Genomic DNA, 56,988 nt, shown 5'->3' with positions numbered 1-56,988 from the left:
ACCGTCAGCATGCTCTTGAGCTTGGCGAGCTGGTCGGCGAACAGGTCCTGGCCGGCCGGCGCGCCGGACACCTTCTGGTCCGCGATCAGGTAGCCGACCCGGGCGCCGGGCAGGCCGGTCTTGGCGAAGGAGCCCAGGTAGACGACCTGGCCGCGGCGGTCCAGGGCCTTGAGGGTGGGCGGGCCGGCCGGATCCCCGAACAGGCCGTAGGGGTTGTCCTCCAGCAGCAGCAGGTCCTCGTCGGCGGCGATCGCGAGCAGCCGCTCGCGGGTCTCGCGGCCGAGCCGGATCCCGCTCGGGTTGGCGAAGTCGGGGATGACGTAGCAGGCCCGGGGGTTGAGGCCCTCGGCCTTCGCCCGGCGCACCACGGCGACCAGGTCGTCCAGGTCGATCCCGTCGGCCGCCTCACGCACCGGCAGCACTGGCAGGTCGGCCATCCGGGCGGCGCCGTGCACACCGACGTAGCTGGGCGTCACGGCAAGCAGCACGTCACGCTCGTCGCGGCGCAGTGCCCGCAGCGTGAGCCAGAGCGCCTCCTGGCAGCCGACGGTGACCACCAGCGCCTGCGGGTCCACGGTGATCCCCTCGTCCACCCGCAGGTGTTCGGCGATCAGCTCGTGGATGATGCCCTTGGTCCGCCCGTACTGCAGCAGGGTGCGGCGCACCGCGGCCTCGTCGCCGTCCAGGCGGTCCGTCAGATGACGGCGGTAGATGTCGAAATACCGCGGCACGTCGGCCAGGTCGAAGAAGCCCTCGAATGGGCGTCCGGCGGCCAGCGAAATGGCGTCGGGAAATCGGTGGGCAATCTCGTTGAGGAAGTTCATCGATTCGCTGACGGGCGCGGTCAGCGAGTCGTGAAGACCCGTCAGCTCAAGTTCCATTGAACCTCATGCTCTCCTGGTCGCATCGGGGAGCAGGCTAACCACACTCTTCGTCACAGGACAACTGACGCCGTGTTGCAGCGGTATTGCGTCGAATTACGCAGCATTATGTACGGCGAATTCATCTCCGGTTCGCGTCCTCGCGATCTTCCGTTCCGGGCCGGCGACCACACTCGGCCCGGCCCGGACCCGCTGCCCGCCAGGCTTGTGACGCCCGGTCCGGTCTGCCGCGGCGGTCCGACGAGACTGCCCCTGCCCGTGGCATTCGCCCAACTTCCTTGTGCCCGAGCACAACTGACGATGAGGACAGCCCCGATGACGAACCCGTTCGAGGATGTCGACGGCAGCTACCTGGTGCTGGTGAACGACGAGCGGCAGCACTCGCTGTGGCCCGCCTTCGCCGAGGTGCCGCAGGGCTGGACCGTCGCGCACGGCCCGGCCGACCGCGAGGACTGCCGGGAGTACGTGGAGGCCAACTGGACCGACATGCGCCCCGCGAGCCTCGCCCGCGCGATGGCCTGACCCCCGGGACCGCGCTGATGGACCTCGCCGGGCACCACCCCTCGCACTACCGCCTACTGTGCACCGTCTGCGGGCGGCGCTCGCCCGACGACGGGCTGGCGCTCGGCTGCCCCGAGCCGCACGAACCGGGCCTGCTGCGGACCGAGTACCAGTCCACCGCGTTCGCCCCGGACCCCGCGCGGCAGGGCGTGTTCCGCTACCACCGCTGGCTGCCGGTGCGCCGCGCGCTGCCCGACACCGGCCGCACCGCGGTCTACCGCAGCGAGCGGCTGGCCGCCTCGCTCGGCCTGGCCGAGCTGTGGATCGCCTTCAACGGCTACTGGCCGGAGCGCGGTGGCGAGTTGACCACCGGCAGCTTCAAGGAGCTGGAGGCCGCCACCGTCCTGGGCCGGATTCCCGAGGAGGCGGGCACCCTGGTGGTGACCTCGGCGGGCAACACCGCCGCCGCCTTCGCCGAGCTGTGCGCGCGCCACGAGGTCCCCGTGGTGATCGTCGTCCCGGCCAGTGCCCTGCCGCGGCTGCGCACCCGCACCCCGGGCGGGCCGTCGGTGCGGGTGGTCGCCGTCGAGGGTGCCGACTACGCCGATGCCATCGCGCTCGGCGACGCGCTGGCCGCCCGGCCCGGCTTCACCTCCGAGGGCGGCACCCGCAACGTCGCGCGGCGCGACGGGCTGGCCACCGTGCTGCTCGCCGCCGTCGAGGCGATGGGCGCCCTGCCCGACACCTACGTCCAGGCGATCGGCAGCGGCGCCGGCGCGCTCGCGGTGCACGAGGCCGCGCTGCGACTGCGATGTCGCCCCGGCCACGAGGAGGATCCGCTGCCGCGCCTGCTGCTCGCCCAGAACGCCTGCTACGCCCCGGTCCACCAGGCCTGGCGCACCGGCGAACGCCCCTGGCTGACCGGCATCGAACAGGAGCAACGAGCAGCCGCGGAGCGGGCGTTCGCCCCCGAGCTGACCAACCGGCGGCCGCCCTACGATGTGCGCGGCGGCCTGCACGAGGTGCTGACCGAGAGTGCGGGCCGGGTCCGCACCGCGGACGCCACGGCGGCCCGCGCGGCGATGGAGGCCTTCCGCGAACTGGAGGGCGTCGACATCGAACCGGCCGCGGGCGTGGCGCTCGCCGCGCTGCGCGACGCGGTGCGCGCGGGCGAACTGGCGCGCGGCGCCAAGGTGTTGCTCAACATCACCGGTGGCGGCCGGGCCCGGCTGGCCCGGGACCACGAACTGACCGCCCACCAGCCCGACTTGGTGGTACCGCGCGAGGCCGCGTACCGGGCCGGGGAGGTCGCCGGGATCGCGGACCGGCTCGCGCTGCGCGACCGGCGACCGGTGGTCGTCTGAGCCATGCCGACGCCCGCCTCCCCCACAGTTGCCCCCGCCATCCGCACCCCGCGGCTCGCCGCGCTGACGGCGGCCATCCGCGCCGAGCTGCGCGCCGCCCGCACCGCGGACCCCGCCGGCCGGCACCCCGAGCCGGTCGCCGAGCCGGTCGCCGAGCGGGTGGCCGCCGCCCTCGCGCCGTTCCTGCGCCACGCCGACCTGCTCACCCCCGAGCAGCTGGCACCCGATCCGCACGCCTACCGCCAGCACCTGCTGCACGTCGAGCCGGACGGCTCGTTCTCGATGGTGGCGCTGGTCTGGCTGCCCGGCCAGGCCACCCGGATCCACGACCACACCGCCTGGTGCGTGGTCGGCACCTACCTCGGCGCCGAGGAGGAGACCGCCTTCGAGCTCGCCGAGCAGGACGGCCGCGAGGTGCTGGTGCCGGTCGCCACCACGCTGTACCCGGCGGGTGCGGTGACCCATCTGACCCCGCCCGGCGACATCCACCTGGTGCGCAACGCGACCACGGACAAGGTCGTCTCGCTGCACGTCTACGGCGCCGACGTGAGCATCCACGGCACCAGCATCCGGCGCTGCTACGACCTCCCCGTCCGCCCCTGAGAGCCGCTGAGCCTGGGGCCCCTGACAACGCCCCGCGACGCCCCCGGCATCCGGTGCTGGGGGCCGTGCGCGACCGCCCGCTGACGGGCGGTGGTCGCACCGGCCGGCGCGCCTGGCCGCGGGGCGGGGCGGCGGATACGATCGGAATGGCCCGCCCCTCTCCCGGGATTCGTGGTCGCTATGGCATCGATCTCCACACGGCTGCCCCGCTACGTGCGGCTGGCGCCGTGGGCGCTGATCGCCGCCGGGCTCACCTGGAACTTCCTGGCCCCCGCCGAGTACTGGGGCGACCCCATGCTCGCCGCGGCGGCCGTGGCGGCCGGGACGCTGCTGTCGCTGCGCGAGACGCTGCTCGTCGGTGCCACCGTCTTCGTCGGGATCCTGGTGCTCCTCGCCCATGACGGTTCGGTCGGCAACAACGCCGGCTACCTCGAACTGGCCAACACCCTGCTGGCCGTGTCGGTCGGGTTCTGGCTCAACCGGGTGGTGGCCCGGCACGGGCGCCGGCTGGACCTGCTGCAGTCGGTGGCGCGGGCGGCCCAACTGGCCGTGCTGCCTTCGCCACCGGCCGAGGTCGGGCCGCTGCGGGTGGCCACCGGCTACAGCGCCGCCCAGACCGAGGCGCTGATCGGCGGGGACGCCTACGCCGTGCAGCAGACCCCGTTCGGGGTGCGGCTGCTGATCGCGGACGTGCGGGGCAAGGGACTCAAGGCGGTGACGGCCGTCTCGGCGCTGCTCGGCGCCTTCCGGGAGAACGCCGAGCGGGCCCCCGACCTGGTCACCCTGGCGGACGCCGTGGAGCACGCCCTGCTGCGGGAGGTTGCGCACAGTGACGAGGAGCTGCGGATGGAGGGCTTCATCACCGCGCTGCTCGGCGAGTTCGACCCGCACCGCGGTGAGCTGCGGCTGCTCGACTGCGGCCACCCCGGCCCCTACCTGCTGCCCGCGGGCGGGGGCCGGGTGTGCCGCCTGGACGCGGGCGATCCCGGCGTGCCGCTCGGTATGGCCGCGCTCGGCGGCCCCCGTCCGGCGCCCGAGCACTGGCCGTTCGCGGTCGGCGACACACTGCTGCTGGTGACCGACGGGGTGACCGAGGCCAGGAACAGCGCCGGGGAGTTCTACGACCCGCTGCTGCGGCTGCCCGCGCTCGGGCGCCGGGGCGCACCGCGCGACCTGGTGGCGGCCGTGACCCGGGACGTCGAGGAGTGGACCGGCGGCCCCCGGGACGACGACATGGCGCTGCTGGTGGTGACCCGCCGGGCCGACGGCCTGGCGGCGGACGGCCCGGCGGCGGACGGCCCGGCGGCGGCCTGAGCAGGGCGCCGCCGGTGGCCCCGGGGTCCGCGCGTCAGCCCAGCGCGGCCACCAGCTCCGCGATCGTCTCGAACGGCCGGTGCGCCGCGAGTTCGGCGCTCAGGGCCTGGGCGCGCTCACGGAACGCCGGCTTGCCGAGCACCTGGCCGACGGCGTCCGCGAGATCGGCCTCCGCCGGGCGCGCGGTGCGCAGGTCGAGCCCGGCCCCGCTCCACTGCACCCGGGCGGCGACCTCGGGCTTGTCCTCGCCGGCGCCCGCGACCACCAGCGGCACGCCGTGGCGCAGCGCCGTGTGCACGCCGCCGTAGCCGCCGTTGCTGACCAGCACGTCCGCGTGCGGCAGCAGCCGCTCGAACGGCAGGTAGCCGGCCGCGCGGACGTTGCCGGGCAGGGTGCCCAGCTGCTCGGCCAGGACCTGCGGGCCGTCCGGGCGGCTGGTGACCGCGATCACCAGCGCCTCCTGGTCCGCCAGGGCCCGCACGGTGGGGATCACCAGCTGGGTCAGGTCGTCATGGGCCAGGCTCCCCTGGGTGACCACCACCACCGGCCGGCCGTCCGCCAACTCATCCCACCAGGACGGCGGTTCGAAGTCGGCGGTGTCCAGTGCCGGCAGTGCGCCGATGCAGCGGAAGGACGGCGGGGCGTCGCTGCGCGGGTACTCGAAGCCGGGCACGGTGAGCTGGAGGTAGTGGTCCGGTGTCCGGACGATGCTGTCGGTCCGGGGGCCCGCGGGGAGGGTGACCCCGATACTGGCGAAGAGCTCGGCCGCGTGCTGGCGCAACGGCTCGCCGCGCCTGGTCATCTCGGCGTTCAGCTCCAGGTTCCGGACCCACCCCCGCTCCCCCGCCAGCGGCGGCAGTCCCAGGCCGAACGGCGCGGTGTCCACGCTCTGCAGGGTGGGCGGGGCGGTGCCGATGCCGACGACGGCCGGCCGCTCCCCCTTCGGCCGTGCCAGGGCCAGCGCCAGCATGCCCTGGAAGAGGCTGTCGCCGATCACCGCCGCTGCCGGGAACTCCTCCAGCAGCGCGCACAGCGCCCGGTACTGAGCGGGGATCGGGTCGATGAAGATGTGCCGGACGTCGAAGGCGGCCCGCTCGGGGCCCGGCGGCAGCTGCGCCCGCCCGGGGAAGGCGGCGTTGATGTCGCGGTCGTCGAAGTCGGCGGCGGGCGGCAGCGCGACGAACCGCGCGCCGGTGGCCCCGGCCGCCTCGGCGAACCGGCTGCCGCCGAGGAAGGTCACCTCGTGGCCGCGGGCCACCAGGTCGGCGGTGATCGCCAGCAGCGGACCGGTGTGGCCGTGGGCGGGCATGGCGGCGGTGATGATTCTGGACACGGGGGCTCCGTAATCGGGTGAGCTGGCAGTCGGGCTGGTGGTCGGGCTGGTAGTCGGGCTGGTGGGTGCCGGGTCCGGGTCGGTCCGGTTCAGGGGTCGCCCTCCCGGCCCCGGCGGCGCCGGTCGGCGTACGCGAGCACGCCGGAGAGCGCGAGGCCCGCCGCGAACGCGAGCAGATGGCCGACGGCGGAGCAGTCGCCCTCCCCGATCCCGTCGAGCAGGTCCGGCAGGGCCAGGGCCAGCAGCACCAGCCAGCCGGCCCGCAGCCACACCGGCCGGGCGCGGCAGAGCGCCACCGTCATCGCCGTGACCACCAGGTAGGAGGGGCCGGTGTCGAGCTGCTGCGCCGCCACCGCGGGCAGCCCGTCGTGGCGGATCCGCCACCACACCAGCGCCTCGGTCAGCGCCGTCACGCCCACGTGCACGAGCGCCAGCGCCACCACGGCGCGGCGGGGGCCCAGCAGCGACACCACGGTGAACGTGGCGAGCGCGAAGAGCGGCCACACCCACGCGGAGTCCTGCGGGACGAAGGCGGAGACCACCAGCGCCTCGACCGGATGGCCCGCGGGCCACGGGTGCAGGTTCGCCAGGTTGGCCGAGGACCAGTCCTGCAGGCGGTTCAGCCGGCCGGGCGACAGCAGCGCCTCGACGGGCCACACGAGGATCAGGGCCGCCACGTACCAGGACGCCGGGTTTCGCAGCAGGGTGCGCCGGGCGGGGGCGGCGGGGACGGCCCTGACGGAGGACATGGTGCTGGCTCCAGAGGATCAGTGCGGAGGCGATGAGCCGCATGATCGCGGAACCGGATCGACAGGGACTTGACGTCCACTTGTCGCAGCTCGCCGCCGCGGCCCCGAGGCCCCCTCCTGCCGGGCGACGGGCCACGGGCCACGGTCACCACAGTCGCCCGCCCGCCGGGGCGGTCACCCCCCGGCCCGCCATGGGACCCCGCACAGCAGCGCGACGTCACCCGCGCCCGCCGGCAGGACGACGTCCACGTCCGGGCCAACCTGCACCACAGCAACTCACCCAGACGCGGACTCAGCCCGCGGCCGGGGCTGCCAGGACCTGTTGGACCGCCGCCCGCACGGCGCGCGGGCGGCGCAGGTCCAGGGGCGCCAGCCGTTGGACGGCACCCGCCAGCCAGTGCGGATCGCCGAGCAGCTGTACCGAGCCGGTCTGGGCGGTCTGGCGGAGCAACTCGTCCAACAGCAGGATCTCGCTGTAGCGGTAGGTCCGGTGGTGATGGCTGAAGTGCGCCGTCCAGTACTCGTAGGGGTGCCGCACCATCGCGTGCAGGTAGGGGACCCCGCCGACCATGCCTCTTCCGAAGGCGCAGAGCACGCCGTAGGTCCTGGTGCTGGTGAGCCTGCTCGGTGTGACGAACACCGACAGTCCCAGCGCCACTCCCACACACAGCACAGCCGCGATGTGCTTCACCGAAACGGACATGACGAGCCCTCCAGGGATATCCGGCACACCACGAACGGCTGATCGCGCGGGTGGCGGTGGGGGTGAGGATCCACCGGGAGCGGACCTCGGGGAAGCCACTGCGGCAGCTAGGCCTTGACGACCACGGTGTTCATCACCTTGTCGGCGAAGGTCTGCTTCCTGGCGTCCCAGAGCGGCCAGAGGTAGCCGATGTAGCAGGCGAGCCCGTCGAGGATGTGGCAGGCCCGACGGGCGAGGGCCCGGCCGAACCCGACCGGCCGGCCGTCGGCCGCACCGACCACGCGGATGTTCAGCAGCCTCTTACCGATGGTCCGGCCGGTGGCACCCTCCCGGTAGATCTGGAAGAGGCCGAACGCGATCGTGCACGCGTAGCCCAGCACCAGGACCATCAGGGCGCCGGCCGGCGTGCCACCGCCCGGGCCCCTGCCCGCGGGGACGCCCGGGCCGGTGCTGCCCGACGCCAGGTCGGCGTCCATCGCCGCAACGATCACCATCAGGACGACAGCTGGAAGCCCGACGATCAGGAAGTCGACAACAGCGGCCGCGAAGCGTGCCCACCATCCCGCATAGGCGCACCGCACTACGGCCTCCTCCGCGTGGCGAACCTGCGCCGGGACACTGGATCGCTGCGCCGGGCCGCAACCAGAAGTCCCCTGCTGCGGTTGCTGGCTGCACGGCTCGAACGGATTCGGCGGGTAGTTCATGGATATCTCCAGGCGTCTTACGGGAAGAAGATGACGGGATGGGGCCCGCGGGGCCCGATAAATGGTCCGGGCCGCCAATTCAGACTGATAACATCCGGCCTTCAGTTGTTTTCATGGCACCCTGGGCGCGGCATGGATTGCGATAGGGATCAGCACCAGAAGAAGCTTCACGACAATCCGGCCGGAGAGCCTTTTTTCGACTTGTTCACGCTACGGTATGGGCGACCGCAAGAATCGCGAACAGTAGTACCACCACAAGGAATTGTATGTTGGCCCCAAGGGAGAGCTGATTCTCTGGGCGCTCTCCGTGCTGTGACTTGTCCAGCATCTTTCTCTTTATTTCCTGTCGACGCCCGACGGCGCCGGCAGGACATGCCCATATGATGATGGCATACATGGGCAGCAGCGTTTCAATTCCCTGCCCCTTGATGACGCCATATAGTGCCAGAAAGGCAGCTCCGGCTATCGGTCCAATGCAAGCTTTTATCTTGTCCTGTCGAGTCGCCACAATGCTGGCGACTGACGTCGAGAACGCGACCGCGCCCACAGCGGCCACGACCCACCAGGTGGACAGGGAAATATGGGGCATGCTCACGATGCTTTCCGGGTCTGTGGGGTCCACCAAAGGTGGACCCCACAGACCGTTTCCTTTCAGTTCAGGAGAACCAGGTTATGAGGGAAGGGATAATTCCGTGCACGCCTTCCACGACGCCTCTTCCCTTCTTGCCGACAATCCCAGACGATGCAAGCTTGCCAAGCTTGCCCAATCCTCCGGAGAGAAAGAGCCCAGCTGTGGACGACTGAAACTCGCTGCTGGTCCAGCCGTGGGCGATGCCGTTGAATACGGCACTACCCAGCGCAGCTCGGATCGAGATGGCTGACAGAACAGGCACCGCAACCGGCGCCCAGGGAGTGAAGGCGAAAACCACTGCGGCAGCTCCTGCTGCTGCGCTCAACTGATCTGCCCACTTGGCGTACTTTTCTGCATCCAGCCTTTCATCGCCCACAGGCTTGCTGGGGACGTTGACGGTGTCGTTGGTGGGGGTGTCCGCGGGGTTGCGGTGGGTTTCGGCGTTGTGCCGGGCTTCCTCGGCGGCCTTCCGGGCGGCTTCTTGCTGTTCTTCCTCGTGCTTCTTGGTGGCGATGTCGTGTGCTTCGCGGGCGGCTTGTTCGGCTTCCTTGGCACTTCGTCCGGCGTTGAGGGCGTCCTGGCGTGCGCGGTTGGCCGCGGCTTGGGCGCTGCCTGCGGAGGCCGAGGCCTGTTGGGCGGAGGTGGTGGCTTGGTTGGCGGAGTAGTTGGCCTGTCGTGCTGTGCCTCGGGCGGAGGCGGCGGCGGCGTTGGCCTGCTTGGCGGACTGCGCGGCCTGGGCGGCGGACTTGTCCGCGTCGGCCGCTTTCTGGCGGGCTTGTTCGGCGTCGGTGCGGGCCTGAGTGGCGGAGTTGGCTGCCTTGCTGGCCCACTCAGCGGCTTCGGCGGCGGCATTGCGGGCGGTGGCGGCTACTTCGCTGGCTTCGGCGGCGGTCTGGTAGGCGAGTGAGGCGGTGCGAGCGGCGTTGGCGATGGCGGCCTGGATGGCGGCGACGTGGGTGGCGGTGTCCTGGTCGGCGGCCGCGGCGGTGTACCGGACCCGGGTGGTGAGGGCGTGCTGCATCCAGGTGGGACCGGTCATCGCCGTGTGGGCCACGGCCTTCACGTTCGGGCCACCGTTGGCGATGAGCTTGAGGGTCTCGACGCGGTCGTCCTCGGCCAGGGCCTTGGGGTAGCCGGTCATGAGGAACTCGTGGAGGGCTTTGACGCTCCCGGCGTCGAGGGCCTTCTTCCCGGCCTCCTTGACGGCCCTGCCTGCGCCGTTGAGGAGTTTGAGGGTCTGGACGCGGTAGTCGTCCGCCTGAACCTCGAAGGCGCCGGTGGTCAGGAACGCCTCGACCTGCGCGGGGTCGTTGCTCTGCAGGACCTTGCTGGCGGCTTCGGCGAGGGCGGGGCCGCCGATCTTGGCCAGGTAGAGGACCTTCTCCCGGTCGTCGTGCTGCAGGGCCTTGGCGTAGTCCCCGGTCACCCAGGAGATGACGGTCTCGTCGGTTCCGGCCAGGGCGCTCTGGGCAGCCTGGCGTGTCCACGTCCCATTGGAGCTCAGGAGGTTGACCGCGGCTTTGCGCCCGAGCTGGGCGGCCTTGGCCACATCACCGCTGGTGGCGGCGTCGGCGGCCTGCTTCAGGAGATCCCGGGTGGCCTTGTCGGTGGCGGCCTGCTGGGTCTGGATCCTCTCGGCGCGCTCACGCTGGTCCTGCTCGGCTGTGCCGAGGGCCTTGGCGTCTTCGAGTGCGAGGTTCTGTACCTGGTCCAGGGCCGCGGCTTCGGTCTTGCGGGCGAGTTCTTCGACCTTGACGGCCTGGGTGACTGCGTTGGCGGCGGTCTCAGCGGCCTTGAGCGCGGCGTTCGCGTGTGCGGTGGCGATCTTCGCGAAGTCCTGGGCCTGGCCGGCATGGTCGGCCGCGTCCTCGGCTGCTGTTGCGGCGGCGTCCGCGTGCTCGGCGGAGCTGGTGGCGGCCTGGTGTGCTTCGCGGGCGGCGGTTGCGGCCTGCGCTGCCAAGTCGGTTGCCTGCTTGGCGGCCGCGGTGGCGGCGGACGCAGCGGCGCGGGCGCGGGCGGCGGCCTCGGCGGCCTTGCGGGCCTGCGCACTGGCACCACCGGCCCAGCGACCGGCTGCTGCCGCGGCCTCGGCAGCTGCGGCGGCGTGCTGCCCGGCCTGGGCGGCGGCGGTGGCGGAACGGCCGGCTTCGTCGCTCGCATTCGCAGCGCTGGAGGCAGCGGCGGCCGCAGTACGGGCCCCGGCTGCGGCGGCGCGCGCGACCTTGGCCGCATCGCGCGCGGCAGCGGCCTGACCCGCGTCGCGCCTGGCCGCGGTGGCGGCCTGGTTGGCGCGGGCGGCGGCCTGTCCTGCTGCCGCCGAGGCGGCTGCGGCGGCTTGAGCGGCACCGGCCGCGGTACGCGCGGCCTCGACAGCCGCGTTGGACGCAGCGATCGCCGTACGGGCGGCCGAGGCCGCGCCGTTGGCCGCCTCAGCGGCACGGTTGGCTGCCTGCCCGGCCTTCTGGGAGTCCTGCCTGGACTGCTCGGCCTCGCGTGCGGCCTTCGACGCGGCTTCCTTCGCGAGCCTGGCCGCTTCAACCGCGCGCGCGGAGGCGTCCTTGGCGGCATCCGTCTCGGCCTGCGCCTGGCGCCCGGCGTCAGCGGCGACCTGAGCAAGCTGAGCGACGGTCAGGGACTCCTGGTCCCGAGCCCGGGCTATGTGCTGCCCCGAGGCGAGGAACGCGGTGATGTCGGCGACAGTGCCGTCCAGCGCACGCTGGGCGGTCTTCTTCACCTCCGGTCCACCCGCAGCCATGATCTTCAGAACCTTGACGCGGTGGTCCTCGGCCCGGGCCGTGTGCTGACCGGTCTCCAGGAACGCGTCCAAGGCCTTGGCACTGCCGTCGTCCAAGGCCTTCTGCCCCGCCTCCCGGACCCCACGCTCCCCGTGATTCATCACGCTGAGGACCGCGACGCGCCGGTCGTCAGCCAGCGGCTTCTCATACCCGGAGGTGACGAAGGCATGCAGCTCGTCATCATTGCCGCTCAGCGCCTTCTGCGCCTCCTGCGCGACGCCCTTGCCCGCCAACGGCAGCATCTGAAGGACAGCCAAACGCTCGTCCTCGGTCTGAACCCGCTTCCAGCCCGAGGCCAGGAACGCCGCAACGTCCTTGTCACTGCCGAGCAGAGCTGCGGCAGCGGCCGCCTTCGTGGCAGAACCACCGCCGCGCCAGGCCTCGACCACCTGCGCCCGTGCGTTGGGCGCCGGCTTGGGTCCGCCGGGATCCGGCGGAGCGGCCGAGGCCACACTGACCCCCAGCACACTCAGTGCCACCACCATCGCCGTGACCGCCGTGAACTTCACGCGCAGGCGCCGCACTCTCATGCTCTCCATGCCTGTGATCCACCCCTCCCTTTCTTGACCGGAGCCATTCACGGAGAAACGGCACGCCGAATAAACCGGATGCCCGACAGGGAAAGCGCCAAAGGCAGGAACGACAGTCAATATGTGCATAGTCCGAAAGCGGTCATCGCTGCAGCGGCTGCTTTTGCCCAATCGATTCGGTCGTACTATGTTGGCCATCGGTTACCCGGGCTCGCCCAGAATTCTCCATGCTGCTGCGGACAAGTTTTATCGCACGGCCAGGGGACATTTGTTGACTGTCGCGCAGCTATGGTGGTCAACGAAAGTTGACTCCCCGGGAGCGGATACAGGCCGTACGTTGACGCCGATCCACCTTCGTCGTCTGTTTCGATACTCAGGAGTTGTGTTGTGACGAAACTGTTCCCCAGGTCCATGACCGGGGCGGTCGCGACGGGTGCCGCGTTGTTGGCGCTGGCCGCCGGGGTCTGCGGTGTTCAGGCGGCCAGCGCCGCAGACCGTCCGACCCCGACGCTGGGAAGCTCGGACGCGCCCCCGCCGGCGGTGGAGGATTTCCGTCACCCCGGTGCCGACAAGATCCTGGCCGACCGCGGAATCAAGCTGCTGCGCGGTAACGGCCACATCATGCTCTCCGACTGCGCGAAGACACCTGGCGAGGACCCGGACGACATGCTTCGCGTAACGGCCCGCGACAAGTCCGATGCGTGTTTTCGCGTCACCGGCCAGAGCGGCTGGCTGAGCCTCGACATACCCAAGGTCACCGGCGTCAGAGGCAACAAGTACAACACCGACGTCGACATGACCGTGGGCACCAAGGAGAAGAAGAACTACAAAATCGACAAGGGCAAGTGGACCCCGGTCGGTGAGGCCTCCGACCCCCAGGAGCGGGACCACACGCTGGTGGAAATCCACTCCTCCAAGTAGCACCCGGCATCCCGGGCTCCCGAAAAGCCCGGCACAGGCAGAGCGTAGGAACTCCAAGCAACGGAGCTCCGATGATGCCTTTCGAGGCTCGCTTCTCGTCGAACAACCTAAGGATCGAACTATGCCTGTCAACCGTCCACGCACCGCGTGGGCCATAGGAGTTGTCGCCGCGGCCCTCGCTGCCGACGCCCTGAGCGCCGCCACAGCCGGCGCCGTCGTCGGCGACCGGGCCGCCGACAGCGCCTACGGCTTCACCGCGAAGCTCGACATCGGCCAGGGCAAGCGCAGTTGCACGGGCGCGCTGATCGACCCGTACTGGGTGGCCACCGCCAGCAGTTGCTTCGCCGACAACCCCGCGCAGGGGTTCCCGATCGCGGCCGGCGCGCCCAAGGAGAGGACCACGGTCACCGTCGGCCGCACCGACCTGGCCGACAACGCCAGCGGCCAGGTCGCCGACGTCGCCACCCTGGTGCCGCGCGCCGACCGCGACCTGGTCCTCGCCAAGCTCACCCACCCCGTCTTCGGCATCGCCCCGGCCGCCATCGCCGCCACCGCGCCCACCCCGGGCGAGGAACTCCGGGTCGCCGGCTTCGGGCGGACCCAGACCGAGTGGGTACCCGACCGGCTGCACACCGGCACCTTCACCGTCGGCACCGTCCAGGGCACCACGGTCGACATCAGCGGCAGAGCCGCCACCGGATCGGCGATCTGCAAGGGCGACACCGGCGCAGCCGCCTTCCGCGAGAAGAACGGAAAGGCGGAGATCGCCGCGCTCAACAGCCGCTCCTGGCAGGGTGGTTGCCTCGGCGAGAGCGAGACCCGCACCGGCGCCGTCGACACCCGCCTCGACGACCTCGCCTCCTGGGCCGACGAAACCGTCAAGGAAGGCGGCCCGCTCCTGGCACCCGGAGCCCGCCTGATGCCCGGCCAGAGCGTCACGGGCAAGGACCTGCGACTGACCATGCAGCCGGACGGCAACCTCGTCCTCCACCACCGCAGCACCCCCGACGGCGCACTGTGGGCCAGTGACACCTACGGCAACACCAACGCGTACGCCGAGATGCAGCCCGACGGCAACCTCGCCATCTACAAGCAGAACGACACGCCCAGCGGAGGCCACGCGCTGTGGCACACCAACACCTACAACAACCCGGGCGCGTACCTGCAACTCCAGGACGACGGCAACGTGGTGGTCTACAAGAAGGACGGCGGTGCCCCCGGCCGCGGCAGCCTCTGGGCCACCGGCACCCTGCGCACCGACCCCACCCGCCCCTCCGGAGCGCGCCTGGAGAGCGGGCAGTGGACGCAGGCGAGGTCCACCGTGCTGATCCCGAAAACCGACGGCGACCTCGTCCTCTACCGCAAGAGCGACGGCAAGGCCCTGTGGAGCAGCGGCACCGGCGGTTACCGCGGCGCGTACCTGCACATGCAGACCGACGGCAACGCCGTCATCTACCCCAAGGGCAAGGGGAACGGCGACGGCGCGATCTGGGCCTCCAGCACCTACGACGCCGGCAACTACCTGAAACTCCAGGACGACGGCAACCTCGTCATCTACAAGAAGGACTGCGGCGAAGGCAACGGCTGCGCGACGTGGGCCACCGGCACCTTCGCCCTCACCGGCGAAACCGGCGAAACAGACCGACCCGAGCTGAGCTGAGCTGAGGCGACAACAGGCAGCCGGGGGCCGCAGAGAACCTGCGGCCCCCGGCCCCGGTGAGACCACCCGGCCGGCCTGCCGGACGATCAAGCCCCGCCCCGGAGGCCGTCGCCCAACCGGAAAGCTGAACCACTGCCGCCAAGGGCGTTTCTGCGGGTAGAGCGCAGTTCGGTCATCGGAAACCCCCTCCAGCCCGCAATCGGCGCAGCCCTCAGCCAGGTGGGCCGAGATGCCACCATGCGTCAGACCCCACGCGGACAAGACAGGACCGTACAGACCCGGTCATCGTGTGGTGTGGTGGCGGGGGTTTCGGCCTGGGATTGCGATACCGAGGTGGTCGGCCCTGGCCAGGAGGGCACGCGCGCGCGGGTGAGTGGCGTGGGGGGTCAGGCTGGCGACCATCGTGGCGACGGCGGTGAGGATGCGGCCCGAGGCGAGCAGCGGGTAGTCGTCGAGGAGGCTCTGCCAGGTGGCGCACGCGCGGTCGAGTTGTCCTGTGGAGAGGAGGATTTCGGCCATCTTCGCGGTGGTGACGGCCCTGGCACGGCGTTCTCTGTCGGGACGGCTGTCGAGTGACTGTCTGAGTGCGGACAGGGCTGCTGGTTTGTCACCCAGGGCGGTGAGGGTGTCGGCCTCGTGGTGGAAGTAGGCGGCCCAGTGGTGCTGAGGGGCCCTGCTGTCGGGCAGAGGACTGTGATCGATGAGTCGGCGGGCTTCCGCGAGGTGTGCGAGGGCCTGTTGGCGGTCGCCGGTGGCTGCGGCCGCGATCGCCTGTCGGCCAAGGACACTGGCCACCTCACGGGACGGGAGTGTCGCATTGTGTTGTGCCGCCGCATCGGCGAGGTCCTGGGCATGGCCGTGGTGTCCGAGGCAGTGGGCCTGCATGCTCATGGCACGCAGAGCGCTTGCGTGGCCTTGCGGGTTGGCGGCCTGCACGGCGAGCTCGGCGGCCGCGCGGTAGTAGAGCTGAGCGGTTCCGTGTGTGCCTCCGTCGAAGCAGGTGTAACCCGCCAGCAGCGACAGTCGCGCGGTAACGGTCAGCAGACGGCGGTGGATGCGCGGGGAGGCGGAGGCACGCAGCCACCCGGGGGCCACGACAGCGAGAAGTCCGGTGACGGCGGGTCTCACGAGTTGACCGCCGGACGATTCCTCCGATGCGCGCAACGTTGTCAGCAGGTCTTCCGCTGCCTGTACGTGGTGCGCGCCCAGCTGCGCGCGCCCTGTGGCGTCCGGCGCGCCGCCCCGGATGGATGCCACGCCGTCGCGCGGGCCGTCGGAGGTCGTCGAGTACTCGGGTGGCAGGCTCAGGGTGAGGGAGTAGACGGGTGCGGGTCCATGGCGGCTGTCATGTCCGGGGCCGAGTTGGGCCAGGAGGCCGGCCACGTCGGCTCGCGCGTCATCGCCGGCGGGTCTGGCCGCCCGCGTGGTTGCGCGGGCAAGGCGGGCGTCCCGGGGCGTGACCGTGCGGCCGAGGGCGCGGGACAGCACCTCGCACACGAGCGCCGGCACCGGTGGGCCCGGGCAGGTTCCGGCAAGCCAGCGGGATACGGCGCTGCGGTCGTAGATGAGGTGGAGGCCGGCTTCCCTGCCCGCCTGGTTGACCGCGCGCGCCAGGTCGTGCCCGCTCATCCGGGCCTCCTCCAGCAGGGCCCTCAGGTGGTGGTTCGGCTGAAGTGATTGTCGTGCGCCTGTCATTTTGCTCTGTGCCTTCGTGGCTGGGCGTGGTACACCGCTTCAGTTCGATGCACCGGGAGTCAGGAGTGCGTGCTCGCCTGAGCGCGTTGTGGAGTCGCTCGGCTTCCGCAGGTACCGGGAGCGTTGGCCCTAGACGGTACGGCAGGCCGCCACATCATCGCCAGTGGCGACCCTGTCGCCGCTGCGTGCAGTCCCGGGGGCGCCGAGGTTCTGGGTAACTCACGGGAGCGGGCTGGCGGGTGTGACCGGTGTGGGGGTGCACCATTCGTCGCTGTGCAACGACCCCGGAGCCTCGCGGGTCTTGCCGACGGCGACGGCGCGGCCCTGCAATGGGGTATCGGCCCCAGCGCCGGGTGCTGTCGTGCCGAGAGCCTTCGCGCAGCAGGCGGCCCGCACTGGTGCCGGCCCTGTTCCGGGGGCTGCAGCCGGTGTCTCCCAAGTGGCCAGGAGCGGGAAGACGAGCCGTCGCCGCAATCCGAGGAGAAGCCATGACCGCAGCGTCCGAACCCCGCAGCGTTGCCACGGTCAGCGCCTGCCCCGTACCGCGAGCTCGGCAGCCGGTGGGGCGGGGGACCGGTCCCCCGTCCCTCGGGCGCGGGGCTGCCGGGGTGAGCGGCCCGGGGATCCGCAGCCACCCGGCGACTTCGCCTGATCCAGCGCCGGCGGATGGCGAGGTCGTGGTGGCCACCGAAGTCACCTGGCCCGCGGGGGAGGTCACGGACTGCGAGGAGGTCGAGGGAACGCTCGGCCAGGCGCCTGAGGCAACGCTCCTGGTACAAGACGCTGCGGAGGTTGCGGCGCTGGACCTGCCCGAGGACGCGGACGTCGCCTACGTGACCCGGACCACGCTGGCGGTGGATGAGATCAGTGAGGTCATCGCCGCACTGAAGAAACGTTTCCCTGATCTGCGCGGGACGGGGGCCGCGCCATGACCTCACCGCCATCGCCCGCGACCCCGCTGGATCCCGCGGCCGTCGGCGACACCGTCGAGCAGCTGCTGTACGGATTCCTCGACGAGCAAGAACACGCGGCTCCCGACCTGCTGCCGGAGCTGGCCCTGTTCACCGGACAGCTCCGCGATTTCCTGGCAGCAGGAGGCAAACGCATTCGCCCCCTGATGTGCATCACCGGCTGGGCGGCGATCACCGACCAGACACCGCCCCCGGTGCTGTGGCGCACCGCGGCCTCACTCGAGCTCTTCCACGCCTTCGCCCTGATCCACGACGACATCATGGACCACTCCGACACCCGTCGCGGCCGGCCCACCGCCCACCGGGCGCTGGCCGCCCACCACCACGGCCACACCACCGCGGACCGGATGGGCGTCAACGCGGCGATCCTGCTGGGCGACCTCGCCCTCGGCTGGTCCTACGAACTCCTCCACACCCCTGACCTCCCCCCGCCCGAGCTCGCCCACGTGTGGCCGCTGCTCAACGCGCTGCGCACCGAGACCCTGGTCGGCCAGTACCTCGACCTGGCCACCACCGGCCATCCCACAGCGGATACGGACACCGCCTGGCGGATCATCCGCTACAAGACCGCCAAATACACCATCGAACGCCCCCTCCACCTGGGAGCCACCCTGGCCGGCGCCACCCGATCACAACTGGACGCACTCTCCGCATACGCCCTGCCCCTGGGAGAGGCCTTCCAGTTGCGCGACGACCTTCTCGGCGTCTACGGCGAGCCCGATCAGACCGGCAAGTCCAGGCTGGACGACCTGCGGGAGGGCAAACACACCGTCCTGGTCGCCACCGCCATGGCACAGGCCACCATGCCCCAGCAGCGCGCACTGTGCCGCCGGTTCGGCCACCCCCGGCTGGACGAGGCAAACGCAGAAGTGATCCGGGACGTCCTCACCGGTACAGGGGCCCGTGAAGCAACCGAGCAGATGATCACCGCAAAACGCGATCAGGCCCTGACCACGCTGGAGACCGCCGACCTCCTCCCCGGAGGCACCCACTGGCTGCGGCACTTCGCGCACACCATCACCAGCCGCACCGCCTGACCGACCCGCATCGCAGTCCCGACCCGCATGTCGCAGAGGGAATCGAATCGTGGAGGAGAACCATGACCCGCGTCCACAGTGCAGCCCCCGTGCCCGCCGGGCTGCTGGCCTTCTACTGCCCGCTCGATGTGGAAGTCAGCCCCGATATCAAGCTGTTCCAGCAGCGCACACGAGAGTGGGCCGAGCGGTTCGACCTCGGCGAGGGTGATCGGGAGCGGACCAGGATGCTGGCTCTGACCGGCTCCTCGTTCCTCGCCCACACCTATCCGCACGCAACCGGCGCCGTGGGACAGGCTCTGGCCGACTACAGTGCCTGGGGCTGGGTACCCAACGATGTGATCGGCTCCGGCTGCCCCCTACCGGAAGCCGTCTCGCTGATGGGCCGCTGGGAGTTCATGATGCACTCACCACACTCCTGGCCCGCCTCCACAGATCCGCGGGATGCCGCGCTGGCCGACGTGATGGCACGCTTGCGGGCCCTGCTGAGCCCGGTCAACTGGGAGCGTTTCACCGCAGCCCAGGGCACCTGGCTCTACCAAATGGGCTGGGAGGCCAGCCTCCGCGAACAGGGAGCCACCCTGTCGGTCAACGACTACCTGGCGCTGCGGTTCACCGCGGGCGCTGCGCTTGCCGCCGGGTCCTACATTGCCCCAGTCGAAGGTATCGAACTCAGCGCCGACGACTGGGCCCACCCGGTAGTCAGAGCAGCTTCAGCCGCCGGACTCCTCGTAGCAGTCCTCGACAACGATCGCTATTCCTACCTTCGCGAACGCCACCTGCCAGTCCAGAAGGAGAATCTGTTCCACGCCGTGCAGCGCGACCACCCCGGGCTCACCGTCACTGAGGCCATCGCCCGCGGCGTCGCCATCCGCGACCGCCTCATGACCCTCTACCTGCGCCTTCGCGAACAGCTCCTCACCGGCGCCGCTGACGACCTTCGCCGGCACGTGACGGGCATCGACCGCATCATCAGCGGCAACATCAACTTCTGTACGGCCACCACCCGCTACCTCCTGACCGACGCCATCGACATCACGACCAACACCGACAAACCCACAGACCCGAGCACCGCGCCGCTGCCCTACCCCACCATCGCCTGGTGGTGGGACCAGCTCACCCCATGACCGCGCCCCCGGCGGCCCACCCAGATCTTGACCAGACCTGCTCCTGATCGGTGCCGACGACGTCACGGTCCTGAACGCCTCCCTACTCGCCTTGCAGGCCGATCTCCGCCGGGGACGGACAACGTGCGGTGGATCACCGACAGCTACACCTAGTGAACTTCTCGTTCCTCCGGCCGGCCCAGCAACCCGATCAGCGCTGGCCTTGCGGGTGGCCACGGCTGCCGGTTGGCCAGAGCTGTACGGAAACGGGCCAGCAGCACCGGCGGAATCGACTGCAGGCAACAGGGGCAGGAGACGATCCGTTCGAAGTCGACCAGGTACGGTCCCACCTCCACCAGACGGGCCTCTTCCTCCTGTCGTTCCCGATCCGCAAGGTGCCGGCGCAGAGCCGTCGCCAGGTGCGAGCGGGCTTCGTGCTTGGCCGTCGGCAGACCTGTCTCGAAACCGACCCGCTGCCACGCGATGTCCGAGGGGTCGAATCGGGAGCCGCGCGTCGAGTTCCGCACTGTCCTGCAGGACCGGTTCTCCTGGCCGCGCCGGGGGACAGGAGATCTCGTTGGCCGGCACGGCGGCCCAGCCCACTCGACTGCCCGCGCTGTACCCGACCCAGCCCACGAGCCGATGCTCGCGCAGGACGTAGCGGACATGAGGAGCGGCGCGCCAGCTCACCAGGCTCCATCCAGGGCCGAGCGCGTCGACCCGGTCGCGACGGTCGAATCGTCCCCGCGAATCGGAGACGTCAAGAGCCTATGGTCGGTCAGACTCGAAAGGCCAGACGTCATCGGGGAACACGCGCGCGAACCAGTGAGGTTGGACATCCCGTAGCCGTAGCGTGCTCCATCGTCGCGGGTCCTCCGGTTCGGGCACGGCGACCTCCACGTCGGGACCGTAAGCGAATAGCCGCTCCTGGCAGACGCCGCACGGGGCCAGGACCCAGTACCCGCGATCAGCATCGGCGGCGGTCACGCACACCGACGCCACCACTCGCCGCCCCAGTTTGAAGGCTTCGCAGATCGCGCCCGTCTCATGGCACAGGCGCACCGCGTTGTTCGGCACCTCCGGTGCCGTACTCGTGAGGATCGCACCGTCGTCGAGACGCAGCGCGGCAGCCCCGGACCAGTCCTGCCCCGGAAAACGGCTACGCGCAAGTTCGATCGCCGCATTCACCAGATCCTGATCAACCGCCATGCGCGAACAGTACTCCCCGGGTCGGGCAGCGGCCTGTGGTGCCGCACTCCGATGCGTTCGGTTGGTGAGCGCCGGCCGGCTGGCCGACGTCCGATCACGGGCTTTCCGCGCGCCCGAACGGAGCATCCGTGTTGCCCGGGGGGAAGGGAGAAACAAGGCTGCTGAGGAGGGGGGCACCGTCTCGGACCCGGAGTCGTTCGTGGTCAGTATCCGCAATGTCTTCCGCTCCCCCGCACTTCCGGCGTGTGCGGCGCTCCTCGCCGCGCTCGTGGCTCCCGCGGCACACGCCGACGCGGCGCCGGTCAGCCTCAGGGTCACGCACGTCTACGCCAACCCCGAAAGCGGCAACGGCGTGGTCGTGCTGACCCTCAACTGCGTCCAGGGGCAGGACTATCTGGTCGCCGGAACCGTCGAGGACACTGTCGACCTCACAGCCCTGTGGGAGTTCGAGAGGGGCGGACGGTGCGAGAGCAGCGGCCCGGTCACCATCAGCCCCACCACGCTCACCGGACCCACGCCCACCGTCGGCACGCAGGTGAACGTCGTTGCGGACGCCACCGTCGGACCGGCCACGGACCTCACGACGCAACGCCTGACTGTCGAAGCGCTGCCGCCGCACACCGCCTCCGTCCTGCTGACGGGCGCCCATCCGGACCCGGCCGGCTTCGCCTTCGACTTCGGCTACCAGTGCACGGACGGCGACCAGGCCCAGGTGTTCGTCACCGCTCAGGACCCGGCCGGGCAGAACTGGGCCGGTGGCCTCCAGGAGATCGCCTGCACCGGCCAGTGGCGCGCCGATGCCGTCACGCTGCACGGCATCACCGGGCCACCCCCTGGGACCCGACTGGACACCTACATCCACCTGGTCACCAGCGCCGACATCCGAGCCGTCGACCACCGGGTACTCACCGTCAGCTGACCGGGCGCCGCTGCGAGAACTCTCAAGACCGCTGTCGGGCTGGGCACGCACTCGCCTGCCGCCGGTGCCCCAGGAGAGTCAGTGCCGCGGCCACGATGACGGCGTTCTTCAGGATGTACTGGCCCTCCAGCGTGCCAACTCCCGGTGCCCTCCAGGTCAGGTCGGGGAAGAGGAGCAGCGGTGCCGCAGCGCCGGCCATGTGTGCGAGCAGGACGACGACGGTGAGCCGGGGCAGCCGCCCGATGAACAGCATGACGCCGATGGCCAGTTCGAGGAGGCCGACGGCAATCCGCGCCGCGTCACCGGTGACGAGTCCGAACGTGAGCTTCTGCGTGGTCATCAGGACCAGTGGCTCTGCCGGGCTCAGCCCGGGCAGCAGTTTCGGCCAGCCGAACCAGACGAACACGCCACCCAGCGTGCACCTGAGTGCGAACCCGGCGAGGCGCGCGAAGGCCTGCTCCAGCCGGCAGCCGCCACGCGGTCCTCCGAAGTTCATCATTCTCCTCCGTTCGGCAGACGGGTCAGCCTGCGACCAGTCCGAGTCGAACGGCCACGCCCTTCCGCCCAGCGCCGCTCCCGGTCCGGTTCACAGGACCCTCGAAACCGTCCATCTACTGCACACCTCTTCCTGATGACGATGAAAATCCAGGCCGGATCACTGCGCTGCGAATATTTACCGGTGCGATCGGTTCGGATCGGATTCTGAATTCCGAGGTCGCAGTGGCGAGAATTTCCGGCGCCAATGACACCAGAGGCGCTCCGGCCCGGCTCGTCGCCAGCCTACCGGCTACGAGATTGCACGAAAGTTGACGATCGCATCGATTGGCGTCCACAGAGGCGCGGGACATCAACTTTCGCCCAGCCGGTTCGCCCAACGCTCCTGCTCGCCGACGAACCGACCGGCGCCTTGGACACCGCCGCCGGTACCTCGGTGGTACACCTGCTACGCGAACTCAACAGTCGCGGCACCACGGTCCTCCTGATCACCCACGACCGCGAGCCGGCCGCGTCCTTCCCCCGCAGAATCGGCATCAGGGACGGGCGGCGGCACGGCTGGACCAGCTCGGCGGAAACCTGCTGACCGTCACCCCCGGGCAGGACTTCACCGGCAAGCCGATCCTCCTTCCGCGCTAGTGCCGTGATGCTCGGCAACATCCCGCCGGTGCAACACGTCAGCGCGACCGGCGACACCAGAGCCGGTGCCTACCGCAACGACCTCGTACCACCGGAGCAGACCGCCGCCGGCCCGGTGACCGCCGTCGTCGTCGGTGCGTTGGCCGGCCTGTATCCAGCGCTACGGGCTGCCCGCATGTCCCCGACCAACGCCCTGCGCATGAGCTGAATCGCCTGCCGGGTGCCGTCGCGCTGCCAAGGCCGAACAGGTCGTGGGCCCGCTCCCAGGGCTGCCCCGTACCGCTCCAGCAGCTCGCGCCACGGCGCCACGGCGCGGGTGAGCCAGGTGCCGTCGTCAGACCCCCAGGGCCCGGTGGGGTGTTTCCGGGGCCGGGGTGCCGGTGGATCCTGGGCGGCGGCTACGCCGAGAGCAGGCACGCCGTGACACGGAGTAGGGCCGCACTCGGCGTAGGCGAAGTGGCCAGGGTGGCGGGGCTGGTCCAGGGTGTGAGGCAAGGCGCAAGGCCTGTGCCCCCTTCCTGGAGTCGCGAGGAGTCCCCATGTCGATGCGTGCGGTGTTGAAGGTCGCGGCGCTGGCCGTGACGATCAGTCTGAGCACTGGTGCGGTGGCGAGTGCCCAGACCGCCGGCTCGTTTGCCCCCAGCTCGGTCAGGTCGACGACGGCGGTGGCCGCAGCGGACACTCCAGTAGCAGCGGCGGCGGGGAACGCCGAGGCGATCGCCCCGGCCGAGGACCGCACGGAAACGCCGCGACAGCTTCCGGAGCTGGTGGACGAGACGGTGCAAAACGTGCTGCTGGACGTGGAGGTTCTCGCTCAATCCTTGCAGCAGAGCGCCGGGGTCATCGGAAGCAACGTCACGGCGACGGTAGCTTCCGTGCTCTCTGACGTCCTCGGGTGAACCAGCGCATATTCAGGGCACCGGCGCGGCGAAATCAGCCCCCGCTCGGGCTGCCGGAGTGGGGTCGGGGACTGGCGCGGCGGCTGATGCCCCGTCGTCGGCCCCCTCCTGTACCGTCTTTTCGTTCGAGGCCTCGCATCGGGCTGTGAGTCCGTGGGCCGGTGTTCTGGTGCAGCCCAGAACGTGGCGTGAGCCCGCCCCTGGGTTGGATCAGGCGCAGTCGCTGAGCAGGGCGATGGTGGTGGCGTCGGCTGCTGCGGCGGTGCTGCCGAACTGGGCCACGGTCACAGTGACTCCGTCGCCTTGGGCGTTGATCGCTTCCCCGCTGTCAGGGGCCTGCTCGTCGTTGGTGTCCGGCACGTAGGCGCACAGGACGCCCGGGATCTCCAGGACGTAGTTGCCCTCGGAGCTGTACAGGGGGTCGGTGTTGTTGTAGACCTCTCTGGCAGCCCCATACAGGAGCAGCAGCGGGACTATCACCGGGCTTACGGCGAGCAGCAGCGTGTTGTAGGTGGAGTTGTACTGGCAGAAGTCACCAGCGGGGCAGTTGTTGACGGTCACGGACGAGGCGTGAGCAGGGGCAGAAAGGCCGACGAGGCCAGCGGCGGCGAGAGCACCGGCGACAAGGACACTCGCAGTTCTCCGGCGTACGGACATGACTGATCACCCTTCAGCGCGGATCAGTTCAGACACTCGTGCTTTACGTGTCCAGGTGTTCACTATGAGTGTTACCACGGAGAATTGTCCAGGAGCAGGGCAGGTCGCGCCCGCAAGAGGCGTGCGCACTACGAACGGCTCGTCCAGCACTCCGAGTCGTCGATCCGACGAGTCCACGAGGCAGGCCACACCTGACAGTTGTTCAGCTAAAGGCCCCCGGCGGTGAACCTCCCCTGCCGCGGTGGTTGATCGGCAGGAGCGAGTCAGCCCGCGGTGAGCCGGTAGAGCTCGATGCCGCGGCGCTCCATGACCAGGTGATAACCCAGTGCGGGCAGCTCGGGCAGGCGGGGGAGCTCTCCGGGGAAGACGGGGATTCCGCCGCGCGCCGGGACACTGACCAGCAGCCAGTCGGGTTTGGTGCCACTGTCCAGTACGGTCGGGAACTGGTAGACACGGGCGCGGTCGGTGAGTTGCGGTGCCAGGAAGTTGATGACGCCGATCCGCGCGCCGTCGGGTACGGCGGCCATCACCTCCCGGGCCGGGACGGCCCACGGGCTGGGCTTCCAGGCGGGTCCGGCCAGATCACTCAACGGCAGCCGGGGGGCCATCAGGACGCTCACCGCCACGCTGACGGCGCCAGCGTGGCGGAGCGCCGGCGGCTGGATCCGGCCGCGCTCACGCAGTCTGCTGAGCGCATCGACGAAGGCCGTGAAGACGATCGGCATCAGGACCGCGCTGTAGTGGAACTCCTGTCCCCAGTAAGCGGTGTTGGTCGACCAGAAGCGCCAGGCCAGCGTGGGCAGTGCGAGCAGGACCAGCGGTGAGCGCAGCGCCAGGAACACGGTCGGGGCGAGCAGGGCGATCACCGTTTCGAGCTTCTCGGACGGCAGCAGCAGCCGCACAAGTGGGTCACCGGTGCCCGGGGTGGCGGCGCTGAGGTAGTCGTACTGGCCGTGGGGGTTGAAGGCCGGGATGAGCACCAGCACGATCAGCAGCCCCGCCAGGATCCCGAAGGACAGCACCGCCGCGCCCAGTCGGCGACGGCCGTTCAGCAGGATGTACAGGCCGATCGCGGCGACGGTGATCGGCAGGTCCTCCTTGACCAGGACCAGCGGGAGCGCGTACGCGGTGGCGGCACGCCACTGCCGTCGCGCCAGGCGCTCCAGGCAGAACGCCAGGAGCGGGACCGCGAAAGCGATCTCGTGGAAGTCGAAGGCGACGGCCTTCTGCAGTCCCCAGGACAGCCCGTAGGCGATTCCGATCCCGGCACCGAGCAAGGGGGTGGTGGTGCGAATCGCCAGCCGCGTGACCGGTACCACGGATACCGCGAAGAGCGCGGCCTGGGCGACCAGGAGGGTCAGTGGGGAGGGAAAGAGCCGGTAGAACGGGGCGAGAGTGGCGAGGATCGGATGGAAGTGGTCGCCCAGCAGGTTGTAGCCTTCGCCCTTCAGTTCCGATACGGGGGCGCGCAGTTCGGCGTAGGCGCGTACAGCCTGCTCGAAAATTCCCAGGTCGTAGCCGGTGGACCGGAGCTGAAGATGCTTGGTGACCGACAGCGCGCCGTAGGCGGCGAAGAACAGAACGGCCAGCAGATACGGGGCGCTTCGGCGGAGTCGACGGCGGACCGAGGCGTTCGGCGCTGCCGGATCCCCGCGCAGCAGGCGGCTGAGATGAGGCGCCGGGGCCCCGCGAACTAACGTCATGATCGGCGTCCTGGACGAGTAGATCGGAAGTGATGAGTGGTCGCGCGGGGGCAGCGTGCGGACGGCCAGTGCGTCGAGGATCCGCGCATCGGCATCCCGCTCGAAAACCCCGGACATGGGCGGCATTGCTTCCGCGTTCCTTCGCGGGGCAGCCATCGGTTCAGGAACGCCCGAACGTCAGGTCGCCCTCCTGCACCGGGCGTGGAACACCGACCAACTCGCCGACCGGGTCCGGTGCTTCCTCCACCATCGGCAGAACCGAACGCACATCGTCCTAATAGAGCCTCAGGAGATCAAGGAACTCCCGCACGACGGGGACGGTCCGGTGGACAGCGAACCGTTTCTGGAACTGGCGGGAGATGCTGGAAGGTGTGCGGCCGAAGTGGGTTACGGCACGGTGGGCGCTGCACACGGCGGCATCGAGTTCCTTGAGAGCGAGCTGGGCGTCGACGACGAACAACATGTTCTCTGCGGCGAAGGGGAACGGACGGCGAAGGCGGGACACGGCATCGTCGTTGACCAGGTGGGCCAGGTGAGCCAGTGCCTGCTGTGGCCTGCCCAAGTGAAACCAGGTTCTTCCTGAGGCGGTGGCCAGCCATTCTTCATCGATGTCTCTGAGGTAGCGGATGGCCACGGGATCCTCATCGGCTCGGATGGCAGCCAACGCTCCAGCGGCACGGTCCAGGGCTCTGACGCTGTCGGTGACCTCACTGCGGAGGGCATGGGCCTGGGCCTCCAGGACGTGCAGCAGTACGACGAGACTCGGGGACGGGAGCTGGGGCATCTTCCGTGCTGCATCGATCAGGGGGAACACGTCCCTGGCGTCACCGGTGGCCACATGACTGTAGGCAAGGCCGGCTGTCTGAGCGGATGCCAGCAGGCGGTCACCGGCAGCGGTGGCGGCTCGCGCTGCCGCGAGATAACACCGTTCAGCCCTGGAGTTCAGGCCGCGGGCCAGCTGGAGCAGCCCGCACAGACCTGCGGTGCGTGACGCGATGTGGAGCAGCCCGGCACCGGCCTTCTGCTCGTAGCCTCCGTCAGCAAGGATTCTGGTGACCAGCCGGAACTCACCCACAGCGGCTGGGTACAGGTTCACCGGGCTGACCACCGGGACCAGCTCCTCCAGTACATCCACCCGGGCTGCGATGTCAGCTGCGACCTCGGCTGTGACGCGGTGTCCGTCGCGGACCGGCAGTGACTCCGGATGAGCCACGGCGGCAAGTAACTCCCTGACCAGCTTGGGGCGGACAGGGCCGGTCACGATGAGATAGGAGCCGATCTCGCTGCCAATCCGCCGTTCGATGTCACACAACGCCTCGACAGCACCGTTGGGGTTCCACGGTAGGGCCAGGAGCGCGGAGTCGTCGGTTGCCAGGTGGAGCCAGTGAGGCCAGCCGAGTCGCCGCACATCCTCCTCAGGAACCCGGTGGATATGCGCGATGGCGAACTGTGCGGTGAGTTGAGGCGCGGTCCGGCCGGACTCCCAGCGAGAGACTTTCTCACGCCGATCGGCCATGTGCCCGTGGCCCAGGGCCGCGTGGGTCTCAGCCACCAGTTGTGCGTATGCGGGATGCGAAAGACCGATCGATTCCCGCAGCCGTGCCAACGGGTGCCGCGCCATGTGACCACTCCCTTCTTGAGATGGACTCGGCTGCTATTTAAGCAACTTGACAGTGGTCAGGTAGGCGCCAAAGCCGCCACGGCTCTGCCTAGGCACAGGAGAGGCACGTCCGCCGATACTGGGCACGTGAAAGGCACTCCCAAGCCTCTTGACGCGCATCGCAGGTCTGCCCTTTCGTTGATCCACGAGGCATGCGCATCTCACCCGGTCCCAAGAACTCGTCATATCCAGAAGGTCAAGTGCAGGACTCCTGAGGGCTGTTCAGCACATCGGTTCCGACCGACCCCGTAATACCCCTGCGGCTCCCACCGCCGGCCTCCATTGCCGTGCCAAGACGCAGCAAGAACTCGGCACGAGTGGCACGGCTCGGCTGCACGGACCCCAGACCGCCTCACAGGAGATGACCAGGGTGATGCGGCAGAAAGGCAGTAGCGATGAACGGCAGCACTTCGACGCGTCGTCCGGCACAGGCACTCCTCGGTGCCCGCTGGTTGTTGTCCGCCAACGGTTCCAGCCCGTCCGCTGCCAGGATCACTGCCGACTGGCGCGCCCGCCGTCTCGGAGAGATCAGGGTCGGCAGGATCTTCGAACTGATCCGGGTCACTGACCAGCGCCTCGGGCAGGTCGCCTTCGAGGACCTCCTGAGGGCTCGGGTACCCGTCGGTCCTGTCCTGCTCAACCTTCCTCTGGGGGCTGTGGAGTTCTTGACCACCGCCGTCCCGGAACCAGGATGGTCGATGCCTGACAGCGAACACCTCACTCGTCAACTCACCAGGAGCAGCTGGGTGACGGTGAAGGTGCCGCCGCCCGGCCCGTACCGCATCGACGGCCGTGTGTGGCTGCGAGCCCCGGACGGCGGCCAGGCGCTCACCAGCCCCGCGAACCTCGCCACGGCGTTGAGCCGCGCCCGGTCCCTGATGCGTCGAGCTCCGGCAGTGGCGGGTCGGTGCCTTTCCCGCACCCCGTGAAGCGTCCCTCGCCCACCGCTTTCGCTCCCGGCGCACCCCGGCATCAGCCGAACGAGACATCCCCGCAAGGGTCGTCATCGGCCGAGCGGATCGCCTCGCTGACGCTCGGCGGCACTGGGGCCGGCGCGGCGCCCGGCGCTTCGGCGTCCCGGCCCAGCGCGGCAGCGCAGTCGGCTCCGAGGAGGATTCTGAGGCCAGGAGTCGCCCCGCTCTCCAGGGTGGCACCCGGGAAGAGTGCCGCCGCCGATTCCGCCTCGGCGCGTTCGCCGGGTCCGTGCTCGACCACCGTCGTGGCTCGGCCGGTCGTCGCGGCGTTCGCCCGATTGGTGACCGTGAAGTGCGACGACTCCAGGAGCGCCGCGGCCCTGCCGGCGAGCCCGGGCGTCCTGGTGGCGTTGTAGACGCCGACCTGGATGCCGGTGCCGTCGACCGCGGACCTACTGTCTCCCTGCGGCGTGCCGCCGGCGGGAGGTCCGGCACTCTGCCGCTCCCCGCTCTGCGGTTCTCCGTCCAGCGCCCGGTCCGCCTTGAGTGCCGCCCACAGTTGGTCGGTGTCGGGCTGCACCAGGGCGACCCGGGGGCCCTGGTAACGCCAGGGCGCGGTCAGGAACTTGGTCTCGTGCAGGTCGATGTCCTTGAGCGAGGCGGCGAACGACACCAGCTTCTGCGGCGAGTTCAGGCCGGCATCGACGGTCAGCGACTTCGTCGCCGCGTCCGCCAGTGGCAGCAGGGCGGTGGGATCCAGTCCCCGGCCCTTGACCTCCTTGATCAGTGCGGCCAGGAAGGCCTGCTGACGCTTGGTCCGGCCGATGTCCGAGCCGTCGCCGAGGCCGTGCCGCAGGCGGACGTAGTCCAGGGCCCGCTTGCCCGAGACCCGTTGCTTGCCGCGGGCGAAGATCTCCTCGCCGAGGCGGCCGAGGTTGGGGTTCAGGTCACTCTCGTGGACCGCCTTCGGCAGGCAGACCTCGACGCCGCCGACCGCGCCGGTCACGGCGGCGAAGCCCTGGAAGTCGACCACGATGGTGTGGTCGATCCGCAGACCGGTCAGCTTCTCCACGGTGTTCTGCGCGCAGGCCGGGTTTCCCTGCTCCGAACCGCCCACCGAGAAGGCGCTGTTGAACATCACCCCGGTGCGCGGCGCGGTCCAGTCGCCGTCCGGCAGCCGGCACGAGGGGATGTCGACGAGCGAGTCGCGGGGTATCGAGACACCGACCGCACGACGGTGATCGGCGTACACGTGCAGCAGGATCGTGGTGTCCGAGCGGGCCCCGCCCGCCTCACCGCCGCCGAACGCGCTGTTGTCCCCGCCGCGCGCGTCGGAGCCGATCAGCAGGACGTTCACGGGCATGCGGCCCTCGGCGTCGGCGGAGGCCGCCGTCGGGCGGTCCGTACTCAGGCCGGCGGCGTCGAAGCTGGTGAGGTTGCCGCTCAGCCGGTGGTAGACCAGCGCGCCCGCCACCGCGGCCAGCACCACCGCTCCCGTAAGCAGCCAGAGAGCTGTCTTCCTGATCCGCTGCTTCCAGGGGCGCCTTCGGACATGGCGCGCCCGTGTGGCACTCGTCGCTACGCGCACATCAACTCCCGTTCCCAGCCGCACCGAACATTCCGAGCTGGCGTGCGAGGACCGCAGCCTGGACCCTTTTCCGTTCCCTCCGAGCAATTCGTCCGCCGCGCGATCTGAGCGGTCGAGATGAGCTCGCCGACAGGGCGGCCGATCCACCAGCAGAAACGAGGGTGCGTGGCGGCCCAAGAGCTGTTGTGCTCAGGCGTGTCCTTGACGGGCCTCCTGGGCCGGACGCCCGGGCAGGCCCGTCAAGGACATGAGCAGTAAAGCCGCAGCGGACGCCAGTCGGGTTCGGACACCTTATGGCAAGGCATTCACCCGATCCACTGCACGGGATCAGCTGGATGACACTGTCTAGATACGGGGCGTCTTTACCTCTATGGTGGGGGTTTGGACCTGGTTGGATACATATGCCGCAGCCTCCACCCTGAAGCGATATGTGGTGTCTGGATCAAGGTTGTCCACGTAGTAGAACATCTCCTTGCCGCCGAATGGCGCATCCAGCTCTGCCACCGTCCCATCGTCCTTGAATACACAATACTTGGTCACCCCACTGGGATCCTCGGCAAGCTTCCAGTGAAGAAGGACCTGCTTCGTCGTCGTCGCTACGCCGGTGAATTCAGTCGGAGCCTTGATCACGCGCGTCTTGACCGAAACCTCCCGTCGCGTGGACTCCGAATGCTCCGAAAATGCGGCGACCTGGAACTTGTAATCCCTGAGGCTCTCAAGGCCATCTATGACTGTTGACACCTCTTTGCCGCCCGGCAGAACCGGCATCTCCTTCACCTTCTTGAACTCACCACTGCCCCGATCGTACTGATATATTCTCCAGCCGGTCGCAGCCATGACGTCGCCAGAATCCCAATGGAGTTCGACCGAGGATATGCCAGCTTCCGCCTTGAGATGGGTCGATCCGGTCACCGCGCGGGCGGTAGCAGAAACCTTCTCGTCATCAAACTCATTAGAGTATTCCGTATAGGAGAAGACTTGGAAATCGTACTTCTCCCCCGGCTTGAGGAAGGGGACTACGGCCGTCACTCTTCCCGTCTGATCAGCTTTGCCCTTAGGGACTTCCAGGACAGGCTTGCCGTCCAGCTTGACACGGTAACCGACAATCGTGGATACATCCCTGGGAGCCTGCCAAGTGAGGGTGGCACTGGACTCACCGATTGACTCCACCTTGGTATCGGTGGGGGACAGCCGCTTAGTCGCAGGATCGACACCTACTGCCGAAATCGAGGACGCCGCATCGTTCTGCACGGAATCCGCCACTGCCATGCCGGACCCCAGAAGCGTGCTTACGACCACGGCACCAACGATTGCCGCCCTCTTTGACCTCGAAGCCTTGGAGACCCTGTTCATAGGAATACTTCCTGTTTGTGGCCGGGCACATCCCACGGACACCCTGGCGCTTCGCTGAATCATTCCATGGAGCGTCAGCACCAAAGTTGCCCGGATCGGCGGCATTAGTAGCAGATAGTCAACGAATGTTGATTCAGCCATTCACAAAGTGGATTCTTGATGCCACAGCATCACCGAGGTCGTTTCAAGTCCCGCTCGACCTCCCGGGCATCACCTGACCTGCTCGCTCACAAGATCACGGGACTTTGCAACGGCCCTGCCGCATCGTCAGCGTGATGCACACTCACGCCCTCCTTGCCCCGTCGGTCTCTTCCCCCACGCCCGCGAAGTCAGCGCACCCCTGCGGGCGCGGGTCAGCCCCTGTCCTCGCTGCCGTCGGCCAGCCCGAGCTGGTGCGCCAGGATCGCGGCCTGGGTCCGGTTCTCCAACCCGAGTACGCCCAGCAGCCGCGAGACGTACGACTTGACGCTCCCCTCCGAGAGGCACATCCGCTGGGCGATCTGGGCGTTGGACAGGCCCCGCCCGACCTGCCGCAGCACCTCGCGCTGCCGCTCGGTGAGATTGGCCAGCCGACCGTTCAGCTCCGAACCGAGCCGGGCTGCCGCGACGTTCGCCTCTGTCGAGGTGTCCACCAGGCGGGTCGCGGAGGCCGGCGCGAGTGCGATCCCGCCGAAGGCGACCATCCGGATGGCGTGCAGGATCCGTTCGGGCGGCGCGTCCTTGAGCAGATAGCCACTCGCGCCGGCCCGCAGCGACTCCATGACGCCTTCACTGGTGTCAAAGGTGGTCAGGACGAGCACGGCAGGCGGCTTCGGCAGCGTCAACAGCCGCTTGGTCGCGGTGAGTCCGTCCATTCCGGGCATCCGCAGGTCCGTGAGCACCACGTCCGGCCCGAGTTCGAGGGCGCGTGCCACGGCCCCCGCACCGTCGCAGGCCTCACCGACCACCTCGATGCCGTCGGCGGCGTCGAGCAGCGTCCTCAGTCCAAAACGCACGAGCGGCTCGTCGTCGACGAGAAGTAGCCGGATCACCTGTCATTCCTTCGCTGTCCCGGGAGTTGACCACTCCGGCTGGTCGGTTGGGTGGCCGTGTCGCGCCGCCCGTCGGCGCCGTGCGCGGCCGGGGCGCCGTCGGCGCCGGTTGGGACGCGCAGGTGGACCAGCCAGCCGCCACCGCTGGTCGGCCCGGCCTCGAACTGGCCGCCGAGCAGCATCGTGCGCTCACGCAGCCCCAGCAGGCCGAAGCCCGACCCGGCGGCCGACACCGCCCGGGTGGCATCGGCCGGACGGCTGTTTCCCACCCGCACCACCACAGCCGTCGGCTCACGAGTGATCGTGATCCTCGTCTCCGCATCCGGCGCGTACTTCGCCACGTTGGTGAGCGCCTCCTGGACCGCGCGGTAGGCCGTCAGGGCCACCTCCGCCGGGACGTGGTCGCCCCCAGCCGCCGCGGGCTCGTAGTTGATCCTCAGGCCACTGGTACGGGCCTCGGCGACCAGGCCGTCCAGGTCCGACAGCCGGCGGCCGACGATCACCGAGTCCTCGCCGGTCCGCAGCGCACTCAGCACCTGGCGCAGGTCGCCCATCGCGGCCCGCGCGGTGTCGCCGATGGAGCGGGCGAGTTGACGGCTCTGTGGCCCCGAACCCCGGACGAACTCGATGGCTCCGGCGTGCATGGCCATGATCGCGATCCGGTGGCCGAGGATGTCGTGCATCTCCCTCGCCAGCCGGACCCGCTCCTGCGCCTTGACCTGCTCCGCCCGCCTGGCGCGCTCCTCGCGCAGTGCGAGGATCGTCCGCTCGTAGGCGGCCATGACCAGGCCGGACAGCACCGCGAAGAAGGCAAGCGTCGCGGTGAAGACCACCTCCCGCCCCAACGGCATCGTCAGGTGCCCCGGCAGCGCGATGCTCAGCACGACGAATGCCAGACCCAGCAACCCGATCGCCACCGACCGCCACCCCTGCTGGTACTTCGCCACCGCGTAGAGCGCGAGGAGGACGGGAATACGGGCTCCGTTGAGAGCCAGGCCCGCGACAGCGACCACGGCCACCACGACGGGGGCCTCGCGCCACCACAGGAACGCCACGGACACCGCCAGCCCGGCCAGGGCACTCGACAGCACCCCGTGCAGCAGCCCCGGTGTGCGCTCGTAGGCGAGGTGCGCGGTCTGGGCAGCGACCAGCAGGACGATCAGCAGGTTGCCCCGCGTCCACCGGGTCCCCTTCACCGGTGCAAGTAAGGCGAAGTACCCGCGCTCGAAGACGTCCGGGCGGTCGAGCCTGGCAACCGTGGGCCGCTCGCGCACGTCAGACACCACCACGACACGCGCCGATTCCCCACCAGGCGGTCAGGGACGGCGCCGGGCGGGCGCCGGCGCGGGCCTGCTGGACATACGTGGTGCGATTCGAGGTCACCGGGACGACGATCCCAGCTGGCCGGCCGAGGTCACAGAGCTCAAGGACCTCCCCCTCGCGGGACTTAGGTCCCATGCACTTTAGGCAACGAATACTGACCTCTTTCGTGGCACCCGTAATCCACTTTCCGCCCACGGCGGCGCGGCAGTGTTTGGCAGGCATTCACGCCAACCCGTTGTGAGCACAACCAATGTGGAGGAATTTCAACGGCAACACCATCCAGGCAGGCACCTGGAACACCGCCGACGTCACCAGCAGCAAGCCGGGCCAGGCGGTCGTCAACGTCAAGGACCTGAAGCCGGGCGACGAGGACCACACCGCCTCCGCCAAGGTCGACTACAAGTTCACCGCCGACAAGAACGCGGTGGACAAGAGCTTCGCCCAGGTGCTCATCAAGGGCATCACCGCCAAGGACAAGCAGAACACCCCGATCCAGGATGTCGCGCAGTCCGAGCTGGCCAAGCACCTGCACCTGAAGTTCATCATCGACAGCTACCCGGGCGACCCCGACTCGGTCGTGGAGAACAAGACGCTCGCCGAGTGGTACCAGGAGAGCAAGAAGGACAACGGTCAGGTCCTGCTCCTGAAGGACGGCAAGCTCAGCGACAACCCGGAGCACAGGAAGAACAACAAGAACGCCCTGGTCTCCTGGTGGCTGGACAAGGACGTGGAAGCCAGCGCGCAGCTGGCCAGCATCGCCTTCGACATGGGCGCCCAGGTGGACGTCCGCCCCTGACGATCACCGCCGCGATGCCCAACCCGTGGGCGGGTTCCCGATCCTGGATCGGGAACCCGCCCACGGGCCATCGCCCACCGCGTACAAGCAGACAAGCAGACAAGAAGGTTTCCGAATGGACAGCGGACAGCAGCGGACAGCGTCCGCCGAGGGCGCTCCTGACGGAGGTGCCCCTGGGCCGGTGCCGACGGCCGGTCCTGCGTCGACAGCGACCGCAGTGGAGGGCCCCGCACCGGAGAGCTGGTGGCACATCCTGCGGGTGAGCGGCTGCCGCACCGCGGTCACCATGGTGACCACCCTGATGTGCCTGCCGATGGCGGCCGTCGCGCTGGGCTGGAGCCCCGCCGTCGTGGTGTCCGGCTCGATGGAGCCGTCGATCAGTCGGGGTGACGTCGCCGTGGTGCAGCCGGTGAAGGCCACCGAGGTCGGCGGCGGGGCGATCGTCGCCTTCCGCGACAGCTCCCACGGCGGGCAGTTGACCACCCACCGCGCGATCAAGCGCGAGAACGGCGACTCCTACGTGACCAAGGGCGACGCCAACCGCACCCCCGACGCCGCACTCGTCACCCCGGACAAGCTGGACGGTGTGGTCGCGGTCCTGGTCCCCTTCGTGGGCAGCGCGTGGCTGTGGTGGCAGGAGGGTTCCTGGGGCCTGCTGGCCATCGTGGTGGTGCTGTACGCACTCGCCATCCGCGGCTGCCTGTCGAGCCGCGAACCGCTGGCACCCGCCGAGACCGACGGCCACGTGACGAGTACTTGAGGAGCAGCAGCAGATGGACCACGGCACACACGAATCCGCGGCGCACCCGCCGTTCACCGAACCGGCCTGCGGCTGTTCCTCCGCTCCGGAGCCGAACCCTCGCCGGTACGCCAGGAAGCTGGCGAACGCGCTGGCCGGTGAGGGCGGCGAGAACGCCGACCGGGCGCTGCGGGCCCTGGAGGAAAGGACGGACGTCCTCGCCGTGGGTCTGCTGCGCCGGGCTCGCCGGGTCCGCGACCTGGTGGTACGTGAAGCCGCGCCGGCCGCCAGGGAGCCATCGGCTCCCGCGCCGGCTGCCTCGGAGCGAGCCGACACCACCGCCTCCGCCGCGCACCCCGCCGACGCGCCGGCCCGCCTGATGGCGAGGCTGCGGGCCGCCCCCGGACCGCAGCGCACGGTCGGTGACCGCAGGCGGCCGCCGGACTTCCTCCAGCTCGTCCCACCCACCAGCGTTGCGCCGACCCGGCGGTCGCCCGCTCCCGCACCCGCCGAGCCCGAGCGACCCATCGTCGGCACCCCGGGTTCCCCGCAGTGGACGCGGCCCGCTTCGACCCCGAGCGGGACACCGCCGTACGGGACTCCGCTCGGGGTCGGCCCGACACCGGGTGCACCTGGTGTGAACAGCACGGTCATTCCCCTCCAGCAGATGCATGCCCACTCCGATCGACGGCGTCAGGAGACCGCCGAGGCCCAGGAGCGGGTGATCATCGAACCGGTCGGCCCCTCCCCCTCCCCCTACTTCGCCGATCCCCAGGGCCGCTTCGACCGTCTCGACCAGGTCGACGACCTCGGCCCGGGGTGGAGCCTGGCGAGCTGGCACGCCGCACCTCATGTCCGCTACGTCCTGCGCGAGCACCGGCCGGTGGGCTGGGTCGAGTACAGCGGGGGCAGCCGTGCGGGCTGGGCCGCCGTGCTGGCCAACGAGGTCCTCTGCCACCCGGCCCGACCCGGGGAACCGGTGCTGCACGCCAGCGCGGAACTCGCGGCGCACACCATCCGCGTCGCGCGCGACAGCCTCCGCTAGCCCGGGCTGGGGCAACGGATCCCCCAGCCCGCAACAGAAGCCAGGAAGAACGCCATGCCCGGAGCGACAGCCACCCCGACGACCGGACCCACCGCCCGGCGGCGGCCCCAGAGGGTCCGAGGCCGCCGCCGGGCGGTGATGACCGTGCTCCCCGCTGTCTCCCTCACCCTGGCCCTGGGGCTGGCCGGTTGCGGCGGCCCGACGCAGGCCGACCCGGATCGCCGGGCCGGCCTGTCGGCCGTGCACGGGACACCGTCATCGACGGAGAAGGACGTGCTCTCGCGGCTCCCGGCCCAGTTGGCGGCCGACGGCACCACCGTCGTGGTCGGCGATCCGGCCGCGCCGCACACCGTCCGCGTCCACTCGGACTTCCGCTGCCCGTTCTGCGCGCGGTTCGAGTCGGTCAACGGTGCCGTGCTCGCGCGGGCGGCCGCCAAGGGCGGGGTGAAGGTCGAGTACGTGCTGACCTCCTTCCTGGACGGGCGGCTGGGCGGGCACGGCTCCCGGAAGGCGACCAACGCGGCCAGAGCCGCTCTCGAAGCAGGCAGGTTCCCCGAGTTCCACGCCGCGCTCTTCGCCCGTCAGCCCGACGACGAGCTGACCGATGCCTACACCGACGAGCGCCTCCTCCGGATCGCCGACGAGGTACCGGGCCTGCGTGGCGAGGTCTTCGACCGGGCGGTCCGGGGATCGGCCTACCAGGACTGGGTGGCCGCCTCGCAGGTCGCACACGAGAAGTCCGGTGTCCGGACGACACCGACGGTCCTGGTCGACGGCGCCAGGGTGGCGGACCAGGTGAAGTACGACAGCACGGCATTCGCGAAGCTGCTGGAGAGCTCCGGCGTCCCGCTCTGAGCCCCCCGCCCCCGATGTACCGCCAACGCCGCCTCGGCTCCATGAGCCGAGGCGGCGTTGTGTGCTCGCCGTGCCGCACCGGACGGCCTCAGCCCAGCGCACCGCCAAGAACCCCCAGCGCCCACCGGAGCAGCCAGGCCAAGAGCACCGCGAACGGGATCACCAGGACGGCCGCCGTGATCCGCCCGCGGGGTCGGTCGGTCATCCCGCGTGGGGCCATGAGTACAGCAGCCTTCAGGCGCCCCGGGTTCGCGCGCATCACGCAGCACTGGACCGCGACAGCCGCGATGACGCCGAGCACCACCGGGTATCCCCCAGCCGGCTCGTTCCACCCGTTCCATCCGTTCCATCCGCTCCAGAGGACGGCCGGCTCGGCGATGAACGCGCCGGCGGCAGCCGCCGCGGCCACGGGCCGCACGCGAGGTGACCGGGCGGCGAACCCGACCCGCGCGGCGACCGCCCCGACGGCCGCCGCGCAGGCGATGAGTGCGACGCCCAGCGGCACGCCGTAGTCGGCCGAGCCGAGGACCAGGCCCGCCCCCAGATAGCACGCCGCAGCGATGGCGAGGCCTGCGCTGCCGCGCCGCACCGCCCGGGCCCGCGCCGGGGCGAAGTACCCGAGGAGTCCGGCGGACAGCGCCCACAGGGCGATCGAGGGCGCGATCGGCCGCAGGTCGGCGTCGTACGTCGACAGCATGAGCGAGGACAGGCCCAGGACCGCGTAGCGGATCGCCACCGCCCAGCCGATCGGCAGTCGTCTGGTCGTGGGCCCCGTGGGCGTCACGGGCGTCGCAGGTGTCGTAGGTGTCGTAGGTGTCGCAGGTGTCGCAGGCCTCATGGGCGGATCACTCCTCCAGCGAGAGGAGGTCGGCGAGCCCGGCATCGATGTTGAGGTAACCGCTCTCCTTCCCCGGTTCGACCACCTCGATGGTCTCGGTCAGGAAGTCCCCAAGGCTGTCGGCCACCAGGGACAGCACGCTGGCTCCCCCGGGATACCTCAGGACGAGCTCCACGCGATCTCCGCGATGCTCGTGCCGCACCGGGAGCACGAGCACGTCGCCGCCGCCGACCGGCTGCCGCAGACCGTCGAGCAGCAGGTCTCGGCTGAGAACCCAGGTCCGCCGCAGTGCAATTCCGTCGAAGATGACAACGGTCACCTCGTACGGGCAGCGGGAGTCGTAGACGAAGGTGCCGTGGACCAGCACCGAGTCACCGGCATCCCGCGGTTCGGGGAGGAGCTCCATGATCAGTTTGCGGGCGATCATCTGCATGGTGGTAAACAGCCTTGCTCGGGGGTGGGGGCGCGGTGGACGGGAACTCCGGGCGGGGCGGTCATCCGACGCGGCCGTAGAGGTTGGGGCTGTAGGAGTCGAACGAGGAGATCCGGACGGTCTTGCCGGGCCGCGGGGACTCCAGGTACCGTCCGTCGCCGAGGTAGATCGCGACATGGTGGATGCCGCGGACCGAGCCGTTTCCGCTCCAGAACACCAGGTCCCCACGCTGGAGTTGGGATCGGCTGATCGGCGTGGTGGCGCGGTACTGGTCGGCCGCGACGCGCGGCAGGGCGTGGCCGGCGCGCCGGTACGCCTGCTGGACCAGGCCGGAGCAGTCCCAGGCGTCCGGCCCGTTGCCGCCCCAGACATAGGGGTCCCCGAGCTGGGCCATCGCGTAGGAGACCGCGGCCTCCAGCCCCGGGGAGGCGGGACCGGGGCTCTGGGACGGAACGCCGCCGTGGCCCGTCGGCGCGGACGAACGGCCCACGTAGCGCTCGTACTTGTCCTGGTGGCTGGTCCAGTACCAGTGACCGTTCTTCTGGTACCAGTAGACCCGGTCCGCCGCGTCCCAGCCCTGCCGCCCGCGGAAGGTCGGCTCACCGACGCGCCCGCTCGACGATCCCGCCGACGGTGTCGAGCCCACCGACGAGTGGCCGGAACCACCCGTCCGTGCAAGGTACTTGTCGTAGTGCTTGGTCCAGCGCCACCCGCCGGAACCGTCCTTGAACCAGTACTTCGAGCCGTCCCACCCCGCATGGCTGGGTGCCGGTTCGGCAGCCGCCGGGCCGGCCCCCGCCGCGACCAGCGCGGCCGCGCCGACCGCGGCGGCGACGGCCCCGCGCACCAGGCAGCGGCTCGACCTTCCGGCCGCCCGTGCAGGGGTGTCGACCCGCCCCAGCGCACAGCCGGCGCAAGAGCAGTCCTCGGGCGTCTCTTCGATGAAGGCAGGGGTCTGCATCGGGTGTCCTCTCTCAGGTCAGTTGGTCTTGGCGGCGGTTCCCCGCGCCGTGACGAGGGCCAAGGTCAAGTCCTTGATCAGCCTCTGTCGTTCACGGTCGTCGAGGTGGACGAGACCGCCGGCCGTGAGCCGCCGCACGGTCTCGTCGGCCGTCCGCACCACGGAGTCGAGCGCCTGGTCGCGGTGCTTCGCGTCGATCGCGGCGAGCTGTTCACGCCGCATGGCCGCCGCCACCGCCGGCGCGTACTCGATACGGGTGGGCTGCGCGTCGTACAGTGCCAGCCCCACCGGCGCGCACCGCTCGGCGAGCACCCGGGTCAGCTCGGCACCGAGCGCCTCCACGTCGCGCAGCGTCGGGGTCTCCTCGTGGAAGGCGTCCGCCGGCAGCCTGGCCAGCACCCGGACGGTCGCCGCCTCGACCTGCTCACGCAGGAATTCGAGGTGGTCGTCGACGGTGAGCAACGCCCGTGCGCTGTCCCGAACCCGCCACACGACGAGGACCACGACGCTCAGCGGCATCCCCCGGGCGTCCACCACCGCCATCGGCTCGCTGCGCCAGTGCCGCAGCCGCACGTCCACCCGGCGGCGCAGCACCAACGGGCTGACCCACAGCAGGCCGGTTCGCCGCACACTGCCGCGGTAGCGGCCGAAGAGCGTCAACACCCAGGCGCTGCCGACCCGTCCGCGCGTCAGCCCGGCGAAGGCGAGCAGCGTGAGCAGGGTGCAGCAGCCGAGCGCACCGGCCTGCCAGAGACGCGGCCACACCGCTTCGGAGAACTGCCACAGTCCGGCCCGGCGAACGAAACGCTCGGGCAGCACACCCAGGCAGCACACCACCCACAGACAGCCCAACACCCCCAGCGAGCCCGCCGGCACCGCCCACCAGCCGGACAGCACCGGCCCCGGCTTCTCGGCAAGCCGCTGGTCGGCTTGCGCCACCTTGCGCGCGGCCCTGTCCCGGTCGGGCGGCCGGGCCGATTCGTCGCGGCCCACGGGCTCGCCCTCGTCGGCCGTTCCGGCTCCCACAGCTGCCTCGGCTGCCTCGGCCGTGTCAGGTGCCGGGCGGTCCGCAAAGACCGAGCTCTGCTGAACCCAGCCATCGGCCTCGCCGGGCGAGCCGCCCGGCGGGACCACGCTGATCGAGTCCGGCGTGCTGCCCTGACTCGGTGGCACCGGCGACCAGTTCGGTATCCGATGAGGTGTCACCAGCACCCCCGGGGAGGAGAGGGGACGACTGCCCGCGGTGCGATTGCTGCCGCCGCCAACGACCCTTCATGGCAACCGACACGGCCTGACTTCATACGATATTTCTTCCTTGCTCATCGCTTCATCGCTTGTCCGCGGCTGTCCCGCCACGCGGTGCACCGGCCCGCGCCCGGTTGGTGAACTGCCGCAGGTCCCGGGCTCATTGGGGACTGTGCTGAGTTGCGAGGGCCTCGACGGAGTTCAGCGGGACCGCAACGAACCCCGTCTCCGCGGCACGGGCGTAGGAGTTGCTGCCCGGGACCTCCGCGAGGGGGCCGGTGAACGGTCGGCCGGCCAGGTCCGACGCGCTCCAGCACCCCGCCCTGCTGAGGATCACCTGGTCGCCGACCACCGGGGCGACGCGCACGGTCGGGCCGTCCACGCTGGAGGACCGGGGCCGGACGATCCCGAAGAGGCTGCCGTCCGCAGCCCAGAGCGAGCCGGCGTCCGTGCCGGTCATCGGTCCCGAGGGACCCAGCGCACTGTAGATCCAGGCGTGGCTCTCCGAGGCCACGGTCGGGCCGCTCACCGTGCGAACGTCCGTCAGGCGCAGCTCGACGTAGCTCGGGCTCTCCGGGCCGGGGCGGCCGGTCAGGGCGCCCTTCGCGGTGATGACCGAGGCGCCGCTCTCCCGCGCGGCCGCGAGTACCTGGGCCAGCGGGTCGACCGGGCACGCGGGTCCAGCCGCGACGGCTGATCCCGCGTCGTGGCGTTCCGGTGTGCCGGGCCGAAGGACGGTGCCGCCGTTGACGCCCAGCGCGACGATGCCGCCGATCACCACGGCGGCTGTCACAGCGGTGACACCTGCACGCCTGCCGCTCACGGTTGTCGCTTCCCGAGTATGCCCAGGTATCGGGAGGCGACGGTGCCAGCCGGACACACCTTCGTCCGCTGCGGCTGCTGCGACAGCGAGCCGGACGAGTGCGGCTGCGGCTGAGCGGACGGCAGGAACGGGGAGTCGCTCGTGGCGGAGCCTGTCGTACGGGCGGTCGCGGATCCGGCCAGCGCAACCGCGACCAGGCCGAGGTCGGGGTGCCGGGTGAACTTCATCTTCTCTCCAGGTCTAAGGGCCGCGAAGAGTTCCCGTTCAGAATCCTCTGTCCGTTCGATCATCGCTTCGCGAAACCTGACCCATCATCACGCACCGAGCCGCAACGAAAGTGGGTCCTTCCCTGGCCGAAAGTCACTGGCCTCGATGACCGGACACCTGCTCGCGCCCCGTCAGCCGAGGCTTCGGCGTGGTGCGCACCGACCACCCCCGGCGGGCAGGTAGACAGGGGGTATGGTCCGACTCCCGCGCCGTTCCTCCTCCGGGCAGCGACGACGGCGGTCCGCTTCGCCGCAGCCGACGGCACGGCGCCTGGGAGCACCCCCTGGTATTCGCAGCCTCGCCGGTCAGATGTTCGCGCTCCAGGTGCTGATCGTGGTGCTGCTCGTCGTGGCCGCGGTGACCACGCTGGTCCTCAAGGCGCACAACGACCGGCTGCAGGCCGCCCGGGCGCGCTCGCTGGCCGCCGCCGAGGCGTTCGCCCACGCCCCCGGGCTGCCGGCCGCACTCCACGCCCCCGACCCGACCACCGCGCTCCAGCCCCTGACCGAGGACGCCCGCAAGACCGGCGGGCTCGACTTCATCACCGTGATGAACACGGACGGCATCCGCTACACCAGCCCTCGTCCCGAGTGGATCGGGCAGAAGTTCATCGGCACCATCGCACCGGCGCTCGGCGGCCACACCACCATCGAGACCGTCAACGGCCCTGTCACCGGCGAGGTACAGGCCGTCGTCCCGGTGACGGACGGCGGCAGCGTGGTGGGCCTGGTCGCGGCAGGGGTCCAGGCCAGCAAGGTCAGCAGCGCGATCAACCGGCAACTGCCGGTGATCCTCGGCGCCGGGGCCGCCGCGCTGGTGCTGGCGATGGCCGGCACGGCGCTGGTGAGCCGGCGGCTGCTGCGCCAGACCCGCGGTCTGGGCCCGGCCGAGCTGGCCCGGATGTACGAGCACCACGACGCGGTCCTGCACGCGGTGCGCGAGGGCGTGGTCATCGTCGACGCCGACGACCGGATCCGGCTCGCCAACGACGAGGCGCGCCGGCTGCTCGACCTGCCCCCGACGGTGGAGGGCAGGTCGGTCGCCGACCTCGGCCTCGACCCCCGCATCGCCGCGCTCCTGGTCTCCCACCGGCCCGCCACCGACGAGGTGATCCCGGTCGGCGAGCGGCTGCTGGCGGTGAACAACCGGCCCACCAGCGACGGCACGGGCGCCACCGGCAGCGTGGCCACCCTGCGCGACTCCACCGAGCTGCCCGCGCTCGCCGGCCAGGCCGAGGCGGCCCAGGGCCGGCTGCGCCTGCTCTACCGGGCGAGCGTGGCCATCGGCACCACCCTCGACGTCACACGCACCGCCGAGGAGCTCACCGAGCTGGCCGCCGGCCGGTTCGCCGACTACGTCACCGTGGACCTCGCCGAACCCGTCCTGCGCGGCGACGAGCCGCAGCCCGGGGGATACACCGAAGCACCGGAGCTGTGCCGGGTCGCGTACAGCGGCCCCTACCCCAACCCCCTCTACCAGGTCGGCGAGGTGCACCGGTACCTGCCGGCCACCCCGATGGCACAGGGCTTCGTGCACGGCAGGCCCGTCCTCGTCCCCGACCTGTCCGCCGCCACCGAGTGGCGCGCGGGCGACCCCGACCGGGTGCGGGCCGCCCTGGAGCACGGCCTCCAGTCACTGATCACCGTGCCGCTCCAGGCCCGCGGCGTCCTGCTGGGCGTGGTCAACTTCTGGCGGCTGCACAGCAGCGAGCCGCTCCGGGAGGAGGACCTGACCCCGGCCGAGGAGCTGGCGGCGCGGGCGGCCGTCTGCATCGACAACGCCCGCCGCTTCACCCGCGAACACGCCGTGGCCGTCGCGCTGCAGCGCAGCCTGCTCCCCCGCGACCTGCCCGAACAGAACGCCCTCGACGTCGCCCACCGCTACCTGCCCGCCCAGACCGGTGTGGGCGGCGACTGGTTCGACGTCATCCCGCTCTCCGGTGCCCGGGTCGCGCTCGTGGTCGGCGACGTGGTCGGGCACGGCCTGCACGCCGCCGCCACCATGGGCCGGCTGCGCACCGCGGTGCTGAACTTCGCCACTCTCGACCTGCCGCCGGACGAGGTCCTGTGGCACCTGGACGAGCTGGTCACCCGTATCGACCGTCGGCCGGAGGCGGCCGAGGCCGAACCGACCGTCGCCGGCGCCACCTGCCTCTATGCCGTCTACGACCCGACCACCGGCACCTGCACGATCGCCCGGGCCGGACACCCGCTGCCCGCGGTGGTCCAACCCGACGGCACCGTGACCTTCCCCGAGCTGCCCGCGGGCCCGCCGCTCGGCGTGGGCGGCCTGCCCTTCGAGGCGGCCGAACTCCACCTGCCCGAGGGCAGCTGCCTGGTGCTCTACACCGACGGCCTGATCGAGGACCGCGAACGCGACACGGCCACCGGGCTGAGCCTGCTCGCCACCGCGCTGGCGGGCCCGTCCCGCACTCCCGAGCAGATCTGCGGGGCCGTCCTGGAGGCGCTGCTGCCCGCCCACCAGCGCGACGACATCGCCCTGCTCGTCGCCCGCACCCATCTCATGGCAGCCGACCGGATCGCTGCCTGGGAGGTCCCCGCCGACCCCTCGGCCGTCGCGCGGGTGCGCGCCGAGGCCAGCGAACAGCTCACCCGCTGGGGCCTTGAGGAGCAGGTCTTCACCACCGAGCTGGTACTCAGCGAACTGGTCACCAACGCGATCCGCTACGGCACCGGCGACCCCGTCCAGGTCCGCCTGCTGTACGACCGCTCGCTGATCTGCGAGGTCTCCGACGGCAGCAGCACCTCACCGCACCTGCGCTACGCCGCCGACGAGGACGAGGGCGGCCGCGGCCTGTTCCTCATCGCCCAGCTCACCGAAGGCTGGGGCACCCGCTACCACGCCCGCGGCAAGACCATCTGGTGCGAGCAGTCCATCAGCTGAACGACACAGGCTTCGCAGGCACTGCGACGGCCCACGCGTGTACCCGACACCACCCTGCACCTTTCGTTGCACAGAGCGGTCCACCAAAGCGCTCCCTTCTTCAACCATGTGCCATGTTCACGTCCGTACAGTCACCTGAAATCCGTCCGCCCGCCTTCTCCACTCCCCCGCGGACGATGTCAGGCAAGGAACCTCACTCATGGCGTCAACCACTCTTGAAACCGGCACGCAACCCGGTCAGGGCAGAACCTTCTTCGGTCATCCCCGCGGGCTGGCAACCCTGTTCATGACCGAGATGTGGGAGCGCTTCAGCTTCTACGGCATGCGCGCCGTGCTCGTGCTCTACCTGGTCGCCGAGACGGCCGACGGCGGCCTCGGCTACCCGCTCGCCGCCGGCGCCGCGATCTACAGCGTCTACAACGCCACGGTGTACCTGCTCACCCTCCCCGGCGGGTGGGTCGCCGACCGCTTCTGGGGCCCCCGGAAGACGGTCGCCATCGGCGGCGGCGTCATCATGACCGGCCACTTCCTGCTGGCAGTGCCGGGCAAGGCGTCGTTCTTCGGGGGCCTGGCCCTGATCGCCGTCGGGTCCGGCCTGCTGAAGGCCAACATCTCCACGATGGTCGGCCACCTCTACAACGGCCCGAACGACCCCCGCCGCGACGGCGGCTTCACCGTCTTCTACATGGGCATCAACCTCGGCGCCCTGCTCGGTCCGCTGGCGATCGGCACGCTCGCCCAGAGCGTCAACTGGCACCTGGGCTTCGCACTCGCGGGCCTCGGCATGGCCCTCGGCCTGGGCCAGTTCCTGCTGGGCAGCCGCCACTTGAGCGACCACAGTGCCGTGGTCAACCATCCGGTCACCCCCGCCGAACGGTCCGCGATCATCCGCAAGGTCGGCACCTGGCTGGCGCTGGCCGCGCTCTTCTACAGCGCCGTGCTCCTGAGCGGCCACTTCAGCATCGACTGGGTGCTGTGGCCGCTCACCATCGCGGGTATCGCCATCCCCGTCCTCGTCTTCACCCGCATCACCCGCGACCGGGACCTGGACGCCGCCGAACGGTCGAAGGTCCGCGGCTACATCTGGTTCTTCGTGATCGCCGCCGCGTTCTGGATGATCTACGACCAGGCCGGCTCCACGCTGAACATCTTCGCCGCGAAGCACACCGACACGTCCGTCCTCGGCTGGCACTTCCCCTCCAGCTGGTTCCAGTCGATCAACGCGATCTACGTCATGGCCCTGGCACCGGTCTTCGCCTGGCTCTGGGTGTGGCTCGCCAAGCGCGCCAAGAACCCGACCACCACCATGAAGTTCGCCTTCGCCCTGCTGGTGATCGGCGCCTCCTTCCTGGTCATGATGCTGGCCATGGCCGCCGCCCTGACCGGCGGCGGCGCCGGCACCAAGGTCACGCCGCTCTGGCTGGCCGTGGTCTACCTGATCCAGACCGTCGGTGAGCTGACGCTCTCCCCCGTGGGCCTGTCCGTCACCACCAAGCTGGCGCCCACCAAGTACGCCAGCCAGATGATGGGCGTCTGGTTCCTCGCCGTCACCTCCGGCAACTGCGTGGCCGCCGTCCTGCAGCTGCTGCTCGGCGAAGCCACCGGCAGCACCTGGTACTTCGCCTCCCAGGGCCTGCTCGCGATCGTGCTGGGAGCCGTCCTCGTGGCCTGCCGGAAGAAGGTCGTCCGGCTGATGGGCGACGTCCACTGACGGGTGATCCCGCCCTGTCACGGCGCGTTCCCGGGCTGCCTCAGGTCCCGTGACAGCTGTTCTCTCCCACCCCGTCGGCCCGCTTCTCCCGCCGGAAGTCCGTCTCCGGTCGGCTCCACGCGTGGGCGTTCGGCACGCCTACCTGAAACACCGTGAGGAAAAACCCCGTGCTCAAGGAACCCCAGCTGTTCGACCCTCTCGTGCGCGACCTGGAGGGGAACGCGCACATCGTCTTCCCGCCCGGCCATCCCGGGCACGCGGATGCCGCCTACCAGGCGCACCGCGACATGGTGGTCGCCGCCGCGCTCAGCCACGTGCCCGGCACTCCGCCGCCGGACATCGTGTACACCGCCCAGGACCACGCCTGCTGGCAGCACATCAGCCAGGCCCTCCTCCCCCTGCAGCGACAGCACGCCGCCCGCGAGGCACGGCAGGCGCTGGAGGACCTGGCGCTGCCCACCGACCACGCACCGCAGCTCGCTGACGTGTCATGGCGCCTGGCGAAGCTCACCGGCTTCACCTTCGCACCGGCGGCGGGCATCGTGCCGCTGGCCGAGTTCTACGGGTCCCTCGCCGACGACACCTTCCACTCGACGCAGTTCATACGCCACCACTCCCGCCCGCTGTTCTCTCCGGAACCGGACATGGTGCACGAGGTGCTCGGCCACGGGGCCACCCTGGCGAGCCCCAGGTTCGCGGCCCTGTACCGGCAGGTCGGTGCGGCGGCACGGCGGGCCGAGACCCGTGAATCCCTCAAGGCCGTCTCCAGGGTCTTCTGGTTCACCCTGGAGTACGGACTGCTGGAGGAAGCCGGCGAGCTCATGGTTTACGGAGCAAGCCTGTTGTCGGCCTACGGCGAGCTGAGCGGATTCCGCGACATGGAGATCCGTCCCCTGGACGTACAGCAGATGGTGACCCAGCCGTACGACGTGACCTCCTACCAGCCGGTCCTCTTCGCCGCCCGGACCCTGGACGAGCTGGAGGACTTCCTGGGCGCCTTCTGCTCCGGCGTCGATGGCGACACCGGCAGCCGATTGGGCGTGACCGCCGACCAGAAGTGGTGATGACGGGCCGTCACGGGGCCTTCGCCCCAGCCGCCAAGGCCCCACTGACGCCGGTCGCCGGCCGAACCGGCGAGCACGTTCCACAACCCCCCTTCGGAAAGCGAACTCTCATGACCTCCCCCACCCTCGTCGACGAAGTCGGCGCCACCCAGGAGTGGGCTTTCGGTTCCTATCCCTATGGACTGGAGTCGTTGGTGCTGCCGGAGCCCGGTGCCATGATCCGGGACCGCAGTCGGCACGCCCCGACGTACCGCACCGGACTCTGGCAGGAGCTGGCGCTCCTCGATCCGCTCCCGCAACCGACGACGGCCGAAGAGCTCTACTGGTTCCGCTGGATCACCGGCCACCAAGCGGTCTTCGCCCTGTGGCAGTTGATCGACGACGAACTCGACCTCGTCCTCGACAACGGCTCGCCGAGCGCCGCGACGCGGGCGGCGCGGATGATGGACGCGTACTCCGTCCTCCTCGTCTACACCGGCTCGTCCAGCCGCGAACTCTACGAACAGCTCATCCGCCCGGCCATGATGCTGCAGCACCGCTCGTTCAGCGGACGTTGGGCTCGCGACTACGCCACCATCCCGCCCCGTCTGCGGACGCTGCGCGCGCGCTACCGGAAGCAGCCCGACGCACCCACGGCCATCGTGGAACTGAATCGGGCAGGCAGGCTCAACCACCAGGTCCACATGGCCATCGCCGCCAAGCTGGTCCCGAACGGCGACTCGCTGCTCCGCTCCGGCGACGGACTGGCCGCGCTCGGGTCACCGACCGAGGAGGCCGCGCGGCTCTACGACGCGTTCTTCGTGACCCAGCGGGCGGAGCGGACCCTTCCGGAGGTGGTCGACCAACTGCTGCACAGGCTTCGGGTCATCCTCCTCGACCTGCACAGCAACGGCCTGTACCCCCCGCGGTCCTCCGGTCCGGCCGAGAGCCCCACCGACCTGGGCAGCGCCGACCTGGGCAGCACCGAACTCGCCTGCTTCACGGACCGCGCGGTGCCCTTGCTGATCGACGCCTGCACCACCGCAGAATCGCTCGGCCAGTGCTGAACCACGCGACGGAACCCCCGGTGCGAAGCAGGTCGTCCGGGCGGCAGAGAGGAGTACCGGAGATGACAGTGCTGACCTTCCGAACCGCCCAGGAGTCGGACGTTCCGGCGCTGGTGGCACTGGTCGAGTCCGCCTACCGCGGCGAGTCGAGCCGCGCCGGCTGGACCACCGAGGCCGACCTGCTGGACGGCAGGCGGACCGATGCCGAGGGCGTCGCCGAGGTGATCAGGCAGGACGCCTCCGTGCTGCTGATCGCGGAACAGAGGGGCGGTCTCGTCGCCTGCTGCCAACTGGAACGACGCGGCGACGCCGCGTACTTCGGGATGTTCTCCGTCCGACCGGACCTCCAGGCCGCCGGCCTCGGCCGTACGGTCCTCGCCCGGGCCGAGCGGTTCGCCCGCGAGGAGTGGGGCGCGGCCCGGATGGAGATGACCGTGATCGAGCAGCGTGCCGACCTGATCGCCTGGTACGAACGGCGCGGCTTCACCCGAACCGGCGAGTACTCCCCCTTCCCCTACGGCGACGAGCGGTTCGGCGTTCCGCTCCACCCGAACCTGCGGTTCGAGCACCTGACGAAGCGCCTCTGACGCCGAAGCCGCCCCGTCCGTGCGCCTGGGAACGCGCGCGGACGGGGCGGCTTCGCTGTCAGCCCTGACTCGGAGCAACCAGAGAGGCACATTGAGTGGCGGCGCCGTGGAAGCGCGTTGTGGAAGCATGACGCGGGTGCTGAACATACAGATCAACGACCGGCCCGCGGACGTCGCAGACGTGCACCGGGTGGCGACGTGGAACTACGGGCACTTCACCTCGATGCAGGTGCGCGAGAGGGCGGTTCGCGGTCTGGACCTGCACCTGAAGAGACTGGAGGCAGCAACACATGCGATCTTCGGCGAAGAGGTCGAGAGTGACGGCGACAGGATCCGGGGACTGATCAGCTGACCGAGGTGCTGAATACCGCCTGGGCTGGAATCACTTGGGATGCGGTCTGACCACGGCGTCCAGCCGGCCCTGCGGGACGCCGTGGTGTCATTCGAGCGTGGGTGACCGGACGGCCGGAGAGTGAGCAAGGGCAGCCGGAGCGGCGCCCCGGATCGCCCACGGGCGGCCTACCGGATCCGGAAGAGGCCACGCCCCGGAGGACGGGGAAGGCCAACAGGTCTCCAGCCTCTGTCAGTTGACATCAACTCAGGTCGGCCCGGTCCGCTTCGGCCCGGACAACGAACCGTCAGGCCCGGTGATCGATACGTCAGACCTGCCGGTCGAGCGCCTGGTCGATCCGGGCTGCCAGTCGCAAGTCCAGGTCGGTCACGCCGTCCGCACTGTGGGTGGTGAGCGCGAAGGTCAGGCGGCGCCAACGGATGTCGATGTCGGGATGGTGATCCATCCCCTCGGCAACCTCAGCGACCTCCGCCACCACCCTTATCGCAGTGGGGAAGTCGGCAGCCTCGGCCGTCCGGGTGATCATCTCCCCCTGCCGGCGCCAGCCGGTCAGCCGGGCCAGGCCAGTGGTGATCTCGTCCTCGGTCAGGAGGGGGCTACTGTTCATCGTGTCGCTCCAGTTCAGGTAGACCCCCCGGAGCAACCGATTCTACCAACTGACCGGCCTGTCACCTAAGTCCACTGGTTCTCCGACCTGCTGAGATCCCTCGCCCCGCAGGCGTGATCGATCAGAACGTGGAAGCCGGGCTCGGACTGCACGAATCGCCTCTGGCATGACTCACCGTCAACAAGCCCTCGTCACACCAGGGCGATGCTGAGCTGGCAGGCGCGGCAGCTCACCCGGGAGAGCCGGCGCCGCTACCCGTAGACCCCCGAGCCCGGTCCGGCGCCTTTCGCAGGGGTGCGGATCACTTGCCCGAGGCCTTACCGATGGCTCAACGTTGCCTTGCGTCGCTTCGAGTTGCCGATATCGGGAGTCCATCCGAGGCTGTGAGCGGTGGTACGCCGAGAGGCGGCCACCACCACGGGGCCTGTCGAGCAGTCGATGGCCCTTGCCGCGAAAGGAAGTCCCGGCATGAACAGCATCCGCACCACCGCACTGGTCGCAACGTCCGCCCTCGTACTGTCCGGCATGCTCGCCCTTGCGCCGTCGGCCAACGCCGACGTGGGTGTCATCACGGTCGCTCAGAAGAACGCCTCCGGTCAGACCCTCTGCCGCCAGATCTACGACGTCGGCAACCTCACCCAGCCGCTGATGATCAATGACCCTGTCTGCTCAGGCGTGACAAGCGCGTCGATCTTCAACGGCACCTTGGAGCCGATCACGGCCTCGGCAGGCGGCCCTCCCGAAGTGATCCGGGGCCTCACCGGTGGTCTCGTCTCGGTGACAACCTCCATACTCGCCATCGTGACTCACTCCGTCGAGTGACGCCCCAAACCCGCCCCGTCCGCACGCATTCCCAGGCGTACGGACGGGGCTCTGTCCTGCTGGGGCGAGGGCCACGGGCGCCAGCTCTCCGCAGGGGCCTCAGCAGCTGCCGAGGCCCTCGTTCGGCGTAACGAGCGAACGACACAGACCCGGGCCCGGACCACCCCGCAACTCCTACTGAATCTCCCGCAGTACGGAGACAACCGCCCTCTCGTCAGCCGCCTCCGCGAGCCGTTCCCGGAACTCCGGATCCATCAACTTCCGTGACAGCAACGCCAGAATCCGCAGATGCCCTTGCCCGGCCGCAGCCTCCGGCACGGAGATCATGAAGATGAGCTTGGCCTTGGTCGCGTCCAGTGAGCCCCATTCGATCCCCTCGGCCGACCGGGCGAACCCGACGGTCGGCGCGGAGACCGCATCCGTCTTGGCGTGGGGAATGGCGATCCCCTCCCCGAGCCCAGTGGTTCCCTGCTCCTCCCTCGCGAGCGCGACCCGTACGAGCTCGTCGGCATCCCGTACGTTCCCAGTCGTTGCCAGCATCGCGGCCAGCTCCCGGATGGCGGCTTCCTTCTCGCGCGAGGCAAGCTCCAACTTGACGGTCTCCGTGGTGAGATACCCGGACAGCATCTCGTGGTCGCCGTACCCACGAGCGGGGCTCGGCACGGAAACCGGTGCCTGAACGGACACGGCGACACCGGCCTCCCGCCGGCCCTCCCGCCTCTTGACGTCGATCAGCGCATTGGTGGTCAGCGCGGTGACAGCGGTACCGGCGGCGATGGCCACGAAGAACATCACCGCTCCACCGATCGCACCGAACAGCGAGACGATCGGTCCACCGTGCGGAACCGAGTCCTCCACGCCTGCCATGCCGGCCACGGCGCCGGCCACCGCGCCACCCAGCATGTTCGCGGGGATGACCTGCGCGGGTCGAGCCGCGGCGAAGGGGATGGCGCCTTCAGAGATTCCGAAGAGACCCATGAGCAGCGCCGCGATACCGGTCTCCCGCTCCTGCTCGCTGTAGAGCTTGCGGCGCAGCAGCGTGGCCAGGCCCTGGCCGAGGGGCATGACCGGGATGGCCGCTGCGGCCATGCCCATGACCGTGTTGTTGGTGCCGATGAGGCCGACGGCGACGAGGAACGCCGTCTTGTTGAACGGACCGCCCATGTCGAACGCGATCATCAGACCGATCAGCGCGCCCAGCAGGATCGCGCTCGACCCCGTCATGCCGTTGAGCCAGCTGGTCAGGTAGGTGAAGGCCCAGGAGATGGGCTTGCCGAGCACGTAGATGTAGAGCATCCCGAGCGCCAGGGTCGACACGATCGGGATGACGATGATCGGCATGATCGGCTGAACGGACTTCGGGACCTTCACCTTCCGGATCAGCAGCGCCATGTATCCGGCCAGGAAACCGGTGGCGATCGCGCCGAGGAATCCGGCGTTCGCCTCCGCCCCGTAGATGTGCACGGCGTCGGCGGCCAGGAAGCCGCCGATCATTCCGGGCACCAGGGCGGGGCGGTCGCCCAGGGCAAAGGCGATGTAGCCGGAGAAGATCGGCAGCATCAGCTTGAAGCCGATTCCCCCGAGAGCGTTGACGTAGAACCAGAACGAGCCCTCGTCGAACTCGATGCCGTTCGAGGTGCTGTGGCCGCCCAACGCGATCGAGACGGCGATCAGCAGCCCGCCGACCACCACGAACGGAATCATGTGCGAGACGCCGTTCATCAGCGCCTTGTACGCGGCACCGCGCCCCTTGCCGCCTTCGCCGCCGGTTCCGTCGCCCTTCGGGCCCGGAGCGCCGCCCTCGTGCACGGGCGCGTTCTGCACCTGCTCAATGAGCTGCTCGGGGCGGTGAATTCCGTCGGCGACCGGCACGCTGAGGAGCTTCTTGCCCACGAACCGGTCGAGCGCGACATCCTTGTCGGCGGCGATGATGACCCCATCCGCTTCCGCGATGTCATCGTCGGTCAGCAGGTTCTCGGTTCCGATGGAGCCCTGCGTCTCCACCTTCATCTCTGTATCGAGCGTCGCCGCGGCCCGGGTCAACTTCTCGGCGGCCATATAGGTGTGGGCGATGCCAGCCGGGCAGGCAGTCACCGCGAGTATCCTCGGTTTCCGATGCCTGTCGCTGAACGGACTGGCCATGTGGGGTCTCCTAACGCTTCACGCCCAAGTGTGCGGATCATCCGCACGGTCCGCTTCGTTCACCGGATCGAAGCGGACCGAGCTCGGGACTTCCTCGAAGTGTGAACGCCGTTCGTCGAGTTGTGCGGACGGCTGATGCGCGTCCGATCAGAGATCGACGGCCAGGCATTCAGGCTGGGCCACGTCGACCCGGTGCCTCCGGATGCGGTCGGCCCAACGGCGTCCTGAATCATCGCGCACGGGGACTCCACCAAAGTGGATTTCTTCGCAGCCGAAAGGTGCGACTTCAGGGAGAACCGTGCCGACCGGCTGATCCACCACGGCGACCACGACTGAGGGTGATCCGGGGACCGTCCGGCGGGTCGCGGGCCTGTCGCCTGCCCGGCCTTCTACTGTCCGAGTATCGAGTTCACCCACCCTGTGGAGTTCGCCGTGTCGGTCCTTTCTGCCCTGTTCGACTTCATGCTCGACCGTCCACTGGTGGAGCGGCTGCGCTTGGAGATCGAGCAACTCCTCGGCCTTTACATGTGATCGTGAAGGACGCCGAACGGCATGCTGCTGCCACCCTCACAGCCCGAGAACCGTAGGGCGCGCTACCGCGCCGCCGTGCTCGGGTGCTCTGCCGGTCGTCCTGGTGGAGCAGGCGGCACACCGCGACGGCCGCGATTCGGGGACCGGCCGTCAGGCACGCGGGCACCAGCTCAGACCTCGACCGGCCGCCGCGGTTGCCGGGCCGGATCCTGCGGGCGGCGGGTGTGCCCCTTGGGGCTCTTCCAGTAGGGCGGCGCCAACCCGAGCCCGTCCCGGTCGCTCTCGTCCTCACCGCCCCAGACGCCGAACTCGCGCCCCTCGCGCCCGGCTTGTCGGCACGGCTCGATCAACGGGCAGGTCGCGCACAGGCCGCGGGCCACCTGCCGGTCGTCAACAGCGTGCGAGTACCACAGCTCGGGTTCGGCCACGCAGGGCAGGCGGTGCGAGTTGCCCACCGGCAGCAGCGCCGCACTGGTGGGCCAGGGCAGGGCCGCGGGCCGACGAGCGGTGTTGGGCGGGCGTCGACGAGCAGTCACAAGAATCGGTTCCTCGGATACGGGCGGCGGCACCGACATGTGTCGCAGGGAAGGAGCGGCTACGCATGGCGAATTCGCCAGCCATGCATCACCCCTACCCGCCTGCCCGAAAAAGCAGCGCCTGAGGGTCCGAACGTACCAACGGCACCGAGGGCGTTTGTTGATTCCGGCGCACCTTGAGGCTTGCACGAAAGGTGCAAGGCGATGCCGCGAGGTTACGGCTGCGGTGGTGCTGTCACACAGTTCGTTCGGGCGGGGCCGACGGCCGCTCGGGCCCGGAAGGCCACGTGGTCGACGCAGGCCCCGACCTCCCGGGCCGGGGCCTGCGTCGACCAGGCATGCACGGTCGGCCCGGTGGGCCGACCGGTCAGCGACTACTTCGCGGCCTCCATGGCCTCGATCAGGCTCTTGGGCCGCATGTCGGTCCAGTTCTTCTCGACGTAGTCCAGGCACTCCTGGCGCTTGGCCGCCCCGAAGGCCTGGTTCCAGCCCTCGGGCACCTCGGCGAAGGCCGGCCACAGCGAGTGCTGTCCCTCGCCGTTGACGAGCACCAGGTAGTCGGCATCGGGATCTTCAAACGGATTCGTCACCACGTCGCCCTTCTCGAAAGCTAACTCCGCCGTGCCGGCGCGGCTCCACTATGGCCCAGGGGTCAGGGCCGATCAAGTCTTGTTGATCACTGGCCGGCCGGCGTGCTCGCCGCCGCCGCAGGCCCGGCGCGCCCGGCGCCCGCTCACCGGACCATCGCCCGGCGCCGCCCGGGCCGGCACGGGATGTTCACCGATGCCCACGGTTCCGGCGCGAATGCCCGGCCCGACCGGACACCGACAAGGCAACCGAATGCCTGACGTGTTCGTGCCACATCCACTTCCGGGACCCTTGTGCCGCCCGCCCCTACTGCCCCATCGGGAAGCCCGGTCGGGCACCGGCACCCCAGCCCATCGCGCCATCCTGGCGGCGTAAGGACGGTCACAAAGGACCCGTCAAGACCGCAGACCTTCCTGTCACGGAGCATTTTCGGCGAAAGATCTCCCGCACTCCGGCAGTGGATCCGCTCATTAAAAGGAAGTTCTCACTTTGGTAAAAGATGCAACTTTCGACACATCATGTCCAGAAACCGTCACCTCACCAACTCCGAACGGCCTCACTCGCCAAGTCCCGTCCACGCCCTGATAGGAATGAGCCGGACGGGCCGACCGGGACCCATGCGTCAGGGCGAGGCACCACAACGGTGGTGCTGACGCCGCCATATGACGGCTCGTCATCAAATCGGGGGGCCGATTCACGCAACCCAGTCACGCACACTCCGCAATGGGGGGACACAGCCATGTCCGACAGGACGAGTACGACCGAACTGACCCGCCGCCGGATGCTCCAGGGCGCCGCCGTCGCCCTGACCGCCACCGCCGGCACGGCCCTGCTGGGCCTGTCCAAGCCCGCCTCGAAGGCCGCGGCCGCCGACGGCGGCTCCGCCACCTTCGACGAGGTCTTCCAGGGCCGCCACATCCAGGGCATGCCGATGAGCGGTGGCATGGGCGGCATGGGCGGCATGCACCACGCCGGCTCCGGCTACATGGTGCTGATCGACGGTCAGGAACTGCACGTGATGCGCAACGCCGACGGCACCTGGATCAGCGTCATCAACCACTACCAGACCTTCAGCACCCCGCGCGCCCTCGCCCGCGCCGCCGTGAACGAGCTGCAGGGCGCCACCCTCGCCCCGATCAACGTCTGAGTCCGGCCTGCCATTTCACCGCCCCACTCCGCACCCGAACACGTCACGAGGAGGACTCATGGCAGTCCGCAAGAACCAGGCGACCCTGACGGCCCAGGAGAAGCGCGACTTCGTCAACGCCGTTCTGACGCTCAAGAAGCAGGGCGGCTACGACGCCTTCGTCACCACGCACAACCAGTTCATCATGAGCGACAACGACGACACCGAGCGCACCGGCCACCGCTCGCCGTCCTTCCTGCCCTGGCACCGCAAGTTCCTGCTGGAGTTCGAGAAGGCCCTGCAGGCCGTCAACCCGGCCGTTTCGCTCCCCTACTGGGACTGGACGGCCGACCGCACCCCGAACGCCTCGCTCTGGGGCGCGGACCTGCTGGGCGGCAACGGCACCGGCACCGGGAACCGGGTGACCACCGGCCCCTTCGCCTACAGCACCGGCAACTGGCCGCTGACCGTGCGGCCGGACAGCCGCCCCTACCTGGTCCGCAGGCTCGGCGCCGACACCCCGAACCTGCCCACACGGGCAGACGTGGACAGCGTGCTGGCCATCACCCCGTACGACGCCGCACCGTGGAACAGCGACTCCGCCGGTTTCCGCAACAACCTGGAGGGCTGGACGGGCGTCAACCTGCACAACCGGGTGCACGTCTGGGTGGGCGGCGCCATGGGGACCGGCATGTCGCCCAACGACCCGGTCTTCTGGCTCCACCACTGCATGATCGACCGGCTCTGGGCCGCCTGGCAGAGCCGCCACCCCGACCAGGGCTACCTGCCCACCACCCCGACCCAGGACGTGGTCTCGCTCAACGACACCATGAAGCCCTGGAACGACACCGCCCCGGCGGCCCTGCTCGACCACACCGCCTTCTACACCTATGACAGCGCGTTCTGATCCCCACTGACTCCCTTCCAGGACACCGTGGTTGATCCACGCGGTGGGGCCCGGGCCCCCCCGCCCCGGCGCCCCCCCCCCCCCCGGGGGCGGGTTGGGTTGTAACCCCCGCTCCGCACCGGCCCCGCCCCCCGCCGGCAGGAAGGTGTTGGGGAGGAAAAAAAGAAAGGTGGTCGGC

General features: G+C 69.9%; 52 protein-coding genes and 1 pseudogene (1 of these 53 only partly in view). 27 read left to right on the top strand and 26 right to left on the bottom strand.

Going from position 1 to position 56,988, the window contains the following annotated elements; all coding sequences use genetic code 11:
- Nucleotides 1-881, bottom strand: partial view of a PLP-dependent aminotransferase family protein gene (locus ACFZB9_RS19470; protein WP_391448688.1) — the 5' portion only. Its footprint begins 400 nt before the window's first position; the window shows 881 of its 1,281 coding nt (coding positions 1-881); its start codon is at nt 879-881; the stop codon falls past the left edge of the window.
- 315 nt (nt 882-1,196) lie between these two features.
- Between ACFZB9_RS19470 and ACFZB9_RS19465 the strand changes: the two genes are divergently transcribed.
- From ACFZB9_RS19465 to ACFZB9_RS19450, 4 genes are all read left to right on the top strand, one after another.
- Nucleotides 1,197-1,403: an MbtH family protein gene (locus ACFZB9_RS19465; protein ID WP_391448686.1), complete on the top strand. Its 207-nt coding sequence runs from the start codon at nt 1,197-1,199 to the stop codon at nt 1,401-1,403.
- Between the two features lie 17 nt (nt 1,404-1,420).
- On the top strand, nt 1,421-2,746 hold the full coding sequence (locus ACFZB9_RS19460) for a cysteate synthase (protein WP_391448685.1): 1,326 nt from the start codon (nt 1,421-1,423) through the stop codon (nt 2,744-2,746).
- A 3-nt stretch (nt 2,747-2,749) separates the two neighbouring features.
- Complete coding sequence (locus ACFZB9_RS19455) at nt 2,750-3,349, top strand: cysteine dioxygenase (protein WP_391448683.1); 600 nt, start codon at nt 2,750-2,752, stop codon at nt 3,347-3,349.
- A 180-nt stretch (nt 3,350-3,529) separates the two neighbouring features.
- Nucleotides 3,530-4,663 carry a PP2C family protein-serine/threonine phosphatase gene (locus ACFZB9_RS19450; protein ID WP_391448682.1) on the top strand — a complete coding sequence of 378 codons (1,134 nt, stop codon included), beginning with the start codon at nt 3,530-3,532 and terminating at the stop codon, nt 4,661-4,663.
- Nucleotides 4,664-4,697: 34 nt separating this feature from the next.
- Here the strand turns inward: ACFZB9_RS19450 and ACFZB9_RS19445 are convergent, their stop codons facing one another.
- The 6 genes from ACFZB9_RS19445 to ACFZB9_RS19420 form a co-directional block, all read right to left on the bottom strand.
- On the bottom strand, nt 4,698-5,996 hold the full coding sequence (locus tag ACFZB9_RS19445) for a glycosyltransferase (protein WP_391448680.1): 1,299 nt from the start codon (nt 5,994-5,996) through the stop codon (nt 4,698-4,700).
- An 89-nt stretch (nt 5,997-6,085) separates the two neighbouring features.
- Entirely contained in the window at nt 6,086-6,745 is a 660-nt protein-coding gene (locus ACFZB9_RS19440) for a rhomboid-like protein (protein ID WP_391448678.1), read from the bottom strand.
- 292 nt (nt 6,746-7,037) lie between these two features.
- Nucleotides 7,038-7,448, bottom strand: a complete 411-nt coding sequence (locus ACFZB9_RS19435; RefSeq protein ID WP_391448676.1) for a hypothetical protein — start codon at nt 7,446-7,448, stop codon at nt 7,038-7,040.
- A 107-nt stretch (nt 7,449-7,555) separates the two neighbouring features.
- Complete coding sequence (locus ACFZB9_RS19430) at nt 7,556-8,152, bottom strand: RDD family protein (RefSeq protein ID WP_391448674.1); 597 nt, start codon at nt 8,150-8,152, stop codon at nt 7,556-7,558.
- Between the two features lie 205 nt (nt 8,153-8,357).
- Complete coding sequence (locus tag ACFZB9_RS19425; RefSeq protein WP_391448672.1) at nt 8,358-8,741, bottom strand: hypothetical protein; 384 nt, start codon at nt 8,739-8,741, stop codon at nt 8,358-8,360.
- Between the two features lie 67 nt (nt 8,742-8,808).
- Complete coding sequence (locus ACFZB9_RS19420; protein WP_391448670.1) at nt 8,809-12,117, bottom strand: ALF repeat-containing protein; 3,309 nt, start codon at nt 12,115-12,117, stop codon at nt 8,809-8,811.
- A 378-nt stretch (nt 12,118-12,495) separates the two neighbouring features.
- Here ACFZB9_RS19420 and ACFZB9_RS19415 point away from each other — a divergent pair, with 378 nt between their 5' ends.
- Nucleotides 12,496-13,029, top strand: coding sequence for a hypothetical protein (locus ACFZB9_RS19415; protein ID WP_391448668.1), 534 nt, complete (start codon nt 12,496-12,498; stop codon nt 13,027-13,029).
- A 121-nt stretch (nt 13,030-13,150) separates the two neighbouring features.
- Complete coding sequence (locus ACFZB9_RS19410; RefSeq protein ID WP_391448666.1) at nt 13,151-14,689, top strand: trypsin-like serine protease; 1,539 nt, start codon at nt 13,151-13,153, stop codon at nt 14,687-14,689.
- A gap of 282 nt (nt 14,690-14,971) precedes the next feature.
- Here the strand turns inward: ACFZB9_RS19410 and ACFZB9_RS19405 are convergent, their stop codons facing one another.
- Nucleotides 14,972-16,318 (bottom strand): tol-pal system YbgF family protein, encoded by a 1,347-nt coding sequence (locus ACFZB9_RS19405; RefSeq protein WP_391448664.1) that lies wholly within the window; start codon nt 16,316-16,318, stop codon nt 14,972-14,974.
- A 743-nt stretch (nt 16,319-17,061) separates the two neighbouring features.
- On the opposite strand from ACFZB9_RS19405, the gene ACFZB9_RS19400 reads away from it, so the two are divergent.
- The 3 genes from ACFZB9_RS19400 to ACFZB9_RS19390 all read left to right on the top strand — a co-directional run bounded on the left by ACFZB9_RS19400 (nt 17,062) and on the right by ACFZB9_RS19390 (nt 19,516).
- Entirely contained in the window at nt 17,062-17,316 is a 255-nt protein-coding gene (locus ACFZB9_RS19400; protein ID WP_391448663.1) for a hypothetical protein, read from the top strand.
- Nucleotides 17,313-18,392, top strand: a complete 1,080-nt coding sequence (locus ACFZB9_RS19395) for a polyprenyl synthetase family protein (protein ID WP_391448662.1) — start codon at nt 17,313-17,315, stop codon at nt 18,390-18,392. Before ACFZB9_RS19400 ends, ACFZB9_RS19395 begins: the two co-directional genes overlap by 4 nt.
- 62 nt (nt 18,393-18,454) lie before the next feature.
- On the top strand, nt 18,455-19,516 hold the full coding sequence (locus ACFZB9_RS19390; RefSeq protein ID WP_391448661.1) for a hypothetical protein: 1,062 nt from the start codon (nt 18,455-18,457) through the stop codon (nt 19,514-19,516).
- A gap of 747 nt (nt 19,517-20,263) precedes the next feature.
- Here ACFZB9_RS19390 and ACFZB9_RS19385 read toward each other — a convergent pair.
- Nucleotides 20,264-20,704 (bottom strand): cytidine deaminase, encoded by a 441-nt coding sequence (locus tag ACFZB9_RS19385; RefSeq protein WP_391448660.1) that lies wholly within the window; start codon nt 20,702-20,704, stop codon nt 20,264-20,266.
- A 199-nt stretch (nt 20,705-20,903) separates the two neighbouring features.
- On the opposite strand from ACFZB9_RS19385, the gene ACFZB9_RS19380 reads away from it, so the two are divergent.
- A complete protein-coding gene (locus tag ACFZB9_RS19380) occupies nt 20,904-21,623 on the top strand; it encodes a hypothetical protein (protein ID WP_391448658.1) in 720 nt (239 codons plus the stop codon).
- A 22-nt stretch (nt 21,624-21,645) separates the two neighbouring features.
- On the opposite strand, the gene ACFZB9_RS19375 is transcribed toward ACFZB9_RS19380, so the two are convergent.
- Nucleotides 21,646-22,119 carry a DoxX family membrane protein gene (locus ACFZB9_RS19375; protein ID WP_391448656.1) on the bottom strand — a complete coding sequence of 158 codons (474 nt, stop codon included), beginning with the start codon at nt 22,117-22,119 and terminating at the stop codon, nt 21,646-21,648.
- Nucleotides 22,120-22,494: 375 nt separating this feature from the next.
- Here ACFZB9_RS19375 and ACFZB9_RS19370 point away from each other — a divergent pair.
- From ACFZB9_RS19370 to ACFZB9_RS19360, 3 genes and pseudogenes are all read left to right on the top strand, one after another.
- Nucleotides 22,495-22,704: pseudogene (locus ACFZB9_RS19370) on the top strand (hypothetical protein); the annotation flags it as partial.
- An 81-nt stretch (nt 22,705-22,785) separates the two neighbouring features.
- Nucleotides 22,786-22,965 carry a hypothetical protein gene (locus ACFZB9_RS19365; RefSeq protein ID WP_391448654.1) on the top strand — a complete coding sequence of 60 codons (180 nt, stop codon included), beginning with the start codon at nt 22,786-22,788 and terminating at the stop codon, nt 22,963-22,965.
- Between the two features lie 331 nt (nt 22,966-23,296).
- The gene (locus ACFZB9_RS19360; protein WP_391448652.1) at nt 23,297-23,656 is read left to right on the top strand and encodes a hypothetical protein; all 360 of its coding nucleotides are present in this window, start codon (nt 23,297-23,299) and stop codon (nt 23,654-23,656) included.
- A 210-nt stretch (nt 23,657-23,866) separates the two neighbouring features.
- Here the strand turns inward: ACFZB9_RS19360 and ACFZB9_RS19355 are convergent, their stop codons facing one another.
- The 3 genes from ACFZB9_RS19355 to ACFZB9_RS19345 all read right to left on the bottom strand — a co-directional run bounded on the left by ACFZB9_RS19355 (nt 23,867) and on the right by ACFZB9_RS19345 (nt 27,637).
- Complete coding sequence (locus ACFZB9_RS19355) at nt 23,867-24,217, bottom strand: hypothetical protein (protein WP_391448651.1); 351 nt, start codon at nt 24,215-24,217, stop codon at nt 23,867-23,869.
- Nucleotides 24,218-24,576: 359 nt separating this feature from the next.
- On the bottom strand, nt 24,577-26,133 hold the full coding sequence (locus ACFZB9_RS19350; RefSeq protein ID WP_391448650.1) for a DUF2079 domain-containing protein: 1,557 nt from the start codon (nt 26,131-26,133) through the stop codon (nt 24,577-24,579).
- Nucleotides 26,134-26,290: 157 nt separating this feature from the next.
- Complete coding sequence (locus ACFZB9_RS19345) at nt 26,291-27,637, bottom strand: hypothetical protein (RefSeq protein ID WP_391448648.1); 1,347 nt, start codon at nt 27,635-27,637, stop codon at nt 26,291-26,293.
- 434 nt (nt 27,638-28,071) lie between these two features.
- Between ACFZB9_RS19345 and ACFZB9_RS19340 the strand changes: the two genes are divergently transcribed.
- Nucleotides 28,072-28,605: a hypothetical protein gene (locus tag ACFZB9_RS19340; RefSeq protein WP_391448646.1), complete on the top strand. Its 534-nt coding sequence runs from the start codon at nt 28,072-28,074 to the stop codon at nt 28,603-28,605.
- Nucleotides 28,606-28,648: 43 nt separating this feature from the next.
- On the opposite strand, the gene ACFZB9_RS19335 is transcribed toward ACFZB9_RS19340, so the two are convergent.
- The 4 genes from ACFZB9_RS19335 to ACFZB9_RS19320 form a co-directional block, all read right to left on the bottom strand.
- A complete protein-coding gene (locus ACFZB9_RS19335) occupies nt 28,649-30,076 on the bottom strand; it encodes an LCP family protein (RefSeq protein ID WP_391448644.1) in 1,428 nt (475 codons plus the stop codon).
- A 447-nt stretch (nt 30,077-30,523) separates the two neighbouring features.
- Entirely contained in the window at nt 30,524-31,531 is a 1,008-nt protein-coding gene (locus ACFZB9_RS19330; protein WP_391448642.1) for a fibronectin type III domain-containing protein, read from the bottom strand.
- A 353-nt stretch (nt 31,532-31,884) separates the two neighbouring features.
- Entirely contained in the window at nt 31,885-32,562 is a 678-nt protein-coding gene (locus ACFZB9_RS19325) for a response regulator (protein WP_391448640.1), read from the bottom strand.
- Nucleotides 32,559-33,836: a sensor histidine kinase gene (locus tag ACFZB9_RS19320; protein WP_391448638.1), complete on the bottom strand. Its 1,278-nt coding sequence runs from the start codon at nt 33,834-33,836 to the stop codon at nt 32,559-32,561. Before ACFZB9_RS19320 ends, ACFZB9_RS19325 begins: the two co-directional genes overlap by 4 nt.
- A 299-nt stretch (nt 33,837-34,135) precedes the next feature.
- On the opposite strand from ACFZB9_RS19320, the gene ACFZB9_RS19315 reads away from it, so the two are divergent.
- From ACFZB9_RS19315 to ACFZB9_RS19300, 4 genes are all read left to right on the top strand, one after another.
- On the top strand, nt 34,136-34,681 hold the full coding sequence (locus tag ACFZB9_RS19315; RefSeq protein ID WP_391448636.1) for a hypothetical protein: 546 nt from the start codon (nt 34,136-34,138) through the stop codon (nt 34,679-34,681).
- Between the two features lie 217 nt (nt 34,682-34,898).
- The gene (locus ACFZB9_RS19310) at nt 34,899-35,441 is read left to right on the top strand and encodes a signal peptidase I (protein ID WP_391448634.1); all 543 of its coding nucleotides are present in this window, start codon (nt 34,899-34,901) and stop codon (nt 35,439-35,441) included.
- A 13-nt stretch (nt 35,442-35,454) separates the two neighbouring features.
- Complete coding sequence (locus ACFZB9_RS19305; protein WP_391448633.1) at nt 35,455-36,465, top strand: hypothetical protein; 1,011 nt, start codon at nt 35,455-35,457, stop codon at nt 36,463-36,465.
- A gap of 144 nt (nt 36,466-36,609) precedes the next feature.
- Nucleotides 36,610-37,320: a DsbA family protein gene (locus ACFZB9_RS19300; RefSeq protein ID WP_391448631.1), complete on the top strand. Its 711-nt coding sequence runs from the start codon at nt 36,610-36,612 to the stop codon at nt 37,318-37,320.
- 88 nt (nt 37,321-37,408) lie between these two features.
- Here ACFZB9_RS19300 and ACFZB9_RS19295 read toward each other — a convergent pair whose 3' ends face one another.
- The 5 genes from ACFZB9_RS19295 to ACFZB9_RS19275 form a co-directional block, all read right to left on the bottom strand.
- The gene (locus tag ACFZB9_RS19295; protein ID WP_391448629.1) at nt 37,409-38,104 is read right to left on the bottom strand and encodes a hypothetical protein; all 696 of its coding nucleotides are present in this window, start codon (nt 38,102-38,104) and stop codon (nt 37,409-37,411) included.
- 61 nt (nt 38,105-38,165) lie between these two features.
- Nucleotides 38,166-38,585, bottom strand: coding sequence for an SsgA family sporulation/cell division regulator (locus ACFZB9_RS19290; protein ID WP_391448628.1), 420 nt, complete (start codon nt 38,583-38,585; stop codon nt 38,166-38,168).
- 67 nt (nt 38,586-38,652) lie between these two features.
- The gene (locus ACFZB9_RS19285) at nt 38,653-39,438 is read right to left on the bottom strand and encodes a C40 family peptidase (RefSeq protein ID WP_391448626.1); all 786 of its coding nucleotides are present in this window, start codon (nt 39,436-39,438) and stop codon (nt 38,653-38,655) included.
- 132 nt (nt 39,439-39,570) lie between these two features.
- On the bottom strand, nt 39,571-40,725 hold the full coding sequence (locus ACFZB9_RS19280; protein ID WP_391448623.1) for an SPFH domain-containing protein: 1,155 nt from the start codon (nt 40,723-40,725) through the stop codon (nt 39,571-39,573).
- 232 nt (nt 40,726-40,957) lie between these two features.
- Nucleotides 40,958-41,590: a hypothetical protein gene (locus tag ACFZB9_RS19275; RefSeq protein WP_391448621.1), complete on the bottom strand. Its 633-nt coding sequence runs from the start codon at nt 41,588-41,590 to the stop codon at nt 40,958-40,960.
- Between the two features lie 606 nt (nt 41,591-42,196).
- On the opposite strand from ACFZB9_RS19275, the gene ACFZB9_RS19270 reads away from it, so the two are divergent.
- The 6 genes from ACFZB9_RS19270 (at nt 42,197) to ACFZB9_RS19245 (ending at nt 49,551) form a co-directional block, all read left to right on the top strand.
- Entirely contained in the window at nt 42,197-44,791 is a 2,595-nt protein-coding gene (locus ACFZB9_RS19270) for a SpoIIE family protein phosphatase (RefSeq protein WP_391448619.1), read from the top strand.
- Between the two features lie 199 nt (nt 44,792-44,990).
- Nucleotides 44,991-46,502, top strand: coding sequence for a peptide MFS transporter (locus ACFZB9_RS19265; RefSeq protein WP_391448617.1), 1,512 nt, complete (start codon nt 44,991-44,993; stop codon nt 46,500-46,502).
- Nucleotides 46,503-46,669: 167 nt separating this feature from the next.
- Nucleotides 46,670-47,566 (top strand): phenylalanine 4-monooxygenase, encoded by an 897-nt coding sequence (locus tag ACFZB9_RS19260; RefSeq protein ID WP_391448615.1) that lies wholly within the window; start codon nt 46,670-46,672, stop codon nt 47,564-47,566.
- Nucleotides 47,567-47,676: 110 nt separating this feature from the next.
- A complete protein-coding gene (locus tag ACFZB9_RS19255; protein ID WP_391448613.1) occupies nt 47,677-48,612 on the top strand; it encodes a hypothetical protein in 936 nt (311 codons plus the stop codon).
- Nucleotides 48,613-48,674: 62 nt separating this feature from the next.
- Entirely contained in the window at nt 48,675-49,199 is a 525-nt protein-coding gene (locus ACFZB9_RS19250) for a GNAT family N-acetyltransferase (protein WP_391448611.1), read from the top strand.
- A 127-nt stretch (nt 49,200-49,326) separates the two neighbouring features.
- The gene (locus ACFZB9_RS19245) at nt 49,327-49,551 is read left to right on the top strand and encodes a hypothetical protein (RefSeq protein WP_391448609.1); all 225 of its coding nucleotides are present in this window, start codon (nt 49,327-49,329) and stop codon (nt 49,549-49,551) included.
- A 307-nt stretch (nt 49,552-49,858) separates the two neighbouring features.
- On the opposite strand, the gene ACFZB9_RS19240 is transcribed toward ACFZB9_RS19245, so the two are convergent.
- Nucleotides 49,859-50,158 (bottom strand): 4a-hydroxytetrahydrobiopterin dehydratase, encoded by a 300-nt coding sequence (locus ACFZB9_RS19240; protein WP_391448607.1) that lies wholly within the window; start codon nt 50,156-50,158, stop codon nt 49,859-49,861.
- 468 nt (nt 50,159-50,626) lie between these two features.
- Between ACFZB9_RS19240 and ACFZB9_RS19235 the strand changes: the two genes are divergently transcribed.
- A complete protein-coding gene (locus tag ACFZB9_RS19235) occupies nt 50,627-50,980 on the top strand; it encodes a hypothetical protein (protein ID WP_391448605.1) in 354 nt (117 codons plus the stop codon).
- Nucleotides 50,981-51,154: 174 nt separating this feature from the next.
- Here ACFZB9_RS19235 and ACFZB9_RS19230 read toward each other — a convergent pair whose 3' ends face one another.
- The 3 genes from ACFZB9_RS19230 to ACFZB9_RS19220 all read right to left on the bottom strand — a co-directional run bounded on the left by ACFZB9_RS19230 (nt 51,155) and on the right by ACFZB9_RS19220 (nt 54,779).
- A complete protein-coding gene (locus tag ACFZB9_RS19230) occupies nt 51,155-53,122 on the bottom strand; it encodes a fructose-specific PTS transporter subunit EIIC (RefSeq protein ID WP_391448603.1) in 1,968 nt (655 codons plus the stop codon).
- A gap of 701 nt (nt 53,123-53,823) precedes the next feature.
- Nucleotides 53,824-54,189, bottom strand: coding sequence for a WhiB family transcriptional regulator (locus tag ACFZB9_RS19225; RefSeq protein WP_391448601.1), 366 nt, complete (start codon nt 54,187-54,189; stop codon nt 53,824-53,826).
- A gap of 374 nt (nt 54,190-54,563) precedes the next feature.
- A complete protein-coding gene (locus ACFZB9_RS19220; protein ID WP_391448599.1) occupies nt 54,564-54,779 on the bottom strand; it encodes an MbtH family protein in 216 nt (71 codons plus the stop codon).
- A 737-nt stretch (nt 54,780-55,516) separates the two neighbouring features.
- Here ACFZB9_RS19220 and ACFZB9_RS19215 point away from each other — a divergent pair.
- Nucleotides 55,517-55,924, top strand: a complete 408-nt coding sequence (locus ACFZB9_RS19215; protein WP_391448597.1) for a tyrosinase cofactor — start codon at nt 55,517-55,519, stop codon at nt 55,922-55,924.
- Between the two features lie 58 nt (nt 55,925-55,982).
- A complete protein-coding gene (locus ACFZB9_RS19210) occupies nt 55,983-56,810 on the top strand; it encodes a tyrosinase family protein (protein WP_391448595.1) in 828 nt (275 codons plus the stop codon).
- Nucleotides 56,811-56,988 lie beyond the last annotated feature (178 nt).

The sequence above is a fragment of the Kitasatospora sp. NPDC008050 genome (assembly GCF_042957465.1).
GTDB lineage: Bacteria > Actinomycetota > Actinomycetes > Streptomycetales > Streptomycetaceae > Kitasatospora.
This window is presented reverse-complemented; position numbering and strand designations above follow the sequence as displayed.

Bases quoted from the DNA above. Each gene is read 5' to 3' on its own strand.
- ACFZB9_RS19265 (WP_391448617.1), top strand. From the start codon at position 44,991: ATGGCGTCAACCACTCTTGAAACCGGCACGCAACCCGGTCAGGGCAGA.
- ACFZB9_RS19345 (WP_391448648.1), bottom strand. From the start codon at position 27,637: ATGGCGCGGCACCCGTTGGCACGGCTGCGGGAATCGATCGGTCTTTCG.
- ACFZB9_RS19385 (WP_391448660.1), bottom strand. From the start codon at position 20,704: ATGGCGGTTGATCAGGATCTGGTGAATGCGGCGATCGAACTTGCGCGT.
- ACFZB9_RS19305 (WP_391448633.1), top strand. From the start codon at position 35,455: ATGGACCACGGCACACACGAATCCGCGGCGCACCCGCCGTTCACCGAA.
- ACFZB9_RS19360 (WP_391448652.1), top strand. From the start codon at position 23,297: ATGTCGATGCGTGCGGTGTTGAAGGTCGCGGCGCTGGCCGTGACGATC.
- ACFZB9_RS19210 (WP_391448595.1), top strand. From the start codon at position 55,983: ATGGCAGTCCGCAAGAACCAGGCGACCCTGACGGCCCAGGAGAAGCGC.
- ACFZB9_RS19215 (WP_391448597.1), top strand. From the start codon at position 55,517: ATGTCCGACAGGACGAGTACGACCGAACTGACCCGCCGCCGGATGCTC.
- ACFZB9_RS19245 (WP_391448609.1), top strand. From the start codon at position 49,327: ATGACGCGGGTGCTGAACATACAGATCAACGACCGGCCCGCGGACGTC.
- ACFZB9_RS19440 (WP_391448678.1), bottom strand. From the start codon at position 6,745: ATGTCCTCCGTCAGGGCCGTCCCCGCCGCCCCCGCCCGGCGCACCCTG.
- ACFZB9_RS19340 (WP_391448646.1), top strand. From the start codon at position 28,072: ATGAACGGCAGCACTTCGACGCGTCGTCCGGCACAGGCACTCCTCGGT.
- ACFZB9_RS19230 (WP_391448603.1), bottom strand. From the start codon at position 53,122: ATGGCCAGTCCGTTCAGCGACAGGCATCGGAAACCGAGGATACTCGCG.
- ACFZB9_RS19235 (WP_391448605.1), top strand. From the start codon at position 50,627: ATGAACAGCATCCGCACCACCGCACTGGTCGCAACGTCCGCCCTCGTA.
- ACFZB9_RS19395 (WP_391448662.1), top strand. From the start codon at position 17,313: ATGACCTCACCGCCATCGCCCGCGACCCCGCTGGATCCCGCGGCCGTC.
- ACFZB9_RS19240 (WP_391448607.1), bottom strand. From the start codon at position 50,158: ATGAACAGTAGCCCCCTCCTGACCGAGGACGAGATCACCACTGGCCTG.
- ACFZB9_RS19450 (WP_391448682.1), top strand. From the start codon at position 3,530: ATGGCATCGATCTCCACACGGCTGCCCCGCTACGTGCGGCTGGCGCCG.
- ACFZB9_RS19465 (WP_391448686.1), top strand. From the start codon at position 1,197: ATGACGAACCCGTTCGAGGATGTCGACGGCAGCTACCTGGTGCTGGTG.
- ACFZB9_RS19430 (WP_391448674.1), bottom strand. From the start codon at position 8,152: ATGAACTACCCGCCGAATCCGTTCGAGCCGTGCAGCCAGCAACCGCAG.
- ACFZB9_RS19425 (WP_391448672.1), bottom strand. From the start codon at position 8,741: ATGCCCCATATTTCCCTGTCCACCTGGTGGGTCGTGGCCGCTGTGGGC.
- ACFZB9_RS19435 (WP_391448676.1), bottom strand. From the start codon at position 7,448: ATGTCCGTTTCGGTGAAGCACATCGCGGCTGTGCTGTGTGTGGGAGTG.
- ACFZB9_RS19420 (WP_391448670.1), bottom strand. From the start codon at position 12,117: ATGGAGAGCATGAGAGTGCGGCGCCTGCGCGTGAAGTTCACGGCGGTC.
- ACFZB9_RS19375 (WP_391448656.1), bottom strand. From the start codon at position 22,119: ATGAACTTCGGAGGACCGCGTGGCGGCTGCCGGCTGGAGCAGGCCTTC.
- ACFZB9_RS19410 (WP_391448666.1), top strand. From the start codon at position 13,151: ATGCCTGTCAACCGTCCACGCACCGCGTGGGCCATAGGAGTTGTCGCC.
- ACFZB9_RS19330 (WP_391448642.1), bottom strand. From the start codon at position 31,531: ATGAACAGGGTCTCCAAGGCTTCGAGGTCAAAGAGGGCGGCAATCGTT.
- ACFZB9_RS19460 (WP_391448685.1), top strand. From the start codon at position 1,421: ATGGACCTCGCCGGGCACCACCCCTCGCACTACCGCCTACTGTGCACC.
- ACFZB9_RS19250 (WP_391448611.1), top strand. From the start codon at position 48,675: ATGACAGTGCTGACCTTCCGAACCGCCCAGGAGTCGGACGTTCCGGCG.
- ACFZB9_RS19255 (WP_391448613.1), top strand. From the start codon at position 47,677: ATGACCTCCCCCACCCTCGTCGACGAAGTCGGCGCCACCCAGGAGTGG.
- ACFZB9_RS19270 (WP_391448619.1), top strand. From the start codon at position 42,197: ATGTTCGCGCTCCAGGTGCTGATCGTGGTGCTGCTCGTCGTGGCCGCG.
- ACFZB9_RS19290 (WP_391448628.1), bottom strand. From the start codon at position 38,585: ATGATCGCCCGCAAACTGATCATGGAGCTCCTCCCCGAACCGCGGGAT.
- ACFZB9_RS19315 (WP_391448636.1), top strand. From the start codon at position 34,136: ATGTGGAGGAATTTCAACGGCAACACCATCCAGGCAGGCACCTGGAAC.
- ACFZB9_RS19390 (WP_391448661.1), top strand. From the start codon at position 18,455: ATGACCCGCGTCCACAGTGCAGCCCCCGTGCCCGCCGGGCTGCTGGCC.
- ACFZB9_RS19455 (WP_391448683.1), top strand. From the start codon at position 2,750: ATGCCGACGCCCGCCTCCCCCACAGTTGCCCCCGCCATCCGCACCCCG.
- ACFZB9_RS19405 (WP_391448664.1), bottom strand. From the start codon at position 16,318: ATGAGCGGGCACGACCTGGCGCGCGCGGTCAACCAGGCGGGCAGGGAA.
- ACFZB9_RS19350 (WP_391448650.1), bottom strand. From the start codon at position 26,133: ATGTCCGGGGTTTTCGAGCGGGATGCCGATGCGCGGATCCTCGACGCA.